Here is a 54,563-nt window from a genome sequence, read left to right on the forward strand (position 1 = left end):
GATCAAGAACTTTATGAGGATCTGATTGCCAACTGTTTTCATCAAAAGGTACAGTGTCACTGTGGCCTGCCAATAATAATCCGCCTTCACCGCTGCCTAACTTAGCCAGTAGATTAAATTTATTATTCGTATCAGGTACCGCTTGTATTTCAATGCTAAAGTTTAGCTGTTCAAACCAAGCCGCTAATAGCTGGATCACTGCTTTATTTCCTTGATCCCAACTCGGGTGGGTTGAGCTAATAGAAGAGCACGCAATTAGCTGATTTAAGCTTTGACTAAAACTAGGCAGTTGTCGCATAAATGACCTATAATTATTTGAATAAATACTTAAATAGTTATGCTGATTAGTTGCATAACTACCCACTCGGTGTTACCTTATACTTATAGTGTAAATAACATGCTTTAATAAGGCTACTTCAAAAATGACAAAGGCTATATCCGATTCGAATAACAGTATACAAAAAGTGGCAATTATTGGTGCCAGTGGCTACGCAGGCGCAGAACTTGTCGGGTTATTAAGTAACCATAGCCAAGCACATATTTGTCACCTAGTTGTCTCTGAAAATAGTAGCTCTGAAGGGAAACTGTTTAGTGATTTACATGGTCGGTTTAAAAGTATTTGTGATTTACCCTTAGTAGCTTTTTCATCTGCATGGTTTGATGAATATGCCGCCGATCTAGATGCGGTATTTTTTGCTACTCCACATGATTTTAGTGCTGATTGGGCACAAGCGTTTTTAGACGCGGGCGTAAAAGTATTTGATTTATCTGGTGGCTTTAGGCTTAAAGATGCCAGCGACTATCCTAAATACTACGGCTTTGAACATGCTGATAAGAATGCTTTAGCCAAAGCAATATACGGCTTAGCTGAATGGCAACACGATGATATTGCTAATGCTAACTTAGTTGCCGTGCCAGGTTGCTATCCAACGGCAAGTTTACTGTCGTTAAAACCACTGACGGTGAATAATTTAGTGGTCGAAAATTCATTAGTGGTGGTTAATGGTATTAGCGGTGTTACAGGTGCAGGTAGAAATGCCTCACTAGCGACTAACTTTAATGAAGTGAGTTTGAAGGCTTATAATGTGTTACAACATAGACATCAGCCTGAAATTTCACAAGAAGCGGACATAGCGGTAATATTTAACCCGCATATAGCGCCTTATAAAAGAGGTCTGTTAGCTACGGTTACTTTACAACTTAACGCTGGGGTAACCAGTGCGCAAGTCGATGATGCTTTTATTAGCGCCTATAGCGATAAACCTTTAGTGAGACTAGTGAGTAGTTGGCCAGAAATTGGTAATGTCGCCAACACACCTTTTGCCGATATCCATTGGAAGTTTGATGAGGATAAGCAAGTGGTTGTGGTCAGTTGTGCAATTGATAATGTGCTTAAAGGCGCTTCTTCACAAGCGATACAGTGTTTTAATATTGCCTCGGGTTTACCAAGCGAATATTCATTACTTAATAAAGCGGTTTAACAAAACTGTGAAATAAGCATTCTTAAATAAAAACGTTATAAATATATTAAGGCACAACAAGGTATCTAATGAACAATTCATGCTCTACCTCACAAGCAACTCCAATAGTGAAACCTTTAGTAATTAAAATTGGTGGCGCTATTCTTGAAAAAGAATCTGCTCTTGGCGCTTTACTTGCGGTTATTGCCACTTTAAAAAATAAGCAAGTGGTATTAGTGCACGGTGGCGGTTGTGTTGTTGATGAAATGTTGGCACAAGCCGGTTTTACCACGGAGAAAAAACATGGCTTACGTGTTACGCCAAAAGCACAAATACCGTTAATTAGCGGTGCTCTAGCTGGAACCGTTAACAAAGCTATTGTTGCTACAGCCAATAGTATGGATTTAGCCGCTGTCGGGTTATCATTAAATGACGGCGATATGACCAGTTGTACGCTATCGCCCCAAGACTTAGGTCAAGTGGGTATACCAAAAACTAATAACAGTAAATTATTAGACAGTTTATTAAAGAATAACTTTCTACCGGTAATCTCTTCTATTGGTGCGTTAGCGAATGGCGATTTAGTGAATGTAAATGCTGATGATGCTGCCGTTGCTATTTGTCAGTTATTAAATGCCGAGCTTTTATTGTTAACAGATGTTAATGGCGTTAAGGGTGCAGAAGGTGAGTATTTATCTTCACTTGACGCAGAACAAGCGCAAAGTCTTATAGAACAAGGTGTCATTGCCGGCGGTATGACGGCAAAAGTTAAGGCAGCATTGCAAGCAGCAAAACAGTTACGACGAAGCATCGCGGTTGCCAGTTGGCAGTCGCCAGAGCAAATTACTCAGTTACTTGATGGTCAAGGTGTTGGCACACAAATTCAGCCCAACTAACTTTAACAAAACTAATGTCAGTAAAGCGAGTTTCAGCAAAACGAAGATAACGCACCTGTAAATAAGCAGAAATTATTGCCGTTACCTATTTTTGCTAAGTTAAACATCAGCATTAATGATATAACTATCAAGTTATCTAAATGGAATAGTGAGAGAAAATTCTTATGTCGTTAAATAAAGCATTACAAAAAATGAATAACTTTTTAGCTGATGATCAGCTAAAAAAAAATGAACTATTAGCCTTAATCGATTTAGCGATTAATATTAAGCAAAACCCTGAAGAGTATAGTCAAGCACTAGCGGGTAAGTCAGTTGCGATGATTTTTGAAAAACCATCGTTAAGAACGCATGTTAGCTTTGATATGGGTATTAATAAGCTAGGCGGTCATGCCTTATACTTAGGCCAACAAAATGGCAAATTAGGTGAACGTGAGCGCGTTAGTGATTACGCTAAAAACTTGTCTTGCTTTGCTGATGCCATTGTAGCGCGAGTATTTAGTCATGATTCTATTCAAGGCTTGGCAGAGCATGCTAGCGTACCTGTTATTAATGCCTTGTGCGATCTTTACCACCCGTGTCAGGCACTTGCTGATTTTGTTACCTTGTCAGAAACTTACCCAGATTTAAGCCAAGTAAAGCTAGCTTATGTAGGTGACGGTAATAATGTCTCTAACTCGTTAATGATTATGGCAGCTACCTTAGGTGTAGATTTTACTTTAGTATCGCCAAAAGGCCATGAAGCAGCAGCTGATATAGTGGCAAAAACAAAACGACTAGCTCAAGCTTCAGGTAGCAAGTTGATACTGACGACGGATATTGATGCCATCGGCAAACAAGATGTTATTTATACCGATACTTGGGTTTCTATGGGCGATGAAGATGCCAGTAAAAAAGCGGAAATTTTAGCGAAATTTGCTCCTTATCAAGTCAATCATGCGTTAATGGAAAAAGCGCAGGCAAATATGGTATTACACTGTCAACCAGCCCACTTAGAAGAAGAAATAACCACTGAATTATTTGATAGTGAATTATCAAAAGTATTTCAACAAGCTGAAAACAGAATGTGGGCACAAAATGCCGTACTTGTTGCATTATTTAGCCATTAACTATTATGCTAGTGGTCGCGATTAGACAAGTACGTTAATTAACAAAAAAGTTTCATAATACAGTTCAATAATACAGTGAACAAATAGTTTGAGCTCAGTGGGTGATAACACCCACGGGTTATACATATAAATTTAAGAGAGATGAACATGGCTTTAGCAGAAAAGAAAAAGATAAAAAAAGTAGTATTAGCATACTCAGGTGGTTTAGATACTTCGGCTATCATTCCATGGTTAAAAGAAAATTACGATAACTGTGAAGTTGTTGCTTTTTGTGCTGATGTTGGTCAGGGCGAAGAAGAATTAGTGGGTATTAAAGAAAAAGCTATCGCTTCAGGTGCCTCTGAATGTTACGTTGCCGATCTTAAGGAAGAATATGTTAAAGATTATATTTACCCAATTCTTAAAACAGGTGCGGTATACGAAGGTCAATACTTATTAGGTACGTCAATGGCTCGTCCTATTATTGCTAAAGCGCACATTGAAATTGCGTTAAAAGTAGGTGCTGATGCGGTATGTCATGGTTGTACTGGTAAAGGTAATGACCAAGTACGTTTTGAAGCTTGTTTTGCTGCCCTTGCACCAGAGCTAACAGTTATTGCGCCATGGCGTGAGTGGGACATGGTTTCTCGAGAAGATTTATTAGATTACTTAGCAGAGCGTAACATTCCTTGTTCAGCCTCATTAACTAAGATTTATAGCCGTGACGCTAACGCATGGCATATTTCTCACGAAGGCGGTGAGTTAGAAGATCCGTGGTGTGAACCTTCTAAAGAAGTGTGGACTATGACGGTTGATCCTATGGATGCACCAGACGTACCTGACAGAGTAGAGCTAAGCTTCGTTGAAGGTGAATTAGTTGCCGTTGACGGTAAAGACTTCTCACCAACAGGCGCAGGCGCTTATGAAGCACTAGTATATCTTAATGCAAAAGCGGCAGCACACGGTGTGGGTAGAATCGATATTGTTGAAAACCGCTTAGTGGGCATGAAGTCTCGTGGCTGTTATGAAACACCAGGCGGCACAGTGCTAATGGCTGCATACAAAGGCTTAGAATCACTTATTTTAGATAAAGAATCGTTAAAATACCGTGAATCTGTTGGTCATGAATTCTCCCATGTTATTTATGACGGCCGTTGGTTTACGCCATTAGCTAAAGCGCAACTTGCTTCTGCAGCCTCTTTTGCTGAAAAATTAACGGGCGATGTTGTGGTTAAGTTATACAAAGGCATGGCGCAAGTAACGCAACGTCGTTCACCAAACAGTTTATACTCTGAAGAATTTGCTACCTTTGGTGCTGATGATGTTTATGACCAAAAACATGCCGAAGGTTTTATTCGTTTATTTAGCTTATCTAGTCGTATTACTGCGCTTTCTCAAAAAGCTGCTGCTAACGCTAAAAAGGGAAGCTAGTCATGGCATTATGGGGCGGCCGTTTTAAAGGCGAAGCAAGCGTACAATTTAAAAGATTCAATGACTCATTGCCTGTCGATTATCGTATGGCAGTACAAGATATTGTCGGTTCAATTGCTTGGGCCGGCGCTATTCATAGTGTTGGCATCATTAACGATGGTGAACTGGCACGTTTAGTGGCAGCACTTAATGAGTTGAAAGCTTCTGTTGAAGCAGATCCTGAACAAATATTATCATCAGATGCAGAAGATATTCATAGCTGGGTTGAGATTCAATTAATTGAAAAAACTGGCGATTTAGGTAAAAAGCTACACACAGGTCGTTCTCGTAACGATCAAGTAGCTACCGACTTAAAACTTTGGTGTAAAGAAACTGGTGGCGACTTATTGTTTGCCTTAGTTAATTTACAACAAGCAATGATGAACTTAGCTGAACGTGAAAAAGATACGGTATTACCGGGTTACACGCATCTACAACGTGCACAACCAGTGACCTTTGGTCATTGGTGTTTAGCTTATGTTGAAATGTTTAACCGTGATATCGGTCGTTTAAAAGATGCACTTTATCGTTTAGATGTTTCGCCACTAGGTTCAGGCGCTTTAGCCGGTACGGCGTATCCAATTGATCGTAATGCGCTTGCTAGTAGTTTAGGTTTTAGAAGAGCAACGATGAATAGCCTTGATGCTGTTTCTGATAGAGATCACGTGATTGAACTATTGGCAGCAGCTAGTATTTCAATGATGCATTTATCACGTTTTGCTGAAGACCTTATTTTCTACAACTCAGGTGAAGCCGGTTTTGTAGAAATGAGTGATTTAGTAAGCTCTGGTTCATCATTGATGCCACAGAAGAAAAACCCTGATGCTTGTGAGCTAATTCGCGGTAAAGCAGGACGTGTTTTTGGTTCGTTAACCGGTATGTTAACAACCATGAAAGCCTTAGCCCTTGCTTATAATAAAGATATGCAAGAAGATAAAGAAGGCTTATTTGACGCGCTTGATACGTGGCAAGAATGTATGGAAATGGCCGTGTTAGTTGCCGATGGTTTGAAAGTAAACCGTTCACGTACACTTGCTGCAGCGCAACAAGGTTATGCTAACGCTACTGAGCTTGCTGATTACTTAGTGGGTAAAGATATTCCGTTTCGTGAAGCACACCATATTGTGGGTGAAGTAGTCTTAGCGGCTATTGATAAAGGCGTACCTTTAGAAGATTTAACTATTACGCAACTGCAAGAGTTTAGCGATAAGATTGAGCAAGATGTTTACCAACATTTATCAATTGAATCAACGCTGAACAAGCGTGAAGCGCTAGGTGGTACTTCACGCTCGCAAGTGCAAAAAGCCCTTGCAACGATACAATCGGGTAACGAAGCTATTTTAAATGAGCAAGTCGTTGGCGCACCAGGTAAACAAAGAATTGAAGTGGCACTTAAGCAAGTAAAACAACGCTTAAATGCGCAGCGCGCTGCTGCTATGTCTGTTCGTCGTGCCAGAATGTCGGATGTTGATAGTATTCATCAATTAACGAATTACTGGGCCGATAAAGGTGATATTTTAGCGCGTACGCGTGACAATATCATTCACGATATTCAAAACTTTGTTGTTGCTGAACTAGACGGTGTGGTTGTAGGTACGGCGTCGCTTTACATATATCAAACCGGTTTAGCTGAAATTCGCTCTGTTGTTGTGCAAGATACTGCGCAAAAACAAGGGCAAGGCGAAGCGCTTGTTCAATACTTATTAGAGTTCGCTCATCAAATGGAATTAGAGCAGATTATTGTGCTTACTTATATTCCACAGTATTTTGAACAACTTGGTTTTAATATTATTGATAAAGGCTCATTAGCTGAAAATATTATTGAAGACAGTGAACCAAGCCCGCATAAAGATCCTGCTGATGAAGTAGCGATGGAATATATACTTAGTCAACCTGAAAAGGTATAAACGCTGAGGCTGTAGCTTGTCTGTCAATCAATAACGTCACTCACTATTACTATTGAGTGACGTTATTTTTTTAGTGTAATATGCGTCTAGTTAAGTAAGTCAAAAAACTAAGTAAGTAAAAAATAATTCAATTAAGTTACTCTAAACAGGTAGTCATCATTTAAAGCATGGAAAACATCAATAATAGCGAGCAAAATTACGTTAAGTGGTTTAGAAATGCAGCACCTTATATTAATGCTCATCGTGGAAAAACCGTGGTACTTATGTTTGGCGGTGAAGCGGTTACGCATCCTAACTTTGCCAATATCATTCATGATATTTCTTTATTACGTAGCTTAGGTGTCAAATTAGTGGTGGTGCATGGCGCTCGACCACAAATTGAAGATCGCATGCAGCAACGCGGCATTGCTGGTAACGTTGTTAATAATATCCGTGTGACTGATGGGCAGACCTTAGTAGCGGTTAAAGATGCTATTGGTTCATTACGCCTGCATATTGAAGCTTTGCTTTCTACTGGTTTAGTTAACTCGCCTATGCACGGCTCACAAATTAGAGTTAGTACGGGCAATTTTGTTATCGCTAAACCCATGGGCGTTCGTAATGGCCTTGACTATAAATACACGGGTAGCGTTAGAAGAATAGATTCTGCGGGCATTAATATGCAGCTTGATTATGGCTCTATTGTGCTACTCTCGCCAATCGGTTACTCGCCAACAGGAGAAGTTTTTAACCTTGCTTTAGAAGATGTTGCAACGCAAGCAGCGATTTCGTTAAAAGCAGACAAGCTTATTGCCTTTACCGAAGACGAAGGGCTTATTGACGAATCAGGTAAATTAATTCGCAGTTGTAGCGTTCGCACGGTAAAAACCTTACTTGACAAAAATGATTGCCATGTCAGGCAATTATTACTTCGCTCTATCATTCAAAGTGGTGAAAATGGCGTTGAACGCTGTCATTGCGTCAGCTATCAAAGTGATACGGCGCTGTTACAAGAGTTGTTTACCCGTGATGGTGCAGGGACCTTAATTGCTAAAGATCATAAAGAATTAATTGCTACCGCGACTATCGATGATGTTGCTGGTATTTTAGAATTGATCCAACCACTTGAAGAAGAGGGGGTATTAGTCAAGCGTTCTCGAGAGTTACTCGAGATGGAAATAGACTTTTTTACCGTACTCAAAAAAGAAGATGTTATCATCGCCTGTGCTGCTTTATACCCATACCCAGAAGCCAAGTCAGGAGAGGTCGCTTGCGTGGTCATTGATCCTGATTATCGTAAAGGTAATCGCGGTGAGCGAATTATCAATGCCATAGAGCTAAATGCTAAAGAAATGGGCTTAACCTCTTTATTTTTGTTAACGACGGTCAGCGGGCATTGGTTTAGAGAGCAAGGTTTTATTGAATCTTCACTCGATAGGCTACCTGAAGGCAAAAAGCAAATGTATAACTTTCAGCGTAACTCGCAAGTGTTTATCAAAGAGATATAGTGTTCTTAGCATAAAAATAAAAAAAGCAGTTAGTGTTAACTTAACTGCTTTTTTATTGTCTAGGGATTACTGTGCATCACTGACTTAATACCCAGTAGTAATGAAAAAGAGCAATTAAAATAACTCTTCTACCTTGGGTTGTTCCTCACCGGATAATATGTCACTACTGTTATCTTCAATAATATAGTCTGTCGGTACATTCTCTAAACGAAAGTACTCGAACTGACTGGTTTTATCGGTTTTAGTGGTTAGCTTACCGGTTGCTTTGTCTATGCGTACTGACACTATACCAACAGGAGGCTGAAACGCTTCAACCTCAATATCCGCTAATGCCACCTCCATAAAATCAATCCAGGCAGGTTGTGCCGATTTAGCACCATACTCTTTACCCGTAGTTTGATTTTTTCCTAAATTATTATTGTAAACCGATTGACCCAATATATGACTCGGATCATCAAAACCTATCCAAGAGGTAGTGACTAAACGTCGACTAAAGCCTGAAAACCAAGCGTCTTTAGCTTCGTTGGTTGTGCCGGTTTTACCCGCAATATCACGACGTTTTAGTGTTCTAGCTCGCCAGCCAGTGCCTTGCCAACCATGCTTTGTAGACCAATCGGCGCCCCAAATAGCACTGTTGAGTGCTTGGGTTATTAAAAAGGCATTTTGGGCACTGATAATACGTGGTGCCGAATTAATTACTGCTAATGGGCTTGCTACGGTATTGTCTGCTAGTGAATTGTTAATTAACGCACTATCCGTTATCGCTTCAACAGATTGTGCTGATGCATTATTGGTGTCACCTAATTGTTGATTATCTGTTGACCATTTATCATTGTTAATCATGGGGTCAGTATTAGCCGATGTGACTTCTTGCGGAGTATTTTGCAGCTCAGTACAAGGGTCGCAAGCTAAAGCTGGATTGGCTTGATAAAGAATCTCACCATAACTATTTTCAATGCGCTCAATTAAATAAGGCTTAACTAAAAAGCCACCATTAGCAAAAGTAGCAAAACCTGTTGCCACTTCTAATGGTGTTAATGATGCAGACCCTAGTGCTAAGGTTTCATTATGAGGTAAGTCATTTTTATTAAAACCGAATGAACTTAAATGGTCGACGGTTTCGTTAACGCCAATACTTTGTAATAAGCGCACTGCGATAACGTTTTTTGATTGGGCAAGAGCTAATCGAACACGTAATAGACCGACATAAGTTTCAGGGGAATTTCTAGGACGCCATACCACACCTGAGCTTTGATCCCATTGGTTTATCGGTGCATCATTAACCAAAGAAGCGAGAGTGAAACCATGTTCAAGGGCAGCAGAATAAATAAACGGTTTTATGTTAGAGCCAACTTGACGCTTTGCTTGTGTGACTCGATTAAATTGACTTTGCTCGAAACTAAAGCCGCCTACGGCAGCTTTAATCGCACCATCATCAGGTGATAACGACACGATTGCGGCACTGGCAGTTGGTAGTTGCCCTAAACGATAACTGTTGTCAGCCATTTTGTTTACTAAAATAACATCACCATAATTCAGTATATCAGCGGCCACTTGGGGAGGGGGACCTTGTCTTTGATCATTAATGTAAGCGCGAGCCCAGCCAAGCCCTTGCCAAGTAATGACCGCTGACTGTTCATTTTGTAACTGTACCGTTACCGACTTCTCCTCAACACTAGTGACCACAGCTGGTACTAGCATTTGATAACTTTTTTCGTTGTCCAGCGCTTCAATGATTTCTGCTTGTGTTAGCGGTGAAGTATTTTTGACAGGACTATCGGTATTACGACTATTAGTATCACTATTGTTGGTTGTTAAGCTAGGTTTAAGCGAACGATGCGGACCTCGATAACCATGACGTTGATCGTAATTTAATAAGTTATTTACCAGTGCTTGTTCGGCAGCTGTTTGTAGTTTTTCAGTCACGGTAGTAAATACTTTGTAGCCTTCGCTATAAGCTTTATCTTTTCCATAACGTTCAAGTATTTCGTTATGAGCCATTTCAGCAACATAGGGGGCACTTAATTCAATTTCAGCGCCATGCTTTTTACCTGTGATAGGTGCTGCTAGCGCTACTTGATATGCTTGCTCTGTAATATAACCACTAACGAGCATGCGTTGTAATACAACAGAGCGACGTGCTTGTGCACGCTCAGGTGATCGAATTGGGTTTAACGTAGAAGGCGCTTTAGGTAATCCTGCTAATACGGCGATTTGTGCTAGGGTAAGGTCGTTAATGTCTTTACCATAATAAACTTGCGCGGCGGCACCAAAGCCAAATGCTCTGTGGCCTAATTCAATTTTATTAATGTAGAGCATTAAAATCTCATCTTTACTGAGTAAGCTTTCAATATGAAATGATAAAAATATTTCTCTAATTTTACGTGTGTAAGTGACTTCACGAGTAAGAAAAAAGTTACGTGCAACCTGCATGGTTATCGTACTCGCGCCACCTTTATCTTGCCCCATGAGTTTCCCGAGTATGGCACGCCCCATACCTATAGGATCAACACCAAAGTGCATATAAAAACGATCATCTTCGGTGGCTAATAAGGCATCAATCAATTGTTGAGGCACCTGATCTAAGGTCAGTGGTATACGTTTTTTTTCACCAAACTGTGAAATAAGTAACCCCTCTTGACTATACACTTGTAGTGGTGTTTGCCAGTGCACATCTTTTAATGATTCCACACTAGGTAACTCTGAACGCATCGAGATATATAAACTATAAACAGCAATTGTGGCTAAAACTAAGAGAATCAGACTGACTTTTAATAAAGATTTAATTGAGAACAAAGTAAAAGGCCAATAAGTAGATTAAAATGTAGGATAATAGTATATCGTGTAAAAGCATGTGATAAATGTATTTATGCGTATTTTGCGTCTAAAATAATTATAAAAATAAAAACAGTAGGTCTTTATGCTAGAGAAGATGCTAAGCAAACTATGTAAAAAGAAAAACTCAATGATGGTAGGCATCGATATTGGTTCTCACTCAGTTAAAGCCGTACTACTAAGTCAGGGAGCTGATGGATACATAATAGAAAACTTTGCGATGGAGCCAATGCCAAGAGGTTCCATGGTAGACCGTGAAATACAAGATATTGAAGCCGTTGGTACTGTTATTGCCAAAATAAGAAAAAAAATCTCTCCTAAAGCTACTGACGCCGTTGCGGCAGTATCAGGGCAAACCGTTATCACTAAAGTGATTTATATGGATGTTGCCTTAACAGAAGAAGAATTGGCTAGTCAAATAGACATTGAAGCCGATAGCCTCATTCCTTTTCCGCTTGATGAAGTCAGTTTAGATTTTGAAACTTTGGATGTTAATGAATCTGACCCCAGTAAAGTGAATGTCTTACTCAGCGCTGCTCGTACTGAATCTATTGAAGCTAGGGTTGCTGCATTAGATGCGGGTGCGTTTCAAGCTAAAATTATTGATGTAGAATCCTACGCAGTGGGTCGCGCTTATGATCTTTGCCTAACGCAACTACCTGATGATGCTAAAGATAAGGTAGTCGCTATTGTAGATATTGGTGCAACAGTGACGTTATTTTCTGTGACTGATGCCAGTACACATATTTATAGTCGAGATCAACTTTTTGGTGGAGAGCAATATACACGTTCAATTGCTGCTTATTACAATCAATCCTTTGAGCAAGCTGAAGAAGCAAAAATTACGCATACTTTATCCGCTAATTATACGTTTGAGGTGCTTACGCCTTTTCATACCATATTGATGCAGCAAATACGCCGTGCTATTCAAATGTTTTTGACCACCAGTGGCAAAGAAAAAGTTGATTATTTATTAATTTCTGGTGGTACAGCTTTATTGGAAGGTCTTGAAAGCTTACTTAGTGAGGAGTTAGGTATACATACCGTTATTGCAAACCCCTTTAAGGGGATGTCTTATGGTGATGGAATTGCACCAGACGAATTAGTCAAGGTTGCTCCTCAGCTCATGGTCGCGACAGGTTTAGCACTAAGGAGCTTTACGCCATGGCACATATAAATTTACTACCGTGGCGTGAAGCAGCATTAAAGGCAAGACAAAAAGAATATTTTACTCTGTTAGTCGCCGTTGCTTTAGTGACTTTTGCCTTAGTTTTAGCGATTAACTTTTATTTTCAAACACGCATTGATGGTCAAAACAGTAAAAACCAGTACCTTAAAAATGAAATTGCACAATTGGATGTGCAAATTGCGGAAATAGAAACGTTAAATGAGAAAAAAGCAGCTTTGCAAAAGCGAATTGGTGTTGTCGACCAATTACAACGTAGCCGAAATGTTGGTACGCAAGTACTTGATGAAATAGCTAAAATAATTCCTAACGGTATTTATATTATTGAACTAGAGAAACAGGGAAATACCTTATTATTAACGGGTAAAAGTGAATCGAACAACCACTTAGCAAATATGATTCGAGCCGTGGAATTATCTGATTTATTCGTTGATGCCACACCAGAATCGATTACCGCCGATGATGGTTCTGCTAAATTACTCAGTAGCTTTAAGATGAAAGTTAAAATTAAAGGTTTAGTTGATAATGTCAGTGAAGGAGGCAAGTTATGAAGTTTGATGCAGCCCAATTTGATAACCTTGAACTTGATAATATAGGGCAGTGGCCTTCGGCGGCAAAGTTACTTTTAGCAGCGTTTCTTGCGGTCATGGTAACCTTTTTAGGTTATGTCTTACTGATTAGCGATAAAATGACACAACTTGAACGTATATCATCTGAAGAAAAAACATTAAAAGATGCCTACCGTACTAAATATCATGTAGCGGCTAATTTAACCTTATTTCGAGCGCAAATGGTCGAAGCAGAAGCAACTTTTGCTAACCAATTACGCAGCTTACCAAACAGCCATGAAATACCAGGTTTACTCGATGATATTACTTTTGTCGGTACAACCAGTGGTCTTGATTTTGTAAAGCTAGAGTGGCAACCAGAAATTAGTAAGGAAATTTATATTGAATTACCTATTGATATTGAAGTAATAGGCTCGTACCACTCCTTTGGTCAGTTTGTGAGTAAAATCGCAGGTTTACCTAGAATTGTGACTTTGCACGACTTTAAAATAAGCACAGGACAAGGAGACAGCGATAGCTTAAATTTAACCTTACAAGCGAAGACTTATCGTTATCAAGGAGATGTAATCCAATGATAATCAATAGGTTAATATTGAACGTACTACCAACAAAATTAAGTATATTAAGTGTAGTTACCCTCGTTTTCTTATCAGGTTGCTTTGATGATACTACTGAAATCAAAGCTTATATAGCGCAGGTAAAAGCCACCACCACCAATTACATTGAGCCAATGCCAGAGGTTAATCCGTTTAATCATATTGACTATTCAGCAGGCGATTTACGCAGTCCATTTGTACTACCTAGACCCGAAGCTATTCAGCGAAAAATGCAACAAATGGCCGGGTGTTTAAGTCCTGATACTAATCGTCGTAAGCAACCCTTAGAGAAATATGCGTTAAGTGATTTAACGATGCGCGGCACTTTAGGTGATGAAAATATGCTGTGGGCGCTATTAGAAGCCTCGGATTCAAGTCTGCACCGGGTTAGTAAAGGAAACTATCTTGGTTTATATAATGGTCGTATAACACAGGTGAGTGTCAAAGCAGTGACCATAATTGAATTAGCTCCAGATGGCGCAGGGTGTTGGGTAGAGCGTCAAGCTACGCTCAATATAGCGCAATCTACAGAGTCAAATAAGTAAAGGAATTAGCATGCTAATTAATCAAACAAAAAACTATAAAAGCGTTACTGACATTAAAAAGCACGGGCTAATCTCTTTACTTTTACTGTTAACTATCTTGTCGTTACTGTCATTATCACCGTCAGTTAACGCCGCGAATGAAGAGGCTTCTGCTAAGACTAATGCGTTGATTGGTATCTCATATAACACCATGCAAAGCGATCAAATAGTCCTTATTTTTAGCTTTGCAGAAGAGCTTGCTAGCATGCCAATGGTCAACACATCAATGACACCGGCGTTTGTTGAAGTCACCTTTGAAGCCAATGCCTTTGTTAAAGAGCAAAAGCAGACTTTAGTTAATCATGCGGGCGTTAAAGACATTAATATCGATGCCAGCACAGGTAATGTTGTCGCTTTAATTAGTTTAGAGAAACTTGGTGTTTTTGATGTGGCTTTACATAGTGCGAAAGAGTTCTCGATTACTTTTAACTATGGTAAATCTGCGGAGATAGTTGAAACGTTAGCACCTGCAGGCAATGACTTCATTAACTATATAGAATCAATAGATTTTAGGTTAAATGCTGATAACGAAGCACAAGTATTGGTGTATTTAACCGATAATATGCTTGCTGCGGATGTGAATGATAAATTAGGTAAATTAACGGTTGAATTTCATAATACTGAAATTATTGAAGATTTACTTTACAAGTTAGATGTTACTGATTTTGGCACCTTAGTGACCACCATTGAAACTTTTAAAGAAGGCAGGAATGCTCGTTTAGTCATTGACACAGAAGGTGATTTTATTTTTAACCAAGCACAAGAAGAAAATTTATTTATCCTAACCGTCAAGAAAAAACCTAAAAAAGTACCTAGTTATATAGGTGATTCGGATGATTTTACGGGGCGCAGTATTTCATTAAGTTTTCAAGATATTCCAGTGCGCACCGTGTTACAGATAATTGCTGATTATAATGAATTTAACCTCATTATTAGTGATACCGTCACCGGCAATATTACCCTACGCCTAGATGGGGTGCCTTGGGATCAAGCATTAAGTATTATCTTAAAAGTTAAAGGCTTAGATAAACGTATGCAAGGTAATATTTTGATGGTAGCTCCGGCGGATGAATTAGCAGCGCGTGAAGCACAAACCTTACAAGCTAGACAGCAAGTTGAAGAGTTAGCCCCTTTATATTCTGAATACGTACAAATTAACTATGCAAAAGCCGCTGAATTTTCAGAATTGATTAAGAACGAAGACACCAGTATTTTATCAGCGCGTGGCAGCGTGTCAGTAGATGAACGTACTAATACCTTGTTAATACGTGATACCGCAAAAAGTATTGAAGATATTAAACGTATGGTGAGCATTCTTGATATTGCGGTTCGCCAAGTTGTGATTGAAGCCAGGATGGTAACCGTTAAAGATAATATGAATGAAGAGCTTGGTATTCGTTGGGGAGTCACTAATACTAATGGAGAATTTGCCACTTCAGGTAGTATCGAGGGAGCCGGTAGCGCAACGGGATCAAGACCTTATAATGAGTCTGATGCAGGGGTTGGGGTAGTACCTACTGTTGGTGATGGGCTTAATGTAAACTTACCGGTAACAGGAGCAGCAGGCACCATTGCTTTTCAAATCGCTAGGTTAGCTAACGGTACTATTTTAGATCTTGAATTATCAGCACTTGAGAAAGAAAATAAAGGTGAGATTATTGCTAGCCCACGTATAACTACAGCAAATCAAAAAGAAGCCTATATAGAACAAGGTGTTGAAATACCGTATCAAGAAGCAGCCTCAAGCGGTGCAACCGCCACTCAATTTAAAAAAGCGGTGTTAAGTTTAACGGTAACGCCGCATATTACGCCAGATAATAAAATTATTTTAGATTTGGTGGTAACCCAAGATACTATTTCTGATATTAGCAGTGGCTTAGCGCCAGCCATAGATACGCAGCGAATTGGAACTCAAGTACTTGTTAATAATGGCGAAACTATCGTGTTAGGTGGTATTTATCAACAAGCGATTATTAGTACAGTATCTAAAGTTCCAATCTTAGGTGATATTCCATATTTTGGCTGGTTGTTTAGGAATTCAAGTCAGCTAAATGAGAAAAAAGAGCTATTAATCTTTGTTACACCCAGAATTGTCACTGAGCACTTTTAAAAAGTTTTATTAAGTAAATTCATTAAATACTATATTTTTTCGCTATTTAATGGCTTTTTTATTTCATTAAGTGAATTTTTAACAAAGATAATACTTTTGATGCTTGCTATTTGTGCTCAAGACTTGCGATAATTACGCCCTTGAAATTTCCGAGGGAGACCTCTTTTGCGTCAAAAGTAATATTAGATTATTTGAAGATAATTTAAAAAAGAATATTAATACTTTTGACGGTTCCGCTAACACAACGAGTATTAAGTAGATCTAATGGCAGAAAAACGTAATATATTCCTTATAGGCCCTATGGGTGCTGGTAAAAGCACTATCGGTAGAGAAATAGCAGACCGATTACATCTTGAGTTTTTTGACTCTGACCAAGAAATAGAGCGTCGTACAGGAGCAGACATTGCTTGGGTTTTTGATCTTGAAGGTGAAGAAGGTTTCCGCAGAAGAGAAGAAACAGTCATTGAAGACCTGAGTGAGAAACATGGTATTGTGCTAGCAACCGGCGGTGGTTCGGTAATTAGTACCAATGTTCGTAATCACCTATCGGCTCGCGGTATTGTTGTTTACCTTGAAACCACTATCGATAAACAAGTTGCTCGTACGCAACGTGACCGTCGTCGTCCGCTGTTACAAACGTCAGAAGAACCGCGTACAGTATTAGAAAATTTAGCGGTAGAACGTAATCCGTTCTATGAAGAGATCGCTGATATTATCGTACAGACAGACGATCAAAGTGCTAAAGTTGTTGCTCATAAAATTATAGAGCGCCTCGACTTTTAATTTAACCCCGCGTTGGAATCTAATAGTATCCCTATATGGCAATTCTTAATCTTGATTTAGGCACGCGTAGTTACCCTATCTATATTGATTCAGGTCTGATAAGTCAAACAGACCTGCTTTCATCACACATACGCGCAAAACGGGTATGTATTGTAACAAATGATATTGTAGCTCCTTTATACCTTAACTCATTAAAAGAAAAGTTAACCGACTTTACTGTAGATGAAGTAATACTCCCTGACGGTGAAGCTGAAAAAAACTTAGCTAACTTTGAAGTGATTATGTCTCACCTGCTTAACCATGAGCATGGTAGAGATACTACTCTTATTGCTTTAGGTGGTGGCGTTATTGGTGATATTACCGGTTTTGCTGCAGCCTGTTATCAACGCGGTATTGATTTTATTCAAATACCAACCACCTTGCTTTCACAAGTTGATTCATCAGTGGGAGGAAAAACTGCGGTAAACCATCCTTTAGGTAAAAACATGGTCGGTGCTTTTTATCAACCTAAAGCAGTTTTCATTGATATTGATAGCCTGACTACTTTACCTGTGCGCGAGTTTAATGCGGGCATGGCGGAAGTTATTAAATATGGCATTCTAGGTGACAAAGACTTTTTTAGTTGGCTAGAAGATAATACTCCAGCAATAAAAGCCGGTAACAAAGCAGTTTTAGCACACATGATTGAGCGCTGTTGTCAGTGTAAAGCGGATATTGTTGCCAGTGATGAAACTGAAGCCGGTGTTAGAGCATTATTAAACCTTGGACACACCTTTGGTCATGCTATTGAAGCTGAGCAAGGTTACGGTAAATGGTTACATGGTGAAGCCGTTGCTACTGGCATGGTACTTGCTGGTAAATTAGCAGTAGTAATGAATTTACTTGAAGTGTCAGAACTTCGCCGTATGGAAAAATTGATTGCAGCGTTTGATTTACCTGTAACAGCTCCTCAAAATATGGGTTTCGCTGAATTTATTCGTCATATGCGTCGAGATAAAAAAAATATAGCCGGTAAGTTAAGGTTTATAATACCAACAGCTATTGGTCAATCTGAAATTCGTGACGATGTCACTCAGGATGCGCTTCAAGAAATTCTATAATTATTTTCTCGTGGTCTTTATACCACGAGAAAGTTTAAGCATAGAAAGGATTAAGCATGTCTGCAGCCGTAAACTCTTCTTTAGCATACCAAAGCACAGCAACACTAGGAGAGAGTGAATCAATGTTAGCTACTGGAGATGTTGGTATTAGCGTTACCTCACGCATTGACTATAACTTACGCTTTACCAAACAAGCGGTATTAGTGGTCGGTAATAATACTGAACAATACTCACAGTTGGCTAGTCAATTTTTGGTCAACCTTTCAACGGTAAAGCCTACGGCTAATCATCTTGATAGCCAAAATAATCAAATCAATGTTGCCTTCATTTCAGCTTCGAGTAAATTAAACGATATTCAAATACGGTGTCGACTAATAGAGCAGTTATTTGTTAAGGCTTTATTTGATCCTGAAGAGTCGTTAGCTATTAGTATTTTTCGATTCGCTAAACAGCACAGTGAAGCTATTTCCATTGTTGTAGACCACGCCCATGCGCTGTCATTGCAAATTAATTATGAATTGTGTCAGCTGGTGGCTTTAGCCAAAAAGCACCAATTAAGCATTAATGTGGTACTTTTTGGTTTAACAGAAGCGGCACAACAACTGACGATTAATAAAAGTTTGTTTAAAAATAAACTGGTGGTTATTGAGGCAGAAACGGGTCAAGTTATTAGTTTAGATGATAAGCGTATCTCGCTTAATAAAGAGACTAGTCCTTTATCTGTTTGGCAAAAAATGAGTTTATTTGGCGCAATGCTACTACTTGCAGCGGTGCTCGTTTGGGTTTATTCGTTAATTGCCGAGGAAGTAAGTGAACAAACATTTACTGGTGAGCCTGAAAGGCTAGTCAATAGTTTAACTAACACAGTACCTAGCGTCTCAGAAAATGCCTTAACCGTTCCAGTAAATAATCCAGAAAATTTAGCATTAATAGCAGAGCAGAAGAAAAACAACAGTGACTTGCTAGCAACGGCCTCTGAAGAAGGTAATACATCCTTGTATATCGAGACAAGACAAGCAACCAGTGAAGAAATTAATCAAGTTTTATTGGCGAGTAGTGGTGTTAACTCTGTTAATAGCGTTGCCGCTGACGCTGGGGATGTGCTAGAAGCATTAGTGAGGGCTGATACCACGGTCAATACTAATAATGAAGAGAAGACTAGTAGTCGAGCAGTAAAACCTACAATACAAAAGAGCATAACGAGTAATCTTTATTATCAAACGCAAGCAAAGCAATATAAGAATGGTTATGTTGTGCAAATAACGGGCTTTTCTGATGATAAATTATTGAAAGTGTTTTTATCAGATTATGCCAAAGAAGGATTTTACAGCTATGAAAGACAGCTTAATAATCAAAAGTTTACTGTTATTACCACTCAGGTCTTTGCCGATAAGGTAGCGGCTAAAGCGGCTATTGAATTGTTACCGGTAGAGCTACTTGACCGTAAACCTTGGCTTAAGTCTATTTCGTCGGTTATCAAGGAAATAAATACCTTTACGCGATAATTCAAGCTACAATTCGTGGCTGAAATCGCAGTAAACATAAGAACGTGTAAGCATAGTCGATAGCAATAACTACTTAGTCTTATCTCTATGAGAGTAGACTTATATAAATTATTCCTGCTAAGATCTATACGACATACCATCGCTGTTATTATGCTTCGAAAAACAACACCAAAATAAATTGCAGCATTGGCAATAAGGTCTAGAGTGAGTAAAGATACATTGCAAACCAATATGCGTTCTGCCTTAAAATGGGCGGGCGGGAAAAAACGAGTCGTTGGTGAAATACTAAAAGTTTTACCGGTAAAAGGTAAAAAAAGATTAGTTGAACCCTTTGTTGGTGGTGGCTCTGTTTTTTTGAATATAGATTTTGATGAATATTTGTTAATCGATATGAACCAAGATCTTATCTCCTTGTTTAATGTCATCAAAGAGCAGTCTTCTAGCTTTATAAAAGATGCCGCTTTTTATTTTAACGGCGACTATAACAACGCTGAAAAATATTATGATCTACGTAAGCAGTTTAATGAGTCTAATGATTCATACGAACGCTCACTACTTTTTTTGTATTTGAATAGACATGGTTATAATGGCTTATGTCGTTATAATAAAAGTGGCGGTTATAATGTCCCTTTTGGCAGATACAAACACCCTTACTTTCCACAAGCTGAAATAGAGTTTTTCTCAAAAAAAGCGCAGCGAGCAACCTTTATTCAAGGGGATTTTGAAACAGCATTTTCCCAAATAAGAAGTGATGATGTTATTTATTGTGATCCTCCTTATTCACCTATAAATAGAACGGCTAACTTCACCGCTTATGCAGGTAACTCTTTTACTGACGAAGATCAAATTCGTTTAGTGAGCTGCGCTGAAAAAGCCAAACTGCAAGGTGTGCCGACGATAATTTCTAATCATCATGTGGATTTTACTCGTGAACTTTATAAGAACGCCGATAAAAGAGAGTTCTTTCAAGTACAGCGCTCAATCAGTCCTAAAGCCAATGGAAGGGTAAAAGTTAAAGAAGTCTTAGCACTGTATAAATAGTTACATTATTGTCAATTAAGGTGTCAGGTTGGTACGATTAAGTTAACAATCATGATTAAGACCGCAATAAAAATTAGCACGGCTATAATACCCGCCATAATAAAATGAGTAGCCTTACCTTGAGCAAAGTCACGCTTACGGTTACTATTTTTTTGTACGCCAAAAAAAGCGGCAGCGACACTCTTAAAAGTATTCTTGATACTACTTTGGCTAATAAAGACTAAAGTAAAGACAAAAGCTAAGGTTGATTTACTCTTTCTTGCGCAACACAATATCGAGTTATGGCTTGACATGTTTTTTCACTGTTTACTAGAAGAGGTGAACAAGTATAACGCAAGTTCACCTTTATGTGTCTGGCTATTCAGTAAATGGACTAACTAGCGCATGGTTTTATAAATCGATGTCTATTGAGTAGGCAACCGTAAATTTCATATCATGGTTATCCATATCAGTATCAGATAAAGCAAACGTGAAGCCACCTTTACTCAAGCTTATACCATAATCAGTGTAATCGTTGCTGTCGTAATCGTTATCAAAAGAGTAATCACCTACATGCAGGCCTAAAGTTAAGCCATCAGCAACTTCAAATTCAGCATCAGCAGATATATATAATGCACCATCATACAACTTTGCACCATCATCAGTATTAACACCGTAATTGGCTGAAACTGAAAAGTATGAGTAGCTTAATGAACCATATATTTCACCAAAATCATATTCGTTACTACTATCAGTTTGAGCCGAGTCAGGGTAGGCATAGTAAATATAGCCAACATCATAACCAAAACCTTGACCGAGATCGCCACCAAAACCTAAATACATATCTAATTCAGCACTGGTATCGTCACCAAAATCTACATTAGACGCCCAAGTGCCAACATAAAACCCTGAATTATGTGCATAGTCTATACCACCAGAAATAGCAGCGGCATCATCGGTTTGTGTTACGCCACGCCATAAATAGTTTGAACTCATCGCTACATTGGCTGATAACCCTTCAGTAGCAAATGCTTGGAAAGAAAGAGTTGAAGCCGCTAGTAATGATGTTATCGCAATAGTTGTTAGTGATTGTTTCATAAAAGTTCCCGTTATTAGTTATAAAAATAATTGTTTGAGAGAAAGTCGTTTCTACAAACACTATATAGCAAACAATGTGCCTAGATGCTCATTTAGTTAAAATATCACTTGGTTTGTTAATAATCAATTACTTAGCAGGCATGTTTTTTCGGTGTTATAGATGAGTAAGTTAACGAGTCAAGAGTCTGCGCAATTATGGTGCTATTTTTTAATACATGCTCATTATAAGTGCATTAATTTGTCAGATCATAATCGCTGTAACTCGCATTTTAGAGCAGCATGGGTATAATACACGCATCTTTTTTTAGGAAGTTCTCCCATGTCACCATTTTTAATTGCTCCTTCTATTTTATCTGCCGACTTTGCTCGCTTAGGCGATGATGTTGCTAACGTATTAGCCGCGGGAGCCGATGTTGTTCACTTTGATGTGATGGATAATCATTTTGTGCCCAACCTAACTTTTGGTCCAATGATATGTAAATCATTACGAGATTACGGTATTACTGCGCCAATTGATGTGCATTTAATGGTTGAAAATGTTGATACGTTGATCCCCGATTTTGCTAAAGCGGGTGCTGATATTATTACCTTTCACCCTGAAGCCAGTAATCATATTGATAGAAGCTTACAATTAATTAAAGACAGTGGCTGTAAAGCTGGCTTAGTACTTAATCCAGCTACGCCATTACATTGCTTAGATTTTGTTATGGATAAACTTGATGTTATTTTATTAATGTCAGTGAACCCTGGTTTTGGGGGCCAATCTTTTATTCCAACAACGTTAGATAAATTGCGTTTAGTAAAAGAAAAAATTAAACAAAGTGGTTTTGACATTCGCTTACAAGTTGATGGTGGCGTTAAAGCAAATAATATTGCTGAAATTGCCGAGGCGGGCGCTGATATGTTTGTTGCGGGCTCAGCAATATTTTCTCAAAGTGATTATAAAGTGGCCATTGATGAAATGCGTAGTGAGTTAGCTAAAGTTTCTCTATAAGCTACTATCAGCTCATATATAAGACTCATACAAGTAAAGTATACATAAAGAATTTTAAGGGTAAAAAATGACAAGTAAACCTATTGTATTAAGTGGCTGTCAGCCGTCAGGTGATTTAACTATTGGTAATTATTTAGGCGCAGTACAGCAATGGGTCAATATGCAAGATGATCACCAGTGTTATTATATGCTTGCTGATCAACATGCCATTACAGTGCGACCTGATGCGCAAGCATTACGAAATGCCACACTTGACGGTTTAGCACTTTACTTAGCGTGTGGTGTTGATCCCGAAAAAAGTACTATTTTTATCCAATCACATGTACCTGAACATGCGCAATTAAGTTGGGTATTAAATTGTTACACCCAAATGGGTGAATTAAATCGTATGACGCAATATAAAGATAAATCACAAAAATCTGAAGCGAACATGAATGCTGGATTATTTACATATCCGGTATTGATGGCGGCAGATATTTTACTTTATGGTGCTGAGCGTGTACCGGTAGGTGATGATCAAAAACAACATTTAGAGTTAGCTAGAGATATTGCCACGCGCTTTAATAACCTTTATGGTGATATTTTTAGCGTGCCAGATCCGTTTATTCCTGAACATGGCGCTCGTGTTATGAGCTTACTTGAACCCACTAAAAAAATGTCTAAATCTGATGATAACCCAGGTAACTTTATTGGTTTATTAGAAGATCCTAAAAAGATTATTAAAAAAATTAAACGTGCCGTTACTGATTCAGATGAGCAAGCACGAATTTATTATGATTTAGCAGAAAAGCCAGGTGTGTCAAACTTGTTATCATTGTTATCGTGCGCCACAGGTAAAACCGTTGCAGACTTAGTGCCCGCTTATGAAGACAAAATGTATGGTCATTTAAAAGGTGATGTTGCAGAGGCAGTAGTAGCGTTATTAGCGCCTATTCAAACTAAATTTCACCAATACCGCGCAGACCAAGCCTTTTTAGAGCAAGTAATGCGTAATGGCGCAGAAAAAGCATCAACCCGTGCTAGTAAAATACTCACCTCAGTATACGATGCGATAGGTTTTATTCCTCGTCCGTAAACAGTTCATTGATAAGTCATACCAAACGGCTTAATACAGTAGACTGATTGATATTCTATTTAAAAGGGCTTGTTTCGAAAGAAAACAAGCCTTTTTTGCATTTTCACTACCTTTTAATGCCTTTGTGCTGCTTTATTCGCTTGCTCAAATAAGGCATTACTTTGCGTTAAAAAGTTTTCTACCGTGTTTGTTGGGGCAAGTAAATAGTGCGGCGCCATGAGCACTGTGTTGTATTGCGGGTGTGGATTAAACTCAGGCTTTTTACTGTACTCAAGTAAATAAGTGCCACCAAACAGTAGTATCGTAATACTTAAGGCCACCAAGACTCTGCGTTTAGCACCAACATGAAAACCAATATAACTGTTTAGCCAAAGTAGACTAAAAGTAAGTGCGATAGGTACTAGCGCAATAAGATAACCGAGTATTGAATGACTCGCTGAATTAAAAGCTATAATTTCTTCTGTGAAGTCGGTAAGCCACATCAAAATAAAAAAATTAAAACTAATGCCAAGCTGAGCTAGTATTCTCGGATCATGCTTAGTGATATGAGACATTAATGCCACACCTATCGGCCATAAAGCAAAAAGTAGGCTCATACTAAAAGCGCCAACAAACAGCTGACTTATATTAGTTTCTGTTGGTTGATTTAAATAAGAGATATTACCGGCTATAAGCATGAATAACGCTATGCTAATAAATACGGCAACGGGGTGGCGAATAAAGTCGATTAACGACTCAAAAGGGCTAAAGGCAACAGTACTAGCTACCTGATGATCAGTAAATAATAGCCTTAATTGGCTTTTACCCAAAATAAGCACATCGCCATCATTAACTATTTGCTGGTCAGCCTTTTGTTTTTTACCTCGGCTTTTCTCTAGTACAGTACCATTAATAGAGTTTTTATCATGAATACGCCAAGTGTTGTCTGCATAGCTTAATGATAAATGCTCTGGGCAAACGTGCGGGTCAGCTAAAATAATATCGTTTTGATAACCCCTACCGATGCAAATATTGTCTTGTGTTAGCTTATGGCGATGTAATAACTTATGGTTACGGGTAATTTCCTCAATAATTATCTCAGCTTGCGCTATTGGCAAATTGTCATTACTGCTTATTTCAGCGGTGGTTTTGGTGGCATAACTTGGCGAGCTTTCACTTATATTATCGTTTGTAGTGGCGCTTATTTCCATGAGACGGCCTCCATAAATTTACCGGTAAATTTCATGGCATTTTCTTGGCTGACGCCAGCTAAAGTAAAATGACTTACTAACGCCTGCTGATTTTTATCAATACTGGCACCTAAATACAATACATCAAATAAACCTGGAAAATCTTGATAAGCTCGTGTACAAAAAACGCTTTTATTAGTAATAGTCTGCGCAGTATTAGCGGTAGAAGAGGGAGTAACTACATCATGGTGGCATTGATATTCACTGACATCGTTTTTACCTGCTCTATTACCACTACTGGCTCTGGCTATATGTTTTTGGTATAGGTGGTAAAACTTATTATTACTTAAACTTTTGGCCTGCATATAACTAAATTCAATTTCAATACTGCCGGTAAAAAAGTGTGATGAGAGGTAGGTATTTTCATCCAAAGAGCACCTTGCAATAGCCGATAAAATAAGGGCATCGGTTTTATCGGCATTAGAATCCCCCCAACAGCGAATAAAAGGTACTTCAATAATAGGTATCATAGCCTTATTAGCAAGAGCTTTACTTGGCCAAGGACTATTGAGTAGGGTAGTCATAAGTTTATTTTGGTTAGTAAATAACTGCGTTGTCATTTGTTGTTTAATGTTGGCAGGTAAATTGTGTGTATTTCTATTTTGAACGCTGCTCTTATAGTCAGTAAACAGAGTTACTAATTTATCGTGTGGCACTAAAAAACCAATTTGATTCCCTGAGGTAGCAACATTAATGCCGACAACTTGTTCATCTTTATTAACCACAGGACCACCACTCATACCTGAGTTAATAGCGCCGGTAAAATGAATGCGTTCATTAAATGATTCTTTTTTTAAACCGTTATAAGTGCCAGGTACCACAATCATACCTAAATCATGGGGGTTACCTAAAGCAAAGAGTTTTTCACCTTTAATGGGCGGGCTCTTCGCTAATCTGAAATAGGGCATGTCGGCGTTAACGACACGTTTAACTAAGGCTAAATCGTTAATAACATCGACACTCATTAATGTTACTTGAGCGGTGTTACCTTGATAGTCTAAATATTCAATGCGATATTTCTCAGGGTTGCGAGCATAACTTGATATGACATGGTAGTTAGTGGCAATAATGCCGTCTTTACTGATTTGAAAAGCCGAGCCTATTGATGATTTTTCGCCACTGGCTTTATCAATCAGTTTTATTTGGTAAAGCGCTGGGGTAAGTTGAGCAAATATTGTTTGAGCTTGCTCTGTGGCAAAAACAGTAGAACTAAATACGATAAACACCAAGGTAAAAAAAACTTTCATGCATTTTCCTGTTTACTAAGTGATTGGATCATTGTGACAGTAAATCTTCGTTTGTCACCTTATACTGCTTTATCTTATGATAATTCTATAAATTTTTCGCTATGAGTAATAACATTATAAAGCGGGTGTTATTGTGTATCTTACTGAAGCAGCCTATTATTTTATTATCCCTAGCAACTATTTGGCTGTTACCTAGTGATGGTCTAACTATTACTCAAATATGACTTAAATTATAAAAGTTAAGTTATATAAGATAGAGGTTTATGTGAAAAAAATTATTGTAACTATGATTGCTATGAGTAGTGCGTTAGCTGTGAGTAGCTTTACTCAACAAGCACGTGCCAGTAATGATCTTTGCCTTGCTAGTACTAATGATTGTACATTTGTGTTGCTAAGCACCAAAGTGAGTAAGCAAACCAGTGAATTGGTCAGTGAAATAGCTATTGAAGCCGTCGCGACAGCAAGTAATACGAACTATAGTACTCAAAAGAATAGTAACGAGATCGCTATAGAAAACGCTCAGCTTAGACAAAGTGCCTCATTAACAGAGAAAAGTGAAATGTTGCTGGTAGTTAATGAGGCAAGAGCTAAGCAACGTTTATCGCCTTTTTCTACTTTTAAAATTGCGAATAGCTTAATCGCTTTAGAGAGTCAGCAAGTAACCACAGCTGAACAAGTCTTAACTTTTGATAAAGAAAAATATCCAGTACAAGGGTGGTGGCCATCGGTGTGGAAGCTGCCAGAATATAACCTTGCCAGCGCATTTAAATTTTCTATGGTGGCTATTTTTAGACAAATGGCTAGTGATATTGGTCAAGAGACCATGGACGCTTATCTAACCAGTTTTGATTACGGTAATAGTGATACTTCTTCAGGCCTAGATGACTTTTGGTTAAATGGCAGTTTACAAATATCAGCATTAGAGCAAGTACGCTTTTTACAAAAAATGCATCAAGGGCAGTTACCCTTAAGTAAGCACAGTATTGATACCTTAGAAGAGGTGATGTTAGTTGAAACCACAGACAGTTACTCACTCTATGCCAAAACGGGAGCGGGCAAAGCCAATAGCCAGGATCAAAAGTTAGGCTGGTATGTGGGGTTTGTTGAAAATATTGACGGTATACACTACTTTGCTTTTAATGTTACGCGTGACAGTTACGCGCAAATAAAAGCGGTGCAGGTTGAAATCGCTAGAAATCATTTAAAAAAGGCGGGTATTATTTAATGTTTGTAGCGGCTCGCGCTAGCCTTATTCACCTAGCATAAATAAGCCTTAAGCTGAGCCAGTTTCTTTAGCAAAAAAGTTCTCGTGGCTTAACGTAAAGTGTGACGTCGCAGCAGCAGTGATGCTACGTGATATACTTTCGTCAGTTATCCCTGCTTATCATATGAATAAACGATTATGAAATACCGTGATTTTTGATGGCTTTATTCTTCAAGATGAAATTAAAGGAATGATCGTTAATTCTTTTACGTTAGTGGTGAATAACATGACCAAGCAAGAGCTGCGCTCAATGCTGTTAAGTGTATAACAGGCATAGCAATCACTTGCTAACATAGGGTAAGGTAACTATTTTAGTTACTTATTTAAGCTATGATTTATTCCTCAATTAGCGCAGCTAAACGTTTATTCTTTGCTTCAACCTTGGCAAGCCAAATTAGCGGCATAATAATAAATGCGGTGCCAATAATCATACTTAAATCTGGCATTTCATCAAACCATAATATACCTACGGTAACGGCACCTAATAAGCCACTGTATTCAGCACTAGCCACTTTACTTGCGTCGACCGCGCGATAAACAAATACGCATATACCTGCGTAAATTAAAATAAAGGTTGTTGAGCCTGTTGCTGTTAGCATGGGAGTCCAGTCCCATGGCTTATTTTCCCATAATGCTAAACTAAGCGCTACAGGAATACCAACAAGGTTAGTGAGTAATAATACGTGAAAAACATTCTGATATTTTGGCAGTTTACGTATTAACACATTATTAGCCGCTAAGGTTATCGCAACAATTAATGCTGCAATGGCTGCCCAGTTTATGTGTGTAGGCTTTACCACAATGAGTACGCCGATAAAGCCGAGAATAGCTACCCAAATAGATTGTTTGGTGAGAGTTTCTTGAAATAATAGCATGGCTAGTGGCAGCATAATTAAAGGCGCAGCATAGAAAATAGCATTAGCAGTCGCTAGCGGCATAGCGTTAAGCGCAATCACCATAAGAATAGCCCCCAATAACCAAATATGACCGCGTAGCACGTGCCATTGTAGACCAGCAAAAAGATCTTTTTTATTCGTGAATAAGCAAAAGGGTAGCAATATCAATACGGCGGTTAGTTGTCGAAATAAAACAAATTGATATACGGGACCATCTGCAGATAGCGTTTTGATCAAGGCATCAGAAAAGACAGCAATTATGTTACCAATAACCAGTAAGGTCATGGCCAGTCCAACAGATATTTTCGGCATTATTAGTATCCTATTTTCATCAGCGATGAGCTTTAAAAATGATGGTGAAGTAGTACAACAATCTCTTGAAGATATTGTTGTCTATGATATTGCAACACTTACAATGATGTATAATGATTAAAAAACTTTTAGTATGAGATTAACTAATAATGAAATTACCTCCTTTACGTGCACTGCAATATTTTGAAGCGGTTGCTCGACTTAATAGTTTTTCTAAGGCGGCTGAATCACTTAATGTGACGCAAAGCGCTGTTAGTCATCAGGTTAAATTGTTAGAAGAATATTTGGGTGAAAGTCTGTTTAGTCGTCAAGGGCGGGCATTTTCTTTAACTGAGATTGGTGAGCGTTACTTTGACGAAGTGAGTAACTCATTGGGTAATTTATCTAATGCCAGTCAGTTTATCCGTCATGGTAAGTCAGGCAATATTCGTTTGGCGCTATATAGCTCGTTGGCAGTGAAGTGGTTAATCCCCAGGCTAGAAGACTTTCGTAAACAATACCCAGAAATAGAATTAACATTACATATGGTGGCTGACGATCCCGATTGTAATCAGCAGGTTGCTGATTGTTTTATTACTGTCAAGCCACCTAAGCGGAATTTTGTTAGTGAGTTTTTGTATGCGGAAAAGCTTTATCCGGTGTGCGGACAAAAGCTGTGGCAGCAGATCAAAGATAAGCCTCTACCGGAGGCGTTGTGGTCGCACTCGCTATTGTCGGTACAGCATTCAAATTCGAGTGATTACTTAGGCGAAGACTGGCACCGTTGGTGTCAGTATGGCGGATTTGAATTGCCTAAAGACGTTAAAATAAGTCATGTTAGCCATGTATTGTTGGCTGCTGAAGCTGCGCGCTATGATTTAGGTATCGCGCTTATTGATTATTACATCATGACAGATCAAGAGCGTCAGCATAATTTTGTTCATATTCCTATGCATGAGTTTGTTACTGGCGATAAGTTTTATTTTGTTTATAAGCAAACACGAGCTAAACAAACTGATATTGTGAAACTGGGACGATGGTTAAAACAGCAGTGCATTGAGCAATAGTTACCCTAGCGCTTTGTTGTTTAACAGGCTAACGGTTATTTAAACCAAGTGTTTTTGTGACATGCTTTATTAGTTAAATAGGGTCAAAACTTAGTCGCTAAGCTTGTTTAACCCTATTTAACTCTATCTTACTTAATAATTAGCAGTAATCACTATCGTTAACCGCAGGTGTTAACGATAAAATGCTTTAACCGTACCTTTTATGGTCATTAGTAATGGTTGGCCACGACGGTCTAAGGCTTTTTTCGAGGGTACTTTTACCCAGCCTTCACTGATGCAATATTCTTCAACGTCGAAACGTTCTTTGTCATTGAGTAAAATACCAATGTCGTGTTCAAAAACTTCTGCTACATGGTGTGGGCTACGAGAGTTAACCGAAAGGCGATCCGGTAAATCGGGTAGCGATTTTGTGTCGTTCATGTTGATAACCAGTTTGAAATAAAAAGTGCGTTATTGTAGGCAATATAAACCTTGTGCTCAATAGTTGTCATGATAAATATTAGTGTGCTGGTACTTTGCAGTAGTGTGTTATGGATATGGAAAAATGAAGAGTATTATCCACCTATATTACATAAGCAAGGCTACTTGCTATGAATGGTGTTTATTTTAACAATACCGACCTTAACAAGATAAGCAATCTGATCTTAAGTGATGACTTCCACGTAGTGCAATACTATATGCTTGATAAGATTTGTTACCCACCTAATAATAAGTCTAATAAGAAATTTTATTCTCTACTGTGCATAGACAACTTATTATCATCCAATAGTGGAGTGTTATATTTATGGCCAACAACATATTAAAATATAGAGATTTTTTACGACTTTTTGATTTTATCTCGAGTAAGGGAGTTAAATCAGGTAGTGAATATGAACTTTCAGGTATTCGAGCGCAACATGACTTTGATGGCTATACCTGTTGGTTAGCCTATAAAGATTTAACAATTACCTTGTTATTTCACGGTAAATTTGATGTTGAATTTGATAATAAAGATACTTTTGATGAGTTTTACAAAAAAGCTAACTCACTGAACGCACTTAATTGATATGTGTCAGTGACTACATTAAATAGAACTTAACTCTAGTTAAGTTAGTAGGAGAAAAGGATTGTTAATCAATAAACTACAGGGCGTTATCTTTGATTTAGATAATACACTCGTGTCCTCATCGCTAAACTTTGATGAAATCAGAGTCGCTTTAGGTTGCCCATTAGGTAGCGATTTATTAGATTTTGTTGCGGCATTGCCACCACAAGAACAAGTTGAAGCCACGCGAGTATTAATTGAGTTTGAAACCATTGATGCAACCAATGCAACTAACTTAGCGGGTACGCTTGAGTTGTTAGCTTTAATCGCTGAATTAGAGTTACCTTGTGCCATTGTTACCCGTAATTGTCGAGAAGCCGCGGTAGTAAAGCTGAACAATAATAACATTGATATACCTATACTTTTAACAAGAGAAGATCACAAAGCAAAACCAGCACCTGATGCTTTATTACATTTAGCAGAGTGTTGGCAGACACCACCTGAAAACTTATTGTACGTTGGCGATTATTTGTATGACTTACAAGCAGCCGAAAATGCTAACACTATGTCTTGTTTAGTGACCAATGGTACGCCAGCGAGTTATGAAGATTTAGCGAGTGTTGTGGTTAATGATTTAACTGAATTAACTGACATGATAAAAAAATTATTTTCAACCCAATGTTAAGCTGGGCGTACTCAAGTTTATGCTTGGTAAATAACGGATGAATACTTAACCTAAAAATAATGACAAGCCGATAGGGTATTACTATGGAGTTTATGACTTTTGGTTTGTTATTATTTATGTTCAGCTCTTCACTGTGTGGCGCTAATACTGAACAATTGGTGATGCTAAAAAATAAATATATTCTCGCAACAATTCCTGTAATTATTCCCACAATACCGGCAACTAATGAGTTATCAAATATGAACAATTTTGTTGAACAACACAGTGCTTATCTCTGGCATATAACCAATGATGGCGTTATGGGGGGCAAGTCACAAGGGCGCTTTTTAGTCGAGCAGGGTAAAGCTACTTTTACAGGTAATATTTCACTCGACAACAATGGTGGTTTTAGCTCAGCTTTTCGAACCATTGAAACTCAAGCTAAGGGACTTGAAACGGTGACTATTGATATGCAAGGAGATGGATTAACTTACCAACTTCGCCTAGCCGTAAATCTTGATGGTTATCGCTTGTCTTATAAGCATGAATTTAAAACTGTTGCGGGACAAAGAGATACCCTTACTTTTACTTTGGCTGATTTTCAAGCATCATTTCGCGGTCGCCATATTGATAATGCACCAACACTTAAATCAGAAAATATTCGTGAAGTAGGTTTTTTAGTCACTAATAAGGTAGCAGGAGAGTTTTCTTTATCGATATTTAGCCTGCACTTTTAGGCAACACTCGATACGGTTAACAGCCTATAGATACTTATCCTAGCTTATTAATAACGTATAAAAGCGAAGTAATATAAGTCAAGCAAGTAAGGTAATACGATGAACAAAAATGGTAATAAAATAAGCCCTAAAGCGCTTCTTCATAGTAAGTGGAGCAAAGTGGCGGTAACAAATAAAGAGAAGCACTTTATCATCACCGTAGTTACTTTTGATGAACAGCAAAAGGTCATTGAATGTGTCATTCAAGCGGTGATGACAAAAAATGAATATACTATTGATTGGCGTGAATTAAAAGACAGTGATAAATGGAAAATAGGCTGGCAGTAGTGAGGTGTTAACATATCAGATAACACCTTAGTTATTGTTAATTATATTAATTCTGTTATTAGTCTGGAGCAGCTCTGATAGTAAGCCGATATTAGTTAAACCATAAAAAGTAGGCTGTTATATGCAGTAATACCACAAGTTGAGTTAACCAAAAGCGCATGTTCATATAACTACTCGGTGTCTTGTCTTGCTTACCTATTGAGTTCTCATAAATAAATAGCAATATAAAACTTAGTAGTAATACTATTAAGGCGACTTTATAAGTTAATAATAAAGCTACAAAAGCGATTAAACTAAGAATATTACTAATAATATAGCGTTTGTGATGGTAAGTTTCGGCATCTCTACGCCATATTGTACCGGCGACGAAACTTAATATAATGGCACTATAGGCGATAAAAGCCTGTTTGGTATCGATACCCCAAATGACGGTTTCACTGCTTAAATATAAAAAAATGATAAAGGGAAGCAGACCAAGGTAGCCTAATATTTTCCAGGTTTTCATCGTCAATGTTTTCATTTAAGCCTCCTTAGTCTTTAGTAATACCCGTTAGTAACAGTAACTATTAACAGAGTAGTTACCATCTACATTAGTTTATTGTGTATGACCGTCAAGTGAAAGCGCTTGTGGTTTACTGTTTGGTTTGGCATAGCTCAAACGAGATAATCGATTACTGCTATGGTAGCTATCTAACCCTGAGACCATCACTGTATTTAATGACTCAATATCAATATAGCCGTCACTCTTGATTGCCTCTTTATCACAAATAATATCGGTTATTTCGCCTATAACGAATAAGGTACCGTTCAAGTCAATAGGGACTATTTCTTTTAATGTTACCGCGTACTTAAGTCGGCTTTCTTTGACAAATGGCGCTGTTACCCCGTCAATGTACTCAGCAGTTAACCCTGTTTCTGTAAACTCACACTCATCGGCTTGGTAGCGAGCTGAGGTTTGATGTGCTTGCTGCCAAAAGCTTTCATTGACTTGGTTAATCGTATATTGCTTGGTTTGTTTAATGTTTTCTAAGGTGTGTCGCTCGACACTATCTGGCCGAGTAACAAAGCCAACTAACGCCGGTGATGCGCCAAGGTGAACAACAGAGCTAAAAATAGCTAGATTGTTTATATTGTTACTATTACAAGTACCGATAACGTTAGCGCTTTTAAAGCCTGATAAACTATTTACCACCAAAGCTCTGTAACGTGATTCCATGTTAACAAGTTGATCTTTATTGATATGTTGCATTGTAGTGTTGTTCTCTTATATTTTCTAAGTGAGTAATCTCTAAACGAGTAATATCTTCTAAGCGAATTAGTTTTCACTGATACGTAATAACTAACACAAGCGATCACCTCATTGTGTTTTTATAGACTTAATGAGAAATGGCTTTATCGACTAAATGACTTCTTAAGTTATTAAGAGCATCGACAGAAAAACCGCCGTCATAGAAATATAATATATCGCCTTTATTATCGAGTAAGATGACTCGAGCGCTATTAGGACGTTCATTACCGGTAAGTGCTTGCACAGTTTCGCCATCTTCATAAACGGTAATGACACCTTTCCATAGTGGCTTAGGAATACCAGCGCGCATACCGTTGTTAATTACCGTACTGAACATTTTAGGGAACATACCTTGAATCGTAGGCAGCTCATAAGCGGCTACGTTAGTGTTAGTCATATCTAAGCCAATTAACCATCGGTCGATATCAAATTGGGCATTTTGAGCATAACCAACAAGTAGTAGAGTAACATCGTCGTTAAAATCTTCAGGGATATTAACGGTGTTTTTTTCAAGTGTTTGACCACTAATTGATGGAAAATTCTGTCCTGTAATATCTTGATTAGGATAATTGGTGCTACAAGCCGACACTAGGCTAATGAAAAATAATAAAATAATTAAACGCATGTTAAGTTACTCGCTTATGTTAATGCACTTGTTGCTAATAGGTGATTTTTTAATATAGTGACAGTTGAAATTGGCATTAATTGATATTACCAGTTAATTGACTCTCCCTGCCAATCTAAGAAGCTAGCGCTTTGATCTAATTCGCACTCATCGACAATAGATAACAGCTGCTTAGCGACAAATTCACAGGTAAATAGTTTATTAGCTGGTACGTTGTTTTGAAAGGGTTTAGATAGCGGCGTATCGGTAGTACCAGGGTGAAAAGCAATGAGTTTTATATTTTTATTGCGACGAGCTAGTTCAATAGCGGCGGTTTTTATCATCATGTTTAATGCTGCTTTAGAGGCTCTATAACTATACCAGCCGCCTAAGCGGTTCTCACTAATACTACCTACTCGAGCACTAAATACGATAATCTTACAAGGGGATTTAGTCGATAACGTAGGCACCAATTTTTTAATCCATAACATTGGCGTTAAGGCATTTGATGCCATTACTTGTGTAAATGACTCAGCATCGAAATCTTCTAGGCGTTTTTCAGGTTTAATATCATCACTGTGCAATATACCATTACAGATAAAAATTCGAGTAATGGGCGCCTGTGTATAAGCAGCGATTTGTTCAACCGCCTGTTCGATAGAGCTTGATTGATAATCTTTAACCGTTATTGTGTTTATCTGGCCCGCTATATTTTGATTGTTAGGTTTATGGTCAATATCAGTGGCTAAGGACTGCTCACGGTTAATAAGCAGTAAACCAGTGTCTTTATGCTCTTGTACTTGTAAAGCAATGGCTTTTGCAATACCACTATTTGCGCCTATTATCAGTGTTAGTTGATTTATCATAACAAGTTCCTGAAATACATTTTCCTGAAATAAATTGGGTTGTTGGTAAGCCAAATATTTTGGCAAAGAAGGCTGAAATTTGATGGCGGTATTTAGCCATAACTAAATATACCCAGTGGCTTAGCGTTTTAACCACTGGCCAGTTTAGCGGCGCAACCCAAAAACCTTTACCCACCAAAGTCCATGCTCGGTGAGTAACCTCAAGCCCTAATAGCAATTGATCATTATAAAGACCATGTAATATTTTCATGGCGTCATCAACATTAATCGTTGGATATAAGGTAGTAAAATTTTGTTGATGAATATCTACGAGGTTTATTAAAAAAGCTTTATCATGTTTTTTGAGGTGGTTCATCTCCGCTAAGCACAGTGGACAATTACCATCATAAAATATTGTTAGCATTAGCTATCACCTAGCTTTTAAAACATACAATGATGTACGTTAATTTTATCATAGTAAGTTATACGTAAAGTGTGGCGTTAGCGATCACCTCAAAAAAGTAAGAAGTATTTAAGCAATAAAATCAATAATGAGTGATTTAATATATTGGATACGATTACTTTCAAAGGCAAGTCGGTTTTGGCAGAGGTATAAGGTTTCATTTACCGTGTTTTTTAAATGGTGTACCTTAATGGCTTCTACATTATGAAAAGCATTTACTGCGTGTAAAGGTAATACGGTAAAACCTAAACCTCGGCTTACAGGCTCTAATATAAGGCTAATTTGATTAGAAAACCCTGTCGCTTTAAACTGGCTGATGTGTTCAAACTGAGGGTAGTTGTTACTTAATAATTGTTGACAATGATACTCACCATCGGGATGACCAATAAAGCCAATATCCACCAGGGTTTGCCAATTAATATTATTTATTTTGCTTGAGGTGATTAATACCAAAGGTTCTACGGCTATTGGCGTACTGACTAAATTGGCGCTTTTTGTCTGCTCAGTGAGTAAACCAATATCGACTTGTCTATCAAGTAACTGATGCTCTATGCTTGCATTTGGAGCAAATCGATAATCAATAATTAAACTTGGCTGGCGTTGTTGTACCGTTAACAATTGCGGGTATAACTTTAGGCCAACACTACCTGGTGTGGTTATTTTTACTGTACCGACTAAAGGATCGTCGTGTTTAATCGAGGTTGTTATCTCTTCTGCTGTTTTGAGTAACTGTTTACCTTGCTGGTAAAGTTTAAGACCGGCATCCGTTAATGAAAAAGACTTACCTGCTCTTACTAATAGTAAGGTGCCTACCTGTTGCTCTAATTTTTTTATATGCTGACTGACACCAGACTGTGTCATAAATAACTTATCAGCTGTTTTTGTAAAGTGTCCAATATCTACAAGGTAGCAGAAGGTTTTTAACCAAGTGAGATTAATCATTACAAAGTGTACTCATAGTTATTATTTATGATAATTTTACGTAATCAATCTGTCGGCGTAAACTATATTTAGTTAAACAATAATCCACTTACCTAGATAAACTAAGACAGAGAGGAAACGTAATGAGTAAAACATATCCAAGATCATTTTCACATATTGGTATTTCAGTACCTAATGTTGAAGCCGCTGTTAAATTTTATACCGAAGTATTAGGCTGGTATGAAATTATGAAACCTACCGAAATTATTGAAGACGATAGCGCTATTGGTGCAATGTGCACTGATGTATTTGGAGCTAAGTGGGGTAAATTTAAAATAGCCCATATGTCTACAGGAGATAGAATTGGTGTTGAAGTTTTTGAGTTTGCTAATCAAGAGGATCCTGAAGATAATTTTGAATATTGGAAAACGGGCGTATTTCATTTTTGCGTACAAGATCCTAACCTTGAAGAATTGGTTGAAAAAATAGTTGCTGCAGGAGGTAAAAAACGTATGGCAGAGCCACGCTATTATTATCCTGGCGAAAAGCCCTACCGTATGATTTACATGGAAGACCCTTTTGGCAACATTTTAGAAATATACAGCCATAGCTATGAACTAACTTATGCAGCAGGCGCTTATTAACTACATAGTCATATGTATAAATACGTAAATAGTAAAGGTAAATTACAAGCTAAAAAAAGACCACCGACTCGTCACTAAGTAGGTGGTTTTTTATTTTACTCGAATAAGTTAATTCTGTTCTTTTAGCTAACACTTAACTGAGTAACTATTTTTAAATGGCAGTTCAGTTAAAAATTTTCAGCTACTTCAAAAGTTAATCGTTCTTTGGTTATCGGGTGAATAAAGCTTAATCGCTGTGCGTGCAAATGAAGTCTATTTGCGCTAATGCCATAAAGACCATCACCGACAATAGGCATATCCAACCCATCAGGGTGAGCGCAATGCATACGTAATTGATGTGTTCTACCGGTAATAGGATATAAAAATAACTTAGTGGTAATGCCTTCTTTATTGCCTTTGCTGTCTTTATTATCTAACTCTTCAATACGCTGCCAATGGGTTTCAGCATATTTACCATGCTCATAGCATACCATTTGTTTGGGCCTATCCTCTAAATCAACGCGTAGCGGTAAGCATATTTTCCCTTCGTCTTTTGTTAACTTACCGCTAATCGTTGCCACGTAGCGTTTACTTACTGTTTTATCAATAAATTGTTGTTGTAAGTGTTTATGAGTACGCTCATTGAGTGCCAGCATTAATAAACCCGAAGTAGCCATATCTAATCTATGGATAATTAAACCACCAGTCGCCTGAGGAAATTTTTCTTTAATGCGGCTATAAACCGAATCTTTAATCGACTTACCTGGAACAGACAGTAAACCGGCCGGTTTATTGACTACCACAACATGCTCATCTTGAAAAACGATCTCTAGCGGGATCCCTTCGGCGGGGTTATCTAGCAAAGGATTATTATCGACCGGCATACCCTGAAGCATATGGGTTAAAATAGGTTGACATTTACCTTGGCAGGCAGGGTAAAAATGTTGGTGTTTTCTTATTGCTGATTTAGGTTGTTTTCCCCACCAAAACTCAGCCATACATAACGGTGTTAATTTATGTTCAAAGGCATATTGTAGTAATTTTGGTGCTGCGCAATCCCCAGACCCTGCGGGCGGTTTTTGTACTATAGTGTCGGAAAATATTTCAATTAAGTCTTTGCGCTCACCTTGATTATTTAGCATCTGGTATTGTTTAAAAAAATGTTTTTGCAGTTTTACTGATAGTTTTTTTCTGTGTTTTTTGAGTGAATCGATTTCATCAGTAAGATCTTTTAGTTCATCACTGGTTTCATCAATACTGGTTTGATGTTGTAACTTTAGTGCTTGTAGCGCTTTTTTATCGGTCACGCTGGCGCGAGACAAGGCAATGCTGATGTTTCGATGTTCGTTATCAGGTAATTGTGCCGTACTTAGCCAAGAGCGCTTTTCTTTACGTGCTTTCTTATTTTCTCGCATTTGTTGCTGTAGGCATTGTATTGCTTTAGCTGACGTTAATTGTTTAGCGTCTAACAAAATCCTGAGTTTATTGAAATTAGGGTTAGCGATAAGCTGAGTAATGTTTTCATTAATGGTATTAATTTGAACTTGTTGCTGTTGTTCAAATTCACTTTGAGCATAAGCTTGATGTATGGTCGGCGCAAAGTTAATTGGCGCGGTGCTATCGACAGAATTATTAATGTTGCCGGTTTCAGTAATGTTAACAGCCTCACTAGCATTACCAGACAGTGCAGCTAAGTAGCCAAGCTCGCCTCTTGTATCTTTAACAATTAATACGCCATACATTCTTCCTTGCTGCTCACTATTAACAGGATGGAAAGTTGTTAAGTATTGCTGTAATTCATGACTAGCTGCTAAGGCTAACGGATGAGGAGTATAATGAAATGGATAGGTAAACTTATCAGGTAAGGTAAAAGCTGAAATATCACTGGTAAAAGTACAAAGGTAATTTTTTATTAAAGTAGTAGACATAGATAATACGGTACAGCACGGCACTCTTAACGTTAATCCTGGTTTTAACCATGATTATTTTATTGGTAATGGAGACTATTCTACTGACTATTACTATAAGACACACTGTAAAACTTTATTCTTTTGAGTGTGTGATACCATTTTGGATAAAAAAGTACTCACTCTTTATACGCAATAATATTCCCTTAAATAAAAAAGTAGCTTTGCAGCTACTTTTTATTTACAACCTTTTACTTATTATTGTTTTTTGATAAGTACAATATTATTAAACACGTTTACTACGTACACTCATTACGATACCAAACATGGCTAAGCTTAATAGTAAAATAGTAGACGGCTCAGGCACTGCTGTTATTCTCATATCTACAGCAAAAGTGTTCGATGCATTTTCTACCGTGGTAAAACCTAAACAACCCTCTGCTGCACCAGCAGCGGTACAAGCTGTATTTGACAGCACTTCCAAACCAGATATTAATAGCTCTACGTTATACATATTACCGTCGTACATAAATGGTTGGCTAAAGTCACTACCATCTATCACGAAGATATCGTTACAAGGTATAGGAGAGACTACTTCACACGATCCATCGTTATTTGTTTCTAAAAATGAAATATCATAAGTCAGGGCAGGAGGTGTTATATCGAAAGGTAATACACCAGGGTTAGGATCAAGTAATAGACGAGTACTTAAGGTTGCAGACGTTAGCGAAGCACCGTTAATAACAAAGTTATTATGGGTTAGGGAGGTAGTTTGTGTTAAGGCGCCATTAGCTAGATTGGTACCTGAGGTATTACCATTTACGCCGCCTAATGCTAGAGAGCTGGCATTACTCCCCCATATAAGCGTAGTAGGGGCGCTCCAATAGGTATTATCGTTTATACCAAGAACACCAAGAGCAGGGTTGGCATTGGTAGGGGGGGCAAAGGCAGTGAACGCGTTATCAACCACCCAATCCCAAGCTGTCACTATAGGACCAGCACTGGCCGTAAAAGTAAGGCCTAGTGTAGACAATGTTAATACAGTTATTGCTTTTTTGAATATTTTCATTTTGTTACTCCTTAATTAATATAAATTTAAAGTAGCTAATACAGAGAAAGCTACTTTAAAGAGAGTAATAAGTGACAAATGCAACTTAGGCCGTTAAGTAAATCACCAATTTATACAGTCCATGTAATGCTTGCTCAAGGGATACTGCATAGAGCGCGCCATAGTTGCTATGTGATTATATTATAAACTTTTTTGTATTTTACAGTATCGTGTTGTTAGCTATACTGTAAAATAACCTGACAGTATTTGTGGGTATTTGTGGGTATTCCGTGGTGGTGGTTAATGTTGTGTAGTATTAATATCCACTGGTAATTGTTTGAGTAGTAATGCCGCTGGTAGCTAATGCAAGGTTACTGGGGAGGTTTTCATTACCTGCTAATAAGTAAATTACCTGTTGTCCTTGTTGAGCCAGCTCTAGCGCATGCTGATAATTAAGAATAATGGTGGAACTAATGCTTTGCGGGTACTTTTCTGCGTCACGTCGAACATACTCAATAAGTTCTATATTAACCGATTTATCATAAAAAACGGCATCAGCAAATTGTAGCGCCCGATGCGCCTTCAAGGTTAAATTATCGGGATTACCATCAAGAGTTTGAATAAAAATAATAGCGCCTTTGGGTGGTGCTATCTCTTCTTTTAAGCTAACAATTAACTGTTGCTCTGCCGCTTGTTGATTACCATCAAGTAATGCTTGACCTATTGAACCTCGCAAAGTAGTCTCCCAAAAAGTACGTCGATTACGTATGCCTTTAATACGTGCTTTGACGTGTTCTCGAAACTTTAATGAAAAATCAGCCAAACGGCCGTAACCTTGCGGTAATGTCTTTTCTATTTGTTCGCGTAACATACGTATAAGAATTGGCGCACTGCCTGAACTTGATAAAGCAATAATCATAGGTTCACGGTCAATAATAGCGGGCGTAATATAAGTACACAGAGCAGGTTGGTCAACCACATTAGCAAGAATATTCAGCGGTAGTGCTTCATGGTAAACCTGTTCATTTACCTCGGTATCGTCTGTTGCAGCAATCACTAGGGTAATGTTGATTAATAAGCCGGCTTTATAGTTATGAGGTAACCAAGTTAGGCTATTGTCGTTAATTAAACGGGCAACACCTTCAGTAACACTTGCTGCCATAACGGTAATGTTTGTAGTGGTTTTTAATAGTAATTCTATTTTGCGGGCAGCAACATCACCGCCGCCAACTACCATGGCATTAATTTTACTACCATCTAGAAAAATGGGAAAATATCTCATTGATAAGTCAACTCTTTTAATTATTTTTAGTAGTTATACTAATCTCATTCATTATCTGTTCATTTCTACGGGTTAAAATAATTAACTACTGCGTCATTTATTTAATAATTAGCACAACTAGTTATAAAAATAAAAACCTTAATTTACAGCTAAGCACTAGTAATACTTAATTTGGATTTACTTACAGCTAAGCCATTTGAATCGCCATAAATAGTCCAGCCAGGAATAAATTCAATACCAGCAAATTTCACCGTAACATTAATATCGCCTATATCTAATTTTTCAGTTTTTATAGGGTTACAACCTATTGCTTTCACGGCAATGTCCATTGTAGCAATGGTACCTGCATCACGAATACAACCATTAATAACAACGGCATTCCAATTGTTTTTCATAGCACTCTCAGCAACCATATCGCCTAATAACGCACGGTTCATACTGCCTTTGCCATCGACTACTAATACTTTACCTGTACCATCAGTCGCTAATAATTGTTTTACTTTTGAGTTATCTTCAAAACAAGAAACAGTGACTATTTCACCCGAGAAAACTGTTTTTTTACCGTAATCTATAAAAGGTCGGTCAGCGAGATGAAGTTGCTCTGGGGATTGATCAAAAAGGTCGGGTAGTAAATCTAGCATGTTATATTCCTTGTTAGGGCTGTGCCCTCTATTAAGCGTTATTAAGTTAAACTAATAGCATTATTAATCATTTGAGATTGCTTAAAATACGCCAAAGTTGAGTAGTACTCAATGCTAATGAGGAAGTTATTTTAAATATAGCGACTAAGTTTGAAGTATTACGCTAGCTGATACTAAAACATGACAATCAAATAATAATGACAGTGTTATTATTTATACCTAGTTAGAAATAAATGATAAACTAGCGTTATTATTATTTAGTTGTTAGTTACATCGGTTTTTCCTTTGAGTAACGCGCAGTAAACACAAAACATCAGTAGAGAACAGTAAATGCCTTGGATACAACTTAGATTAAGTGCTAATGAAGATAACGCGGAAAAATACAGTGACTGGCTCTCAGCTTGCGGTTCACAAGCGGTTACCTTTGTTGATGCACAAGATACACCTATATATGAACCACTACCAGGTGATGATGTTATTTACTGGTCTAGCACTGTGGTTATGGGCTTATTTGAAGCCAACCATGATATGGATAAAGTGATTAGTTATTTGCAAAGCATTCATCCTGATAAAGAAAACATGCTTTATAAGCTAGAGCAACTAGAAGATAAAGACTGGGAACGTGAATGGATGGATAACTTTCATCCGATGAAGTTCGGTGAACGCCTATGGATTTGTCCTAGCTGGCGCGATGTGCCAGAGCCTGATGCGGTAAATGTTATGTTAGATCCAGGTCTAGCGTTTGGTACAGGTACTCACCCAACTACAGCACTATGTTTAACGTGGTTAGACGGTTTAGATTTACAAGATAAAACCGTAGTCGATTTTGGTTGTGGCTCCGGTATTTTATCACTTGCCGCGCTTAAGCTCGGTGCTAAGAAAGTCATTGGTATTGATATTGACCCACAAGCACTACAAGCAAGTCTTGCGAATGCTGAGCGAAACAATGTCGCTGATAGGCTTGAGTTATACTTACCTAAAGATCAACCAGCATTTAAAGCTGACGTTGTTGTAGCAAATATTCTTGCAGGTCCATTACGTGAGTTAGCACCAACTATTATGGAGTTTGTTGGTGATAAAGGCTTAATAGCATTATCTGGTGTATTAGAAGAGCAGGCTGAAACGTTACAAACAATGTACGGGCAATGGTGTGATATGGAGCCAGTAAGTGTACAAGAAGAATGGGTTCGTTTAAACGGTCAACGTAAGTCAACTTAGCTAACTACATGTCGTCTAGTCGTCTTGTCGCTATTTCAACTATTTTAATGCTATTTTGCGACATTAACCCCCTAGGTATCATCCCCGAAGTGTCTATTCGGGGAGCCAGTTTCAGTGAATAGACCTATTTAATAAAAGCTATTTTCACCTTAAATTTTCAGCACAGTTAATGGTTGTAATACCATTAACTATCTAAGCTTTTTAATTTTTTGATTCGTTGATTTGAGATACATCAAAGGTAGTTACTCTATTACGTCCTGAGTTTTTTGAGACATAAGCTGCACTGTCAGCATCTGCTAATAGTTTTTCTAAATTATAGCCAGAACGCACTACATCGGTTACACCAAAGCTGGCCGTTATCGAAAACTCATACCCTGATTCTGCTGTAGTTATTGCTTCAATTGCTGCACGGCAAGCTTCAGCGCGTAGTATGGCTACATCAATATTACAACTTGGCAATAGTAAGCAAAACTCTTCGCCTCCTAAGCGGGCAAAAATATCATTTTTACGGCTAATATGCTTACAAGCATTAATCGTGGCTTTTAATGCCCAATCGCCACAAGCATGACCAAAAGTATCGTTAACTTTTTTAAAGTGATCTAAATCAAACATAATTAAACTTAAGGGTTGAATAGTGCTTTTACAATGTTCTAAGGCGCTTTGTGCCACGTGAGTAAAATGACCTCTATTATAAATACCCGTTAATGCATCATACTCCGCTAGCTCTTTTATGCGTTTATGTGCCTTTAACAATCGACCAAACCATAATATGAATAAGACCAATATCACTGCTAATATGGCCATCATTAACTGAACATTGGTCACTTTCGCTTTTGCTAAGGCTTGTTCACTGATCAGGAGAGCATTTTCCTTATTAAGTAGCTCAATCTTGGCTTTTTGTTCAAAAGATTTGTGCTCGGCAAGTTGAAAAGCAAGGTGTTTAGCTTTTTCTCCTTCAAGGTGGGCTTTTTCTATTTTGGCATATTTTTCAAAATAGCGTAAAGCGAGTGGGAAGTCCTGTTGTTTTTTAGCAACCTGATAAAGCAAAAAATAAGTGTCAACCCCTTGCAAAAGGTTAGTCATATTTTTGTTTACTGCTAAAGCTTCAGTCGTATAAACTTTCGTATTATCTACATCACCAAGTTGCCAATAAGCTTTCGCAATAACGTTAACAGTTTCGGCAATTAACATAGGGTATTGTGTTAAACGTATTTGCTCTAGATAACTCAAAATAAAGCTTAAAGCTTTATTAGGCATATCTTCTTGCAAAAATAGCTTAGTTTTATATATACGTACTATATTGGCATTAATCTTATTATTGGCACTGGTACATTTTTGGATTGTATCTTCTAACTCAGCAGCGTTTGACGTTAATTTATGGAGGTTAAACTTTGCTTCTAAGGTGAGTTGCCTTAACCAGCAATCATTTTTATCTGAGAGATTTCGCTTAGCAAGTAGATCGATATAGTTTAGTGCTAATGAATATTGTCCCATTTGATTATAAAAAATAATAGTGATGAGTAAGCCATTTTGATAGTGCTCATTATTATGAATGGTTGGTAAGGCATTAATGTTTTTAGTGACTTGTTCTAGCCCTTTTTGCCAATTTTTTGCCGGCATATAAATATTAATAAGTGCGTAATTAGCTCTAAACTTAAGTAAACTGCTAGCGTTTGAATGTAAGACTGCCTTGAGTTTATCTTCAGCTACATCATACTCACCAACAAATGTCAGATGATACGCATATAAAAGGTTTAAATATTGCTGTAGTTCAGTTGGTAGGTTTTTTTGTTGTGCTATTTCAAAAATTATTTCTTTAAATAGTGTTGGGTTACTGCGTCTATATTTATCTGCAAGAGTTAATTTTTTTGATATTTCCTCTATAGAGAGTGTACCTTTAGTAACGTTTTGTTGTTGTATTTGAAATGCTTGTGCTGTTTTAAACGTAAGAGAGATAGGAATTAATAACAGCACAATAAGGCTATATTGAGTAAAATAGTCGAATATTGTGCTATTTTTTTTCATTAAAGTAATTCTTTTAGAAGCTAGAAGCTAGAAGCTAGAAGCTTATTAATTGACTCATTATCACTTTCTTGATTATCGTCCTCTTGTTGATCATCTTCTGTGGGGAGTACTTGAGAGTAAGATATGATTTTAGGTAAATCAGCAATCGTTTCAGCTAACTTATCAGCATTTTTTTCTGTAATAGCTTGCTGTTGTTCGGTAGTTATTTCAGCAGTCGTTAAAAAAGTAGTCATATTTTCTTTGTTAACTAAATAAGCATCAGTAGCCATCGTCTCTAATACTTGAATTACTTTATTCATCGCTTTGTACTCCGTTATTATTATTAATTAAATTTTTTGGGGGAGGGTTCTATATTTTCTTTATTGGGACAACCTCTTAGATAGTTATAAAACTAAACTAAACTAAACTAAACTTGGGTCTATTATTCTGTTTAACTTCACGTTTGTCTATGTCGGCTAATAGTGCTAATACTTTATCATTAGGTTGCATTTTTTCACTGGGCGGTATCACCAAGGTCGTATGCATAAATAATTCAGCATCGATTAGCTCAGATAAGTGAATTTTATCAGCACGCATGGTATCGATGGCAATCCCTTTAGCTTGATACAATATCACTTGATGATCGCTAGGATAGTGTTCTAATAATAAATCAACCAACACTTGGCGATAAGCACGTCCGGTTGAAAACTTAGCGAATGACTGATCACCGGCTAACGCCACTTGCCACAATATTAAAAAGGCAGAATTATCAATATTACGCTTATAAAACATAAACTGGCTAGTTTCAAAGTGGCTACAGCCTGTTCTACCAGGATCTATTCCTAAGTCAGCATATAAACAATCTTCAGCAGATATGCCGGGTTCCATAGTAGCAGGTAGCTCTTCAATTTTTGCTTTTTTTATGGCTCGATGACTAATACAAGCAAATACACCTGGGTGACCATAAAAAGCAGCAACCACTTTTTTACCTGCGCGTACTTCAGTTAGTATGGCTTCAACCATTTCGTTGTAAGTAATATTACGATTTTTACCTTCTTGGTAAAAAGGTTGTAAACTACGTACATCATTACTCATTGCTTCTAACCACTTTTCTGCAAAGCCGTTTGCCATTAGTGAAAAAACCACTTCAGCTTGTTCAATATGACTTCTTGCAATGGGACTAATATGCGCTCCTAAGGTCACACCAGTACCTACACACACTAAGCTACCTGACATTTTCTATTACTCTACTATTTTATAGGTTAAATACGCTGCCATATCTGAGTTTTAATGTCAAAAGATCAGGCTTTATCTTGCTAGCTAACATGCCAGAAAAGTGTTATCGGTTACAGTTGATAATTTAACTGTACGTTTTATGAATAAGCTCATGTTATCTCATTAGTAAACGTGGCAAATAAATTTTTTTTGCCACAAGCATTTAACGGCATACTGGTAACAATTCTCGGGGTTATCATCTTGTAATGTGCGGTTATAAATAAACCCTAGCTTTTTAACAAAACGTTTTGTAGCTAAGTTTTTACTAGCATAAAAGGCATTAATTTTATCAAAGTAAAGATAAGTAAAACCGTATTCCATTAACGCACCCATCGCTTCTTCGGGGAATAATTTACCGTTGGCTTTGGGACAGAGCACTATGCCTATCTCAGCTTGTTTCGTTTCATTCATCGCTGTTTGGTTCATGATTTTGGCATTGTGTGGTCTCATCAAAAATGAAAAGGTTTGAGTGCCGATAATCGAGTTACTGCTTTTACACACTATGGCCCAAGTGATAACTGATTTTTTGCCAGCACTGATTGCGCGTTGATTTGCTTTGAGCGAATGAAAAAAGGCTTTATTCGCTTCTATTGGAGTTAATGCTCCGCCATTATGACGCATGACTTTTGCATTACTGTATTGTCGAGAAAAAAAGTGCTCATCTTCTTTCGCCAAGGGTCTTATTAATAATCGCTGTGTAGTAAAACTATGCACCCGTATTGCTCCTTTTATACCTATATCATTAATTAATGATATAGGTATTAATAAATTTAACAGTATTGAGTTTTAGTGCTTTTATATAGTTGTCATCAGTATTAATTTTGATAAGGAGACTATAGCGAGGTTACTTAGCCATACTAAGCAAATATTTTTTCAACCAATAATAAAGTCTCCCCTACAATATTTCTTAAACACAGCTGCTAAGTGTCACCCCTCAAAGTGTCTAACTGGTGAATCTGCTTTTTTTACTTTACCGTAGTTATAGGCATTATTTACACTAAGTTTTGCTGTTTTTGCTATCGTCTTTTTTATCGTGTTTGTCAACTAATTTATCAAGCATTTGTACGTTTTGTACGCACATTTATACTTTAATAAATGTCAATATCAAAAAGGTGAAAAAAACTAAATATTGTTCAAATTATATGCTTTCCAATTGAAAAAAAAACGCGTAAACTTAGCGCCCTTTTGAAAGGTAGCTCAAAAAAACAGCAGTATGAAAATAGGTACATATCAACTTAACTCTCAGGTCATACTTGCTCCCATGGCAGGCATAACAGATCAACCTTTTCGGCAACTATGCTGTCAATTAGGTGCGGGTTTGGCAGTATCTGAAATGCTTTCGTCAAATCCGAAAGTATGGAACACCGAAAAGTCTAAACTGAGAATGTTACATGGCGATTCAGTAGATATTCGTAGTGTACAAATTGCTGGCAGTTGTCCTGATGAGTTAGCGTTTGCTGCCAAAGTAAATGCTGATAACGGTGCACAAATTATTGATATCAATATGGGCTGCCCAGCAAAAAAAGTAAATAAAAAATTAGCGGGTTCTGCTTTATTAAAAGAACCAGCATTGGTTGAGCGTATCGTTCAGTCGGTGGTAAAAGCGGTAAATATTCCGGTTACGCTAAAAATTCGCACAGGATGGTGTGAAGATACTCGTAATGGTATTGAAATAGCGAAAATAGCTCAAGATAGTGGTATAGCATCACTCGCAGTGCATGGTCGTACTCGTAATGACTTTTATAAAGGCAATGCAGAATACGACACCATTAAGGCAATAAAATCAGCTATTTCAATTCCTGTAGTGGCAAACGGTGATATTACTTCACCTGAAAAAGCATTACAGGTGTTAACCCATACGGGGGCAGACGCTATCATGATTGGTCGTGGCGCACAGGGTCGTCCGTGGATTTTTAGAGAAATTAATCATTTCTTGGCAACGGGCAACAAAATGCTCGCACCGACATTAAACGAAGTTCGTTTAATTATACTCAATCATGTTATGGCGTTACATCAGTTTTATGGGGACTTCAAAGGAGTGATGATTGCCCGTAAACACGTGTCTTGGTACGTACAAAACTTGGTTGAAACTGGTGATGGTTTCAGTGCTGAGTTTGCGCTTGAACAAGGCAAAGCGTTTAGAGCTATTTTTAATGCTTTAACGTCTACCAATGAACAATTGATGATGTTAGAGAAATTTTTTGATGACTTTGCCGCTGGTTCTTTTAAGGGCTAAGCATAAGTTATTGTAGTTTTATTTTTATTTTAATTAACAAAAGAAAGAGTTATATCATATGTTCGAACAAAATGTTTCTTCTCCATTTATTACTGGCGATATTCAAACACAAACTAAAACATCTCCGTTACGTACTCAAGCTAAAATTGCAATCAGCAACTATTTATCACAGTTAAATGGTAACGATGTTGATGATATGTATGACCTGGTATTGAGCGAAATTGAAGCGCCAATGTTAGAAGAAGTTATGATGTATACTCGCGGTAACCAAACACGCGCAGCCAACTTGTTAGGCATTAATCGCGGTACGTTACGCAAAAAACTTAAAAAATACGGTATGAACTAAGCCAGTATTTATAGTAAAAAGCACCTTCGGGTGCTTTTTATGTTTATACCATGTGAAAAATATTTAGCCTAAGCAATATTTTCTAATAGGTAATGGTATTATACTATCCTCAATTTTCATGTAACCAGGCAAGTTAGCACTATCAATTAATGGAATAGTCTAGCAGTAAGTTATAACTACAAGGTAAATATATAAATGGATACTCCACGTCCAATTAAACGTGCACTATTAAGTGTTTCTGATAAAGCAGGTATTGTTGAGTTTGCTCGTCGCCTAAGCGAGAAAGGCGTTGATCTTCTTTCTACTGGCGGTACTGCAAAATTATTAACAGAAAATGGTATTAAAGTAACTGAGGTATCTGATTACACAGGTCACCCAGAAATTATGGATGGTCGTGTTAAAACATTACACCCTAAAGTACATGGCGGAATTTTAGCGCGTCGTGGTATTGATGAGACAGTAATGGCAGAAAACGACATCAGCGCAATTGATATGGTCGTGGTTAATTTGTACCCGTTTGCCAATGCAGTAAGTGATGAAAATTGTTCATTAGAAAATGCTATTGAGAATATTGATATTGGCGGTCCAACGATGGTTCGTGCTGCCGCTAAGAACCACAAAGACGTTACTATTGTCGTTAATGCTAGTGATTACGATCGTGTATTAACTGAATTAGACAATAATAATGATTCATTAACGTATAAAACCCGTTTTGATTTAGCTATTGCTGCTTATGAGCATACTGCTAGTTATGACGGCATGATTGCTAACTACTTTGGTAAAATGTTACCGGCGTATGGTGATACTGAATCTGAAGCCTCTTTTGACAACAAAGTTAAATTCCCACGTACTTTTAATAGCCAGTTCATTAAAACACAAGATTTACGTTACGGTGAAAACTCTCACCAAGACGCTGCTTTTTACAAAGAAGCAAATCCTGAAGAAGCTTCTGTTTCTACTGCAACACAATTACAAGGTAAAGCATTATCTTATAACAACATCGCTGATACTGATGCCGCATTAGAGTGTGTTAAAGAATTTGATGAACCTGCTTGTGTTATTGTGAAGCATGCTAATCCTTGTGGCGTGGCTATCGGTGATAATATTTTAGTAGCTTATGAAGGTGCTTATAAAACAGATCCTACCTCTGCTTTTGGTGGCATTATCGCGTTTAACCGTGAGTTAGATGCACAAACCGCAGAAGCTATTACTTCTCGTCAATTTGTTGAAGTCATTATTGCACCAAGCGTTTCAGATGCTGCTGCGCAAATTATTGCTGCTAAACCAAACCTACGTCTATTAGCATGTGGTCAATGGGACAATAAAACCACAGGTTTTGATTTTAAACGTGTTAATGGCGGTTTATTAGTTCAAGATACTGACCAAGGCAGCGTATCGAAAGATGACCTTAAAGTAGTGACTAAACGTCAACCTACCACAGAGGAGATGCGCGATTTACAATTCTGTTGGAAAGTAGCAAAATTTGTTAAATCTAACGCAATTGTTTACGTTAAAAACAGTGCCACTATTGGTGTTGGTGCTGGTCAAATGAGCCGTGTATATTCAGCGAAAGTTGCTGGTATTAAAGCGGCTGATGAAAACTTAGAAGTTAAAGGTTCTGTTATGGCTTCTGATGCTTTCTTCCCATTTCGCGATGGTTTAGATGCTGCCGCCGAAGCAGGTATTACTGCCGTAATTCAACCTGGTGGCTCAATGCGTGATGACGAAGTTATTGCCGCAGCAGATGAGCATAACATTGCTATGGTATTCACAGGTATGCGCCACTTTCGCCATTAACAAAAAAACTTGTCGCTAGAGAACACAAACTCTTCACGATAAGTACTCACGTATAGTTATACGCTGCGTGCTTATCATTTGACTTTGAACCCTCTAGCTTAAGGTTATCTGTTAATAGATTTATGAAGTCTTCGTTTTGCTATATTTAAAGGTATTAAGTACTCACTGAAACTCTTCAGCAGCATGACTTTTTCCTTAAAGTGAACAATTCAGTTTAAGAAAGCTTTATATGGGATGACGAAAATTATAAAAGCAGTGTTGATTTATTTACTTACAATGAAAATAAGTATGGTAATAAATCAACGCTGCTTGTTTGTTTTAAATCTGTTATAAATATCAGCGCCTATTAATACCATGCCGTTCTAAGTGGTCACTTCTTTATACGGAATGGTATAACACCTTAATTACTAATAATGCTTACAAGGAAAATAGTTATGACCATTAAAAAAAATGCACTGACCGCAATTGCTATCGCAGTAACGTTAAGTGGCAGTATATTAAGCTCATCTGCTATTGCGCATGAATCGCATATTCATGAAGCTAATGCCAACAAAAGCGCTTCAGTCAAGGCACTTGAAAATGCAGTATCAGGTGATCACCGCAGCGCTAAAAATAAGGCGCGCGATCAATACCGTCATCCCATTGAAACATTAACTTTTTTTGGCTTTCATTCCAATATGACCGTGGTTGAAATTACCCCAGGAGGTGGCTGGTACACAGAAATACTAGCAGCAGCATTAAAAGGGGAAGGTAAATTATACGGTGCTCATTATCCTGATACAGGCGAAGATAATTATTACAGTAATTCTCGAAAAGAATTAGAGAATAAACTTGCTTCAGATGCTGTCTTTAGTGAAGTTATGCTAACGAACTTTACGCCACGCGAAGAAAGCGAGCTAGCACCACAAGGCTCAGCCGATCTTGTGTTAACCTTTAGAAACTTACATAACTGGAAAGACGCTGGTGTAGAGCAAGTGTTTAAAGACGCTTTTAAGGCACTTAAGCCAGGTGGTGTTTTGGGGGTTGTTGAACACAGATTACCCGTTGGCATAAGTCCAGAAGAAGCAAGAGGCTATGTCTCTGAAGTGAAAACAATTAAACAAGTAAAAGCCGCAGGTTTTAGGTTTGAAGACTCAAGTGAAATTAATGCTAATAGCAAAGATTTAGCTATTTATCCTAAAGGAGTGTGGACATTACCACCGAGTTTAGCGCTTAAAGATAAAGACCGTGCAAAATATTTAGCGATCGGCGAAAGCGATCGTATGACCTTAAAATTTGTTAAACCAGGCAAATAAGCACTGATTTAATGTAAAAAATATACATAGGAAAAAACATATGAAAATTTTAGTTATTGGCGGCGGCGGTCGTGAACATGCATTAGCATGGAAAGCGGCTCAATCAAGCCAGGTTACTAAAGTGTTTGTTGCCCCAGGTAATGCGGGTACAGCAACAGAAGAAAAATTAGAAAATGTTGCTATTGATATTACTGATAATGCAGCCTTAGTTGCTTTTGCTCAAAAGGAAAATGTCGCCTTAACTATTGTTGGTCCAGAACAACCGCTTGTTGATGGTGTTGTTGATGCTTTTCAAGCACAAGGTTTAGCTATTTTTGGTCCAAGTGCTAAAGCGGCTCAACTTGAAGGTTCAAAATCTTTTACTAAAGACTTTTTAGCGCGTAATAAAATCCCTTCTGGCAGTTATGAAAAGTTCACCGAAGTTGAACCGGCATTAGCTTATGTACGTCAGCAGGGCGCACCTATTGTTGTTAAAGCCGATGGCTTAGCGGCAGGTAAAGGCGTTATTGTGGCATTAACACTAACAGAAGCTGAAGACGCTATTACAGATATGTTAGCGGGTAACGCTTTTGGTGATGCAGGACACCGTGTCGTCATTGAAGAGTTTCTTGAAGGTGAAGAAGCGAGCTTTATTGTTATGGTTGATGGTAAAAACGTTTTACCTATGGCAACCAGCCAAGATCATAAACGGGCACTAAATGGTGATTTAGGTCCTAACACTGGCGGCATGGGAGCTTATTCTCCTGCAGCAGTGGTTACCTCTGAAATTCATGACCGTATAATGGCCGAAGTGATTATGCCGACAGTACAAGGCATGGCTAACGAAGATGCGCCTTACAGTGGTTTTCTATACGCAGGTTTAATGATTGCAAGTGATGGTACGCCAAACGTTATTGAATATAATTGTCGTTTTGGTGATCCTGAAACACAGCCTATTATGATGCGCTTAAAGTCAGACTTAGTTGACTTGTGTTTAGCTGCTACGCGCGGTGAATTAGATAAAGTAACTATCGAGTTTGATAGTCGCGCAGCAGTAGGTGTGGTATTAGCAGCACAATCTTACCCTGCAGATTATCCTAAAGGAGATGTTATCTCTGGTTTAGATACTAACACCAATGTATCAGCCAAAATATTTCACGCAGGTACTACATTAAATGAGCAGGGTAATGTGATCACTAATGGTGGACGTGTACTCTGTGCTACGGCATTGGGTAATACAGTTACCACAGCTCAGCAGGCTGCTTATGAACTTTTACATCAAATTCATTGGAAAGGTGTAGAATTTAGAACGGATATCGCCTATCGCGCTATTAAACGCGAACAAGAAAATGCTTAAATGATCAGTTTATAAGTTATTGAACGTTTGTTGAGAATTTAAAATGAAAAAACCGACCTTAGCGTCGGTTTTTTATATTTGAATACAAATAAGCTAACAAACCTTATTTAATAGCCATGGCAATTAGTCGTATAGCTATGCCCAGAGGTAGTTTATTAGCCCTTAAGTGCAAGTGAAACACAACGTATTGGCATCAGTTACGCTCGATAATTTAGTAATGATCATTGAAGATCGTTTGTTTTTCTCTGTATATAGCCCAATAAGAAAGCGATATGTTCAATAAATACCCGAACAAACAAAAAGATTAAAATAGTACTTGATCGTTAAACAAAGATCTCTATAATGCGCTCCAGTTCCAAGGGGTTCACGCAAGATGAATCATCAACGAACTGTTTTACTAAGTTATCTACACGGTTTACCGTTTATTAGCTTAAGTTAACATCAAGTTTTAACGCTTTTAAAAACTTTTAAAAGAAACGAAATAAAGTGTTGACATTAAAACTCGGAAGCGTATGATACGCATCCTGCTTCGGGGCAACAGCAACGAGCGACGCTAGTTTAACTAGCTAAGATGATGAGCGAATGCGACTCGCATCTGATTTAAAGTTTACCTTAGGTAAAGCTTTAAATGTCTTCTTTAACAATTAGTTATCATGCAATTTGTGTGAGCACTCACATTACGCTGTTTTATAAGCTTCACTTTACTTTTACTAGTAAGGCAAGCAAAAACGCTTAATGAATGATGTTCATGCAAATAAATACACGTTATTTATCTTTAGTTAGGTAGGTAACGACTATGTAATGCGTTATCAAGTTTTCTTCGGAAAGTTTGGTATCACGACAGAATTCATTGAGCAGATGTTATCTTCGGATACATCACAAACGATTTTTAATTGAAGAGTTTGATCATGGCTCAGATTGAACGCTG

The 54,563-nt window shown here is 37.8% G+C and carries 53 protein-coding genes (1 of these 53 only partly in view); 31 read left to right on the forward strand and 22 right to left on the reverse strand.

Translation table 11 applies throughout. The features are described from left to right. Positions 1 to 298, reverse strand: partial view of an acetylornithine deacetylase gene (gene argE / locus FCS21_RS12080; protein WP_138623739.1) — the 5' end (the start) only. It extends 851 nt beyond the left edge of the window; 298 of the gene's 1,149 nt are visible here — the first part of the coding sequence; it begins with the start codon at positions 296 to 298; the stop codon falls past the left edge of the window. 124 nt (positions 299 to 422) lie between these two features. Between argE and argC the strand changes: the two genes are divergently transcribed. The 6 genes from argC (at position 423) to argA (ending at position 8,305) form a co-directional block, all read left to right on the forward strand. Beyond that, complete coding sequence (gene argC, locus FCS21_RS12085; protein WP_138623741.1) at positions 423 to 1,481, forward strand: N-acetyl-gamma-glutamyl-phosphate reductase; 1,059 nt, start codon at positions 423 to 425, stop codon at positions 1,479 to 1,481. Positions 1,482 to 1,549: 68 nt separating this feature from the next. Then, positions 1,550 to 2,356, forward strand: a complete 807-nt coding sequence (gene argB, locus FCS21_RS12090) for an acetylglutamate kinase (protein ID WP_138623743.1) — start codon at positions 1,550 to 1,552, stop codon at positions 2,354 to 2,356. Between the two features lie 191 nt (positions 2,357 to 2,547). Further along, positions 2,548 to 3,462, forward strand: a complete 915-nt coding sequence (locus FCS21_RS12095) for an ornithine carbamoyltransferase (protein WP_171035701.1) — start codon at positions 2,548 to 2,550, stop codon at positions 3,460 to 3,462. Between the two features lie 147 nt (positions 3,463 to 3,609). Next, positions 3,610 to 4,872 (forward strand): argininosuccinate synthase, encoded by a 1,263-nt coding sequence (locus FCS21_RS12100; protein WP_138623747.1) that lies wholly within the window; start codon positions 3,610 to 3,612, stop codon positions 4,870 to 4,872. Positions 4,873 to 4,874: 2 nt separating this feature from the next. Beyond that, positions 4,875 to 6,818 (forward strand): argininosuccinate lyase, encoded by a 1,944-nt coding sequence (argH, locus tag FCS21_RS12105; protein ID WP_138623749.1) that lies wholly within the window; start codon positions 4,875 to 4,877, stop codon positions 6,816 to 6,818. A 167-nt stretch (positions 6,819 to 6,985) separates the two neighbouring features. Then, positions 6,986 to 8,305: an amino-acid N-acetyltransferase gene (gene argA, locus FCS21_RS12110; RefSeq protein ID WP_138623751.1), complete on the forward strand. Its 1,320-nt coding sequence runs from the start codon at positions 6,986 to 6,988 to the stop codon at positions 8,303 to 8,305. Positions 8,306 to 8,419: 114 nt separating this feature from the next. Here argA and FCS21_RS12115 read toward each other — a convergent pair whose 3' ends face one another. Further along, positions 8,420 to 11,101 (reverse strand): penicillin-binding protein 1A, encoded by a 2,682-nt coding sequence (locus FCS21_RS12115; RefSeq protein WP_138623753.1) that lies wholly within the window; start codon positions 11,099 to 11,101, stop codon positions 8,420 to 8,422. Between the two features lie 136 nt (positions 11,102 to 11,237). On the opposite strand from FCS21_RS12115, the gene FCS21_RS12120 reads away from it, so the two are divergent. From FCS21_RS12120 to FCS21_RS12160, 9 genes are all read left to right on the forward strand, one after another. Further along, the gene (locus FCS21_RS12120) at positions 11,238 to 12,317 is read left to right on the forward strand and encodes a pilus assembly protein PilM (protein ID WP_138623755.1); all 1,080 of its coding nucleotides are present in this window, start codon (positions 11,238 to 11,240) and stop codon (positions 12,315 to 12,317) included. Continuing rightward, complete coding sequence (locus FCS21_RS12125; protein ID WP_138623757.1) at positions 12,305 to 12,877, forward strand: PilN domain-containing protein; 573 nt, start codon at positions 12,305 to 12,307, stop codon at positions 12,875 to 12,877. Before FCS21_RS12120 ends, FCS21_RS12125 begins: the two co-directional genes overlap by 13 nt. Then, positions 12,874 to 13,470, forward strand: a complete 597-nt coding sequence (locus tag FCS21_RS12130) for a type IV pilus inner membrane component PilO (RefSeq protein WP_138623759.1) — start codon at positions 12,874 to 12,876, stop codon at positions 13,468 to 13,470. The genes FCS21_RS12125 and FCS21_RS12130 overlap by 4 nt, the downstream gene beginning before the upstream one ends. Beyond that, positions 13,467 to 14,036 carry a pilus assembly protein PilP gene (locus FCS21_RS12135; RefSeq protein WP_138623761.1) on the forward strand — a complete coding sequence of 190 codons (570 nt, stop codon included), beginning with the start codon at positions 13,467 to 13,469 and terminating at the stop codon, positions 14,034 to 14,036. Before FCS21_RS12130 ends, FCS21_RS12135 begins: the two co-directional genes overlap by 4 nt. 10 nt (positions 14,037 to 14,046) lie before the next feature. After that, positions 14,047 to 16,185 carry a type IV pilus secretin PilQ gene (locus FCS21_RS12140; RefSeq protein ID WP_138623763.1) on the forward strand — a complete coding sequence of 713 codons (2,139 nt, stop codon included), beginning with the start codon at positions 14,047 to 14,049 and terminating at the stop codon, positions 16,183 to 16,185. A 264-nt stretch (positions 16,186 to 16,449) separates the two neighbouring features. Then, positions 16,450 to 16,968: a shikimate kinase AroK gene (gene aroK, locus FCS21_RS12145; RefSeq protein WP_138623764.1), complete on the forward strand. Its 519-nt coding sequence runs from the start codon at positions 16,450 to 16,452 to the stop codon at positions 16,966 to 16,968. Positions 16,969 to 17,003: 35 nt separating this feature from the next. Continuing rightward, positions 17,004 to 18,068, forward strand: a complete 1,065-nt coding sequence (aroB, locus tag FCS21_RS12150; RefSeq protein WP_138623766.1) for a 3-dehydroquinate synthase — start codon at positions 17,004 to 17,006, stop codon at positions 18,066 to 18,068. 56 nt (positions 18,069 to 18,124) lie between these two features. After that, the gene (locus tag FCS21_RS12155) at positions 18,125 to 19,573 is read left to right on the forward strand and encodes an SPOR domain-containing protein (protein WP_138623768.1); all 1,449 of its coding nucleotides are present in this window, start codon (positions 18,125 to 18,127) and stop codon (positions 19,571 to 19,573) included. A gap of 231 nt (positions 19,574 to 19,804) precedes the next feature. Further along, complete coding sequence (locus FCS21_RS12160) at positions 19,805 to 20,614, forward strand: Dam family site-specific DNA-(adenine-N6)-methyltransferase (RefSeq protein WP_138623836.1); 810 nt, start codon at positions 19,805 to 19,807, stop codon at positions 20,612 to 20,614. 23 nt (positions 20,615 to 20,637) lie between these two features. Here the strand turns inward: FCS21_RS12160 and FCS21_RS12165 are convergent, their stop codons facing one another. Both FCS21_RS12165 and FCS21_RS12170 read right to left on the reverse strand, forming a co-directional pair. After that, entirely contained in the window at positions 20,638 to 20,907 is a 270-nt protein-coding gene (locus FCS21_RS12165; protein WP_138623770.1) for a DUF2970 domain-containing protein, read from the reverse strand. A 97-nt stretch (positions 20,908 to 21,004) separates the two neighbouring features. Further along, complete coding sequence (locus FCS21_RS12170) at positions 21,005 to 21,691, reverse strand: TorF family putative porin (protein ID WP_138623772.1); 687 nt, start codon at positions 21,689 to 21,691, stop codon at positions 21,005 to 21,007. 319 nt (positions 21,692 to 22,010) lie between these two features. Between FCS21_RS12170 and rpe the strand changes: the two genes are divergently transcribed. Next, entirely contained in the window at positions 22,011 to 22,685 is a 675-nt protein-coding gene (gene rpe / locus FCS21_RS12175; RefSeq protein ID WP_138623774.1) for a ribulose-phosphate 3-epimerase, read from the forward strand. A 67-nt stretch (positions 22,686 to 22,752) separates the two neighbouring features. Next, positions 22,753 to 23,760, forward strand: coding sequence for a tryptophan--tRNA ligase (trpS, locus tag FCS21_RS12180; RefSeq protein ID WP_138623776.1), 1,008 nt, complete (start codon positions 22,753 to 22,755; stop codon positions 23,758 to 23,760). A gap of 113 nt (positions 23,761 to 23,873) precedes the next feature. Here the strand turns inward: trpS and FCS21_RS12185 are convergent, their stop codons facing one another. Beyond that, entirely contained in the window at positions 23,874 to 24,950 is a 1,077-nt protein-coding gene (locus tag FCS21_RS12185; protein WP_138623778.1) for an FHA domain-containing protein, read from the reverse strand. Further along, positions 24,941 to 26,236, reverse strand: coding sequence for a S1 family peptidase (locus tag FCS21_RS12190; RefSeq protein WP_138623780.1), 1,296 nt, complete (start codon positions 26,234 to 26,236; stop codon positions 24,941 to 24,943). Before FCS21_RS12190 ends, FCS21_RS12185 begins: the two co-directional genes overlap by 10 nt. Positions 26,237 to 26,501: 265 nt before the next feature. Here FCS21_RS12190 and FCS21_RS12195 point away from each other — a divergent pair, with 265 nt between their 5' ends. Continuing rightward, a complete protein-coding gene (locus tag FCS21_RS12195) occupies positions 26,502 to 27,461 on the forward strand; it encodes a penicillin-binding transpeptidase domain-containing protein (RefSeq protein ID WP_138623782.1) in 960 nt (319 codons plus the stop codon). Positions 27,462 to 27,835: 374 nt separating this feature from the next. Here the strand turns inward: FCS21_RS12195 and FCS21_RS12200 are convergent, their stop codons facing one another. Next, positions 27,836 to 28,708, reverse strand: a complete 873-nt coding sequence (locus tag FCS21_RS12200; RefSeq protein ID WP_138623784.1) for a DMT family transporter — start codon at positions 28,706 to 28,708, stop codon at positions 27,836 to 27,838. On the opposite strand from FCS21_RS12200, the gene FCS21_RS16815 reads away from it, so the two are divergent. Together FCS21_RS16815 and FCS21_RS12205 are read left to right on the forward strand one after the other, a co-directional pair. Beyond that, complete coding sequence (locus FCS21_RS16815; RefSeq protein ID WP_171035697.1) at positions 28,680 to 28,829, forward strand: hypothetical protein; 150 nt, start codon at positions 28,680 to 28,682, stop codon at positions 28,827 to 28,829. The two genes, FCS21_RS12200 and FCS21_RS16815, sit on opposite strands and share 29 nt — an antisense overlap. Positions 28,830 to 28,857: 28 nt before the next feature. Next, positions 28,858 to 29,754 carry a LysR family transcriptional regulator gene (locus FCS21_RS12205; protein WP_138623786.1) on the forward strand — a complete coding sequence of 299 codons (897 nt, stop codon included), beginning with the start codon at positions 28,858 to 28,860 and terminating at the stop codon, positions 29,752 to 29,754. 171 nt (positions 29,755 to 29,925) lie between these two features. On the opposite strand, the gene FCS21_RS12210 is transcribed toward FCS21_RS12205, so the two are convergent. After that, entirely contained in the window at positions 29,926 to 30,174 is a 249-nt protein-coding gene (locus tag FCS21_RS12210; protein ID WP_138623788.1) for a DUF3297 family protein, read from the reverse strand. A gap of 364 nt (positions 30,175 to 30,538) precedes the next feature. On the opposite strand from FCS21_RS12210, the gene FCS21_RS12215 reads away from it, so the two are divergent. From FCS21_RS12215 to FCS21_RS12230, 4 genes are all read left to right on the forward strand, one after another. Continuing rightward, positions 30,539 to 30,799 carry a DUF3081 family protein gene (locus FCS21_RS12215; protein WP_118056222.1) on the forward strand — a complete coding sequence of 87 codons (261 nt, stop codon included), beginning with the start codon at positions 30,539 to 30,541 and terminating at the stop codon, positions 30,797 to 30,799. Positions 30,800 to 30,860: 61 nt separating this feature from the next. Next, a complete protein-coding gene (locus tag FCS21_RS12220; RefSeq protein WP_138623790.1) occupies positions 30,861 to 31,463 on the forward strand; it encodes an HAD family hydrolase in 603 nt (200 codons plus the stop codon). Between the two features lie 83 nt (positions 31,464 to 31,546). Continuing rightward, positions 31,547 to 32,179, forward strand: a complete 633-nt coding sequence (locus FCS21_RS12225) for a CIA30 family protein (protein ID WP_246047222.1) — start codon at positions 31,547 to 31,549, stop codon at positions 32,177 to 32,179. Positions 32,180 to 32,278: 99 nt separating this feature from the next. After that, positions 32,279 to 32,506, forward strand: coding sequence for a TIGR02450 family Trp-rich protein (locus tag FCS21_RS12230; protein WP_138623792.1), 228 nt, complete (start codon positions 32,279 to 32,281; stop codon positions 32,504 to 32,506). 91 nt (positions 32,507 to 32,597) lie between these two features. On the opposite strand, the gene FCS21_RS12235 is transcribed toward FCS21_RS12230, so the two are convergent. From FCS21_RS12235 to FCS21_RS12260, 6 genes are all read right to left on the reverse strand, one after another. Beyond that, the gene (locus FCS21_RS12235; protein WP_246047225.1) at positions 32,598 to 33,026 is read right to left on the reverse strand and encodes a DUF3429 domain-containing protein; all 429 of its coding nucleotides are present in this window, start codon (positions 33,024 to 33,026) and stop codon (positions 32,598 to 32,600) included. Positions 33,027 to 33,101: 75 nt separating this feature from the next. After that, complete coding sequence (locus tag FCS21_RS12240) at positions 33,102 to 33,755, reverse strand: flavin reductase family protein (protein ID WP_138623794.1); 654 nt, start codon at positions 33,753 to 33,755, stop codon at positions 33,102 to 33,104. A 127-nt stretch (positions 33,756 to 33,882) separates the two neighbouring features. Further along, positions 33,883 to 34,419, reverse strand: coding sequence for a hypothetical protein (locus tag FCS21_RS12245; RefSeq protein WP_138623796.1), 537 nt, complete (start codon positions 34,417 to 34,419; stop codon positions 33,883 to 33,885). Between the two features lie 86 nt (positions 34,420 to 34,505). After that, complete coding sequence (locus FCS21_RS12250) at positions 34,506 to 35,264, reverse strand: SDR family NAD(P)-dependent oxidoreductase (protein ID WP_138623798.1); 759 nt, start codon at positions 35,262 to 35,264, stop codon at positions 34,506 to 34,508. Then, a complete protein-coding gene (locus tag FCS21_RS12255) occupies positions 35,227 to 35,667 on the reverse strand; it encodes a thiol-disulfide oxidoreductase DCC family protein (RefSeq protein ID WP_138623800.1) in 441 nt (146 codons plus the stop codon). Before FCS21_RS12255 ends, FCS21_RS12250 begins: the two co-directional genes overlap by 38 nt. A gap of 108 nt (positions 35,668 to 35,775) precedes the next feature. Further along, the gene (locus FCS21_RS12260; RefSeq protein WP_138623802.1) at positions 35,776 to 36,648 is read right to left on the reverse strand and encodes a LysR family transcriptional regulator; all 873 of its coding nucleotides are present in this window, start codon (positions 36,646 to 36,648) and stop codon (positions 35,776 to 35,778) included. A 122-nt stretch (positions 36,649 to 36,770) separates the two neighbouring features. On the opposite strand from FCS21_RS12260, the gene FCS21_RS12265 reads away from it, so the two are divergent. Further along, positions 36,771 to 37,271: a lactoylglutathione lyase family protein gene (locus FCS21_RS12265; RefSeq protein WP_138623804.1), complete on the forward strand. Its 501-nt coding sequence runs from the start codon at positions 36,771 to 36,773 to the stop codon at positions 37,269 to 37,271. Positions 37,272 to 37,438: 167 nt separating this feature from the next. Here FCS21_RS12265 and FCS21_RS12270 read toward each other — a convergent pair whose 3' ends face one another. The 4 genes from FCS21_RS12270 to FCS21_RS12285 form a co-directional block, all read right to left on the reverse strand. Further along, positions 37,439 to 39,178, reverse strand: coding sequence for an RluA family pseudouridine synthase (locus tag FCS21_RS12270; RefSeq protein WP_138623806.1), 1,740 nt, complete (start codon positions 39,176 to 39,178; stop codon positions 37,439 to 37,441). A gap of 265 nt (positions 39,179 to 39,443) precedes the next feature. Beyond that, positions 39,444 to 40,226: a THxN family PEP-CTERM protein gene (locus tag FCS21_RS12275; RefSeq protein WP_138623808.1), complete on the reverse strand. Its 783-nt coding sequence runs from the start codon at positions 40,224 to 40,226 to the stop codon at positions 39,444 to 39,446. Positions 40,227 to 40,521: 295 nt separating this feature from the next. Then, positions 40,522 to 41,487: a siroheme synthase gene (locus FCS21_RS12280; RefSeq protein ID WP_138623810.1), complete on the reverse strand. Its 966-nt coding sequence runs from the start codon at positions 41,485 to 41,487 to the stop codon at positions 40,522 to 40,524. A 149-nt stretch (positions 41,488 to 41,636) separates the two neighbouring features. Beyond that, entirely contained in the window at positions 41,637 to 42,128 is a 492-nt protein-coding gene (locus tag FCS21_RS12285; RefSeq protein ID WP_138623812.1) for a putative 4-hydroxy-4-methyl-2-oxoglutarate aldolase, read from the reverse strand. 330 nt (positions 42,129 to 42,458) lie between these two features. Between FCS21_RS12285 and prmA the strand changes: the two genes are divergently transcribed. Further along, positions 42,459 to 43,346 (forward strand): 50S ribosomal protein L11 methyltransferase, encoded by an 888-nt coding sequence (prmA, locus tag FCS21_RS12290; RefSeq protein WP_138623814.1) that lies wholly within the window; start codon positions 42,459 to 42,461, stop codon positions 43,344 to 43,346. Positions 43,347 to 43,547: 201 nt separating this feature from the next. Here prmA and FCS21_RS12295 read toward each other — a convergent pair whose 3' ends face one another. From FCS21_RS12295 to FCS21_RS12310, 4 genes are all read right to left on the reverse strand, one after another. Beyond that, positions 43,548 to 45,371 (reverse strand): GGDEF domain-containing protein, encoded by a 1,824-nt coding sequence (locus FCS21_RS12295; RefSeq protein ID WP_138623816.1) that lies wholly within the window; start codon positions 45,369 to 45,371, stop codon positions 43,548 to 43,550. Positions 45,372 to 45,391: 20 nt separating this feature from the next. Then, positions 45,392 to 45,670, reverse strand: a complete 279-nt coding sequence (locus tag FCS21_RS12300) for a hypothetical protein (RefSeq protein WP_138623818.1) — start codon at positions 45,668 to 45,670, stop codon at positions 45,392 to 45,394. A gap of 97 nt (positions 45,671 to 45,767) precedes the next feature. Further along, entirely contained in the window at positions 45,768 to 46,586 is an 819-nt protein-coding gene (locus tag FCS21_RS12305) for an SAM-dependent methyltransferase (protein WP_138623820.1), read from the reverse strand. A 162-nt stretch (positions 46,587 to 46,748) separates the two neighbouring features. Next, the gene (locus tag FCS21_RS12310) at positions 46,749 to 47,339 is read right to left on the reverse strand and encodes a GNAT family N-acetyltransferase (protein ID WP_171035698.1); all 591 of its coding nucleotides are present in this window, start codon (positions 47,337 to 47,339) and stop codon (positions 46,749 to 46,751) included. Between the two features lie 499 nt (positions 47,340 to 47,838). Here FCS21_RS12310 and dusB point away from each other — a divergent pair, with 499 nt between their 5' ends. From dusB to purD, 5 genes are all read left to right on the forward strand, one after another. Then, on the forward strand, positions 47,839 to 48,861 hold the full coding sequence (dusB, locus tag FCS21_RS12315; protein ID WP_138623824.1) for a tRNA dihydrouridine synthase DusB: 1,023 nt from the start codon (positions 47,839 to 47,841) through the stop codon (positions 48,859 to 48,861). 58 nt (positions 48,862 to 48,919) lie between these two features. Further along, positions 48,920 to 49,207 carry a DNA-binding transcriptional regulator Fis gene (fis, locus tag FCS21_RS12320; protein WP_101228723.1) on the forward strand — a complete coding sequence of 96 codons (288 nt, stop codon included), beginning with the start codon at positions 48,920 to 48,922 and terminating at the stop codon, positions 49,205 to 49,207. A gap of 195 nt (positions 49,208 to 49,402) precedes the next feature. Next, positions 49,403 to 51,004, forward strand: a complete 1,602-nt coding sequence (purH, locus tag FCS21_RS12325; RefSeq protein ID WP_138623826.1) for a bifunctional phosphoribosylaminoimidazolecarboxamide formyltransferase/IMP cyclohydrolase — start codon at positions 49,403 to 49,405, stop codon at positions 51,002 to 51,004. 434 nt (positions 51,005 to 51,438) lie between these two features. Further along, positions 51,439 to 52,299: a class I SAM-dependent methyltransferase gene (locus tag FCS21_RS12330; RefSeq protein ID WP_138623828.1), complete on the forward strand. Its 861-nt coding sequence runs from the start codon at positions 51,439 to 51,441 to the stop codon at positions 52,297 to 52,299. Positions 52,300 to 52,339: 40 nt separating this feature from the next. Next, complete coding sequence (purD, locus tag FCS21_RS12335; RefSeq protein ID WP_138623830.1) at positions 52,340 to 53,635, forward strand: phosphoribosylamine--glycine ligase; 1,296 nt, start codon at positions 52,340 to 52,342, stop codon at positions 53,633 to 53,635. Positions 53,636 to 54,563 lie beyond the last annotated feature (928 nt).

Origin of the sequence: Colwellia ponticola, from assembly GCF_005885605.1 — a bacterium.
Taxonomy (GTDB): domain Bacteria; phylum Pseudomonadota; class Gammaproteobacteria; order Enterobacterales; family Alteromonadaceae; genus Colwellia; species Colwellia ponticola.

Coding starts and splice junctions, on each gene's coding strand:
- FCS21_RS12240 (WP_138623794.1), bottom strand. CDS start 33,755: ATGCAACATATCAATAAAGATCAACTTGTTAACATGGAATCACGTTAC.
- FCS21_RS12265 (WP_138623804.1), top strand. CDS start 36,771: ATGAGTAAAACATATCCAAGATCATTTTCACATATTGGTATTTCAGTA.
- purH (WP_138623826.1), top strand. CDS start 49,403: ATGGATACTCCACGTCCAATTAAACGTGCACTATTAAGTGTTTCTGAT.
- purD (WP_138623830.1), top strand. CDS start 52,340: ATGAAAATTTTAGTTATTGGCGGCGGCGGTCGTGAACATGCATTAGCA.
- FCS21_RS12135 (WP_138623761.1), top strand. CDS start 13,467: ATGATAATCAATAGGTTAATATTGAACGTACTACCAACAAAATTAAGT.
- FCS21_RS12165 (WP_138623770.1), bottom strand. CDS start 20,907: ATGTCAAGCCATAACTCGATATTGTGTTGCGCAAGAAAGAGTAAATCA.
- FCS21_RS12230 (WP_138623792.1), top strand. CDS start 32,279: ATGAACAAAAATGGTAATAAAATAAGCCCTAAAGCGCTTCTTCATAGT.
- FCS21_RS12130 (WP_138623759.1), top strand. CDS start 12,874: ATGAAGTTTGATGCAGCCCAATTTGATAACCTTGAACTTGATAATATA.
- FCS21_RS12155 (WP_138623768.1), top strand. CDS start 18,125: ATGTCTGCAGCCGTAAACTCTTCTTTAGCATACCAAAGCACAGCAACA.
- FCS21_RS12120 (WP_138623755.1), top strand. CDS start 11,238: ATGCTAAGCAAACTATGTAAAAAGAAAAACTCAATGATGGTAGGCATC.
- aroK (WP_138623764.1), top strand. CDS start 16,450: ATGGCAGAAAAACGTAATATATTCCTTATAGGCCCTATGGGTGCTGGT.
- FCS21_RS12200 (WP_138623784.1), bottom strand. CDS start 28,708: ATGCCGAAAATATCTGTTGGACTGGCCATGACCTTACTGGTTATTGGT.
- FCS21_RS12245 (WP_138623796.1), bottom strand. CDS start 34,419: ATGCGTTTAATTATTTTATTATTTTTCATTAGCCTAGTGTCGGCTTGT.
- FCS21_RS12260 (WP_138623802.1), bottom strand. CDS start 36,648: ATGATTAATCTCACTTGGTTAAAAACCTTCTGCTACCTTGTAGATATT.
- FCS21_RS12205 (WP_138623786.1), top strand. CDS start 28,858: ATGAAATTACCTCCTTTACGTGCACTGCAATATTTTGAAGCGGTTGCT.
- FCS21_RS12305 (WP_138623820.1), bottom strand. CDS start 46,586: ATGTCAGGTAGCTTAGTGTGTGTAGGTACTGGTGTGACCTTAGGAGCG.
- FCS21_RS12270 (WP_138623806.1), bottom strand. CDS start 39,178: ATGTCTACTACTTTAATAAAAAATTACCTTTGTACTTTTACCAGTGAT.
- rpe (WP_138623774.1), top strand. CDS start 22,011: ATGTCACCATTTTTAATTGCTCCTTCTATTTTATCTGCCGACTTTGCT.
- FCS21_RS12190 (WP_138623780.1), bottom strand. CDS start 26,236: ATGAAAGTTTTTTTTACCTTGGTGTTTATCGTATTTAGTTCTACTGTT.
- FCS21_RS12095 (WP_171035701.1), top strand. CDS start 2,548: ATGAATAACTTTTTAGCTGATGATCAGCTAAAAAAAAATGAACTATTA.
- FCS21_RS12140 (WP_138623763.1), top strand. CDS start 14,047: ATGCTAATTAATCAAACAAAAAACTATAAAAGCGTTACTGACATTAAA.
- FCS21_RS12100 (WP_138623747.1), top strand. CDS start 3,610: ATGGCTTTAGCAGAAAAGAAAAAGATAAAAAAAGTAGTATTAGCATAC.
- FCS21_RS12235 (WP_246047225.1), bottom strand. CDS start 33,026: ATGAAAACATTGACGATGAAAACCTGGAAAATATTAGGCTACCTTGGT.
- FCS21_RS12300 (WP_138623818.1), bottom strand. CDS start 45,670: ATGAATAAAGTAATTCAAGTATTAGAGACGATGGCTACTGATGCTTAT.
- FCS21_RS12295 (WP_138623816.1), bottom strand. CDS start 45,371: ATGAAAAAAAATAGCACAATATTCGACTATTTTACTCAATATAGCCTT.
- FCS21_RS12185 (WP_138623778.1), bottom strand. CDS start 24,950: ATGGAAATAAGCGCCACTACAAACGATAATATAAGTGAAAGCTCGCCA.
- FCS21_RS12225 (WP_246047222.1), top strand. CDS start 31,547: ATGGAGTTTATGACTTTTGGTTTGTTATTATTTATGTTCAGCTCTTCA.
- FCS21_RS12160 (WP_138623836.1), top strand. CDS start 19,805: ATGCGTTCTGCCTTAAAATGGGCGGGCGGGAAAAAACGAGTCGTTGGT.
- dusB (WP_138623824.1), top strand. CDS start 47,839: ATGAAAATAGGTACATATCAACTTAACTCTCAGGTCATACTTGCTCCC.
- FCS21_RS12210 (WP_138623788.1), bottom strand. CDS start 30,174: ATGAACGACACAAAATCGCTACCCGATTTACCGGATCGCCTTTCGGTT.
- FCS21_RS12170 (WP_138623772.1), bottom strand. CDS start 21,691: ATGAAACAATCACTAACAACTATTGCGATAACATCATTACTAGCGGCT.
- prmA (WP_138623814.1), top strand. CDS start 42,459: ATGCCTTGGATACAACTTAGATTAAGTGCTAATGAAGATAACGCGGAA.
- fis (WP_101228723.1), top strand. CDS start 48,920: ATGTTCGAACAAAATGTTTCTTCTCCATTTATTACTGGCGATATTCAA.
- FCS21_RS12255 (WP_138623800.1), bottom strand. CDS start 35,667: ATGCTAACAATATTTTATGATGGTAATTGTCCACTGTGCTTAGCGGAG.
- argH (WP_138623749.1), top strand. CDS start 4,875: ATGGCATTATGGGGCGGCCGTTTTAAAGGCGAAGCAAGCGTACAATTT.
- trpS (WP_138623776.1), top strand. CDS start 22,753: ATGACAAGTAAACCTATTGTATTAAGTGGCTGTCAGCCGTCAGGTGAT.
- FCS21_RS12330 (WP_138623828.1), top strand. CDS start 51,439: ATGACCATTAAAAAAAATGCACTGACCGCAATTGCTATCGCAGTAACG.
- argA (WP_138623751.1), top strand. CDS start 6,986: ATGGAAAACATCAATAATAGCGAGCAAAATTACGTTAAGTGGTTTAGA.
- FCS21_RS12275 (WP_138623808.1), bottom strand. CDS start 40,226: ATGAAAATATTCAAAAAAGCAATAACTGTATTAACATTGTCTACACTA.
- argB (WP_138623743.1), top strand. CDS start 1,550: ATGAACAATTCATGCTCTACCTCACAAGCAACTCCAATAGTGAAACCT.
- FCS21_RS12250 (WP_138623798.1), bottom strand. CDS start 35,264: ATGATAAATCAACTAACACTGATAATAGGCGCAAATAGTGGTATTGCA.
- FCS21_RS12285 (WP_138623812.1), bottom strand. CDS start 42,128: ATGCTAGATTTACTACCCGACCTTTTTGATCAATCCCCAGAGCAACTT.
- FCS21_RS12215 (WP_118056222.1), top strand. CDS start 30,539: ATGGCCAACAACATATTAAAATATAGAGATTTTTTACGACTTTTTGAT.
- aroB (WP_138623766.1), top strand. CDS start 17,004: ATGGCAATTCTTAATCTTGATTTAGGCACGCGTAGTTACCCTATCTAT.
- FCS21_RS16815 (WP_171035697.1), top strand. CDS start 28,680: ATGGCCAGTCCAACAGATATTTTCGGCATTATTAGTATCCTATTTTCA.
- FCS21_RS12280 (WP_138623810.1), bottom strand. CDS start 41,487: ATGAGATATTTTCCCATTTTTCTAGATGGTAGTAAAATTAATGCCATG.
- argC (WP_138623741.1), top strand. CDS start 423: ATGACAAAGGCTATATCCGATTCGAATAACAGTATACAAAAAGTGGCA.
- FCS21_RS12125 (WP_138623757.1), top strand. CDS start 12,305: ATGGCACATATAAATTTACTACCGTGGCGTGAAGCAGCATTAAAGGCA.